The sequence below is a fragment of the Roseococcus sp. GW821-FHT12F05 genome (assembly GCF_058806835.1).
The window spans coordinates 221,996-274,935 of the sequence record NZ_JBXAQB010000007.1; the positions used below are offsets into that span (position 1 = coordinate 221,996).

Annotated in this window: 58 protein-coding genes (1 of these 58 cut by a window edge); 23 read left to right on the forward strand and 35 right to left on the reverse strand. The window is 70.6% G+C overall.

Translation table 11 applies throughout. From position 1 onward, the window contains the following. The first annotated feature begins 38 nt into the window (after window positions 1-38). Entirely contained in the window at window positions 39-1,013 is a 975-nt protein-coding gene (locus tag AC1ROY_RS18935; protein ID WP_493150417.1) for a Bug family tripartite tricarboxylate transporter substrate binding protein, read from the forward strand. A 33-nt stretch (window positions 1,014-1,046) separates the two neighbouring features. Then, complete coding sequence (locus AC1ROY_RS18940; protein WP_493150418.1) at window positions 1,047-2,183, forward strand: CaiB/BaiF CoA transferase family protein; 1,137 nt, start codon at window positions 1,047-1,049, stop codon at window positions 2,181-2,183. A 6-nt stretch (window positions 2,184-2,189) separates the two neighbouring features. Here AC1ROY_RS18940 and AC1ROY_RS18945 read toward each other — a convergent pair whose 3' ends face one another. After that, on the reverse strand, window positions 2,190-4,172 hold the full coding sequence (locus tag AC1ROY_RS18945) for an oxidoreductase (RefSeq protein WP_493150419.1): 1,983 nt from the start codon (window positions 4,170-4,172) through the stop codon (window positions 2,190-2,192). Then, window positions 4,169-5,170 carry a tripartite tricarboxylate transporter substrate binding protein gene (locus AC1ROY_RS18950; RefSeq protein ID WP_493150420.1) on the reverse strand — a complete coding sequence of 334 codons (1,002 nt, stop codon included), beginning with the start codon at window positions 5,168-5,170 and terminating at the stop codon, window positions 4,169-4,171. The genes AC1ROY_RS18945 and AC1ROY_RS18950 overlap by 4 nt, the downstream gene beginning before the upstream one ends. Before the next feature lie 295 nt (window positions 5,171-5,465). Between AC1ROY_RS18950 and AC1ROY_RS18955 the strand changes: the two genes are divergently transcribed. Together AC1ROY_RS18955 and AC1ROY_RS18960 are read left to right on the forward strand one after the other, a co-directional pair. Continuing rightward, window positions 5,466-5,588 (forward strand): hypothetical protein, encoded by a 123-nt coding sequence (locus AC1ROY_RS18955; RefSeq protein ID WP_493150421.1) that lies wholly within the window; start codon window positions 5,466-5,468, stop codon window positions 5,586-5,588. After that, complete coding sequence (locus AC1ROY_RS18960; RefSeq protein ID WP_493150422.1) at window positions 5,585-6,001, forward strand: organic hydroperoxide resistance protein; 417 nt, start codon at window positions 5,585-5,587, stop codon at window positions 5,999-6,001. The genes AC1ROY_RS18955 and AC1ROY_RS18960 overlap by 4 nt, the downstream gene beginning before the upstream one ends. Here the strand turns inward: AC1ROY_RS18960 and AC1ROY_RS18965 are convergent. Continuing rightward, window positions 5,988-8,894 (reverse strand): ATP-binding protein, encoded by a 2,907-nt coding sequence (locus AC1ROY_RS18965; protein ID WP_493150423.1) that lies wholly within the window; start codon window positions 8,892-8,894, stop codon window positions 5,988-5,990. The two genes, AC1ROY_RS18960 and AC1ROY_RS18965, sit on opposite strands and share 14 nt — an antisense overlap. A 293-nt stretch (window positions 8,895-9,187) precedes the next feature. Between AC1ROY_RS18965 and AC1ROY_RS18970 the strand changes: the two genes are divergently transcribed. Then, on the forward strand, window positions 9,188-9,565 hold the full coding sequence (locus AC1ROY_RS18970; protein WP_493150424.1) for a hypothetical protein: 378 nt from the start codon (window positions 9,188-9,190) through the stop codon (window positions 9,563-9,565). Here AC1ROY_RS18970 and AC1ROY_RS18975 read toward each other — a convergent pair. After that, the gene (locus tag AC1ROY_RS18975) at window positions 9,507-10,100 is read right to left on the reverse strand and encodes a helix-turn-helix domain-containing protein (protein ID WP_493150425.1); all 594 of its coding nucleotides are present in this window, start codon (window positions 10,098-10,100) and stop codon (window positions 9,507-9,509) included. The two genes, AC1ROY_RS18970 and AC1ROY_RS18975, sit on opposite strands and share 59 nt — an antisense overlap. 310 nt (window positions 10,101-10,410) lie before the next feature. Between AC1ROY_RS18975 and AC1ROY_RS18980 the strand changes: the two genes are divergently transcribed. After that, entirely contained in the window at window positions 10,411-12,144 is a 1,734-nt protein-coding gene (locus AC1ROY_RS18980) for a cytochrome c biogenesis protein DipZ (RefSeq protein ID WP_493150426.1), read from the forward strand. 63 nt (window positions 12,145-12,207) lie between these two features. Here AC1ROY_RS18980 and AC1ROY_RS18985 read toward each other — a convergent pair whose 3' ends face one another. Together AC1ROY_RS18985 and AC1ROY_RS18990 are read right to left on the reverse strand one after the other, a co-directional pair. Then, window positions 12,208-12,654 (reverse strand): winged helix-turn-helix domain-containing protein, encoded by a 447-nt coding sequence (locus AC1ROY_RS18985; RefSeq protein WP_493150427.1) that lies wholly within the window; start codon window positions 12,652-12,654, stop codon window positions 12,208-12,210. Between the two features lie 73 nt (window positions 12,655-12,727). After that, the gene (locus AC1ROY_RS18990; protein ID WP_493150428.1) at window positions 12,728-13,675 is read right to left on the reverse strand and encodes a helix-turn-helix transcriptional regulator; all 948 of its coding nucleotides are present in this window, start codon (window positions 13,673-13,675) and stop codon (window positions 12,728-12,730) included. A 214-nt stretch (window positions 13,676-13,889) separates the two neighbouring features. Between AC1ROY_RS18990 and AC1ROY_RS18995 the strand changes: the two genes are divergently transcribed. Next, a complete protein-coding gene (locus tag AC1ROY_RS18995; RefSeq protein ID WP_493150429.1) occupies window positions 13,890-14,243 on the forward strand; it encodes a carboxymuconolactone decarboxylase family protein in 354 nt (117 codons plus the stop codon). 44 nt (window positions 14,244-14,287) lie between these two features. Here the strand turns inward: AC1ROY_RS18995 and AC1ROY_RS19000 are convergent, their stop codons facing one another. After that, complete coding sequence (locus AC1ROY_RS19000; RefSeq protein ID WP_493150430.1) at window positions 14,288-17,281, reverse strand: ATP-binding protein; 2,994 nt, start codon at window positions 17,279-17,281, stop codon at window positions 14,288-14,290. Between the two features lie 305 nt (window positions 17,282-17,586). Here AC1ROY_RS19000 and mdcA point away from each other — a divergent pair, with 305 nt between their 5' ends. The 8 genes from mdcA to AC1ROY_RS19040 are packed head-to-tail and all read left to right on the forward strand — an operon-like array spanning window position 17,587 to window position 24,593. Next, window positions 17,587-19,233, forward strand: a complete 1,647-nt coding sequence (mdcA, locus tag AC1ROY_RS19005) for a malonate decarboxylase subunit alpha (protein ID WP_493150431.1) — start codon at window positions 17,587-17,589, stop codon at window positions 19,231-19,233. Window positions 19,234-19,247: 14 nt separating this feature from the next. Further along, window positions 19,248-19,565 (forward strand): malonate decarboxylase acyl carrier protein, encoded by a 318-nt coding sequence (mdcC, locus tag AC1ROY_RS19010; protein WP_493150432.1) that lies wholly within the window; start codon window positions 19,248-19,250, stop codon window positions 19,563-19,565. Further along, entirely contained in the window at window positions 19,562-20,470 is a 909-nt protein-coding gene (locus tag AC1ROY_RS19015; RefSeq protein ID WP_493150433.1) for a biotin-independent malonate decarboxylase subunit beta, read from the forward strand. The genes mdcC and AC1ROY_RS19015 overlap by 4 nt, the downstream gene beginning before the upstream one ends. Continuing rightward, window positions 20,457-21,179 (forward strand): biotin-independent malonate decarboxylase subunit gamma, encoded by a 723-nt coding sequence (mdcE, locus tag AC1ROY_RS19020; protein WP_493150434.1) that lies wholly within the window; start codon window positions 20,457-20,459, stop codon window positions 21,177-21,179. Before AC1ROY_RS19015 ends, mdcE begins: the two co-directional genes overlap by 14 nt. Beyond that, on the forward strand, window positions 21,154-21,831 hold the full coding sequence (mdcG, locus tag AC1ROY_RS19025; protein WP_493150435.1) for a malonate decarboxylase holo-[acyl-carrier-protein] synthase: 678 nt from the start codon (window positions 21,154-21,156) through the stop codon (window positions 21,829-21,831). Before mdcE ends, mdcG begins: the two co-directional genes overlap by 26 nt. Continuing rightward, window positions 21,828-22,706: a triphosphoribosyl-dephospho-CoA synthase MdcB gene (mdcB, locus tag AC1ROY_RS19030; RefSeq protein WP_493150436.1), complete on the forward strand. Its 879-nt coding sequence runs from the start codon at window positions 21,828-21,830 to the stop codon at window positions 22,704-22,706. The genes mdcG and mdcB overlap by 4 nt, the downstream gene beginning before the upstream one ends. Continuing rightward, entirely contained in the window at window positions 22,706-23,656 is a 951-nt protein-coding gene (locus AC1ROY_RS19035) for an AEC family transporter (protein WP_493150437.1), read from the forward strand. Before mdcB ends, AC1ROY_RS19035 begins: the two co-directional genes overlap by 1 nt. Window positions 23,657-23,666: 10 nt before the next feature. Continuing rightward, window positions 23,667-24,593 carry an acyltransferase domain-containing protein gene (locus AC1ROY_RS19040; protein ID WP_493150438.1) on the forward strand — a complete coding sequence of 309 codons (927 nt, stop codon included), beginning with the start codon at window positions 23,667-23,669 and terminating at the stop codon, window positions 24,591-24,593. Here the strand turns inward: AC1ROY_RS19040 and AC1ROY_RS19045 are convergent. Beyond that, on the reverse strand, window positions 24,550-25,692 hold the full coding sequence (locus AC1ROY_RS19045) for an HlyD family secretion protein (RefSeq protein ID WP_493150439.1): 1,143 nt from the start codon (window positions 25,690-25,692) through the stop codon (window positions 24,550-24,552). The two genes, AC1ROY_RS19040 and AC1ROY_RS19045, sit on opposite strands and share 44 nt — an antisense overlap. Before the next feature lie 759 nt (window positions 25,693-26,451). Here AC1ROY_RS19045 and AC1ROY_RS19050 point away from each other — a divergent pair. Next, window positions 26,452-26,790 (forward strand): 4a-hydroxytetrahydrobiopterin dehydratase, encoded by a 339-nt coding sequence (locus AC1ROY_RS19050; protein ID WP_493150440.1) that lies wholly within the window; start codon window positions 26,452-26,454, stop codon window positions 26,788-26,790. 599 nt (window positions 26,791-27,389) lie between these two features. Here the strand turns inward: AC1ROY_RS19050 and AC1ROY_RS19055 are convergent. The 5 genes from AC1ROY_RS19055 to AC1ROY_RS19075 all read right to left on the reverse strand — a co-directional run bounded on the left by AC1ROY_RS19055 (window position 27,390) and on the right by AC1ROY_RS19075 (window position 29,532). Next, a complete protein-coding gene (locus AC1ROY_RS19055) occupies window positions 27,390-27,617 on the reverse strand; it encodes a hypothetical protein (protein WP_493150441.1) in 228 nt (75 codons plus the stop codon). 9 nt (window positions 27,618-27,626) lie between these two features. Next, entirely contained in the window at window positions 27,627-27,857 is a 231-nt protein-coding gene (locus tag AC1ROY_RS19060; protein WP_493150442.1) for a hypothetical protein, read from the reverse strand. Between the two features lie 22 nt (window positions 27,858-27,879). Next, window positions 27,880-28,281: a hypothetical protein gene (locus tag AC1ROY_RS19065; protein WP_493150443.1), complete on the reverse strand. Its 402-nt coding sequence runs from the start codon at window positions 28,279-28,281 to the stop codon at window positions 27,880-27,882. Continuing rightward, on the reverse strand, window positions 28,282-28,755 hold the full coding sequence (locus AC1ROY_RS19070; protein WP_493150444.1) for a hypothetical protein: 474 nt from the start codon (window positions 28,753-28,755) through the stop codon (window positions 28,282-28,284). Window positions 28,756-28,827: 72 nt separating this feature from the next. Continuing rightward, complete coding sequence (locus tag AC1ROY_RS19075; protein WP_493150445.1) at window positions 28,828-29,532, reverse strand: SOS response-associated peptidase; 705 nt, start codon at window positions 29,530-29,532, stop codon at window positions 28,828-28,830. Between the two features lie 118 nt (window positions 29,533-29,650). Between AC1ROY_RS19075 and AC1ROY_RS19080 the strand changes: the two genes are divergently transcribed. The 5 genes from AC1ROY_RS19080 to AC1ROY_RS19100 all read left to right on the forward strand — a co-directional run bounded on the left by AC1ROY_RS19080 (window position 29,651) and on the right by AC1ROY_RS19100 (window position 31,124). Further along, window positions 29,651-29,836, forward strand: coding sequence for a hypothetical protein (locus AC1ROY_RS19080; protein WP_493150446.1), 186 nt, complete (start codon window positions 29,651-29,653; stop codon window positions 29,834-29,836). 258 nt (window positions 29,837-30,094) lie between these two features. Further along, the gene (locus AC1ROY_RS19085) at window positions 30,095-30,343 is read left to right on the forward strand and encodes a hypothetical protein (protein WP_493150447.1); all 249 of its coding nucleotides are present in this window, start codon (window positions 30,095-30,097) and stop codon (window positions 30,341-30,343) included. 51 nt (window positions 30,344-30,394) lie between these two features. Next, entirely contained in the window at window positions 30,395-30,520 is a 126-nt protein-coding gene (locus AC1ROY_RS19090; protein ID WP_493150448.1) for a hypothetical protein, read from the forward strand. After that, window positions 30,517-30,810 (forward strand): hypothetical protein, encoded by a 294-nt coding sequence (locus AC1ROY_RS19095; protein ID WP_493150449.1) that lies wholly within the window; start codon window positions 30,517-30,519, stop codon window positions 30,808-30,810. Before AC1ROY_RS19090 ends, AC1ROY_RS19095 begins: the two co-directional genes overlap by 4 nt. Continuing rightward, window positions 30,810-31,124, forward strand: coding sequence for a DUF6894 family protein (locus tag AC1ROY_RS19100; RefSeq protein ID WP_493150450.1), 315 nt, complete (start codon window positions 30,810-30,812; stop codon window positions 31,122-31,124). Before AC1ROY_RS19095 ends, AC1ROY_RS19100 begins: the two co-directional genes overlap by 1 nt. 7 nt (window positions 31,125-31,131) lie before the next feature. On the opposite strand, the gene AC1ROY_RS19105 is transcribed toward AC1ROY_RS19100, so the two are convergent. From AC1ROY_RS19105 to AC1ROY_RS19125, 5 genes are all read right to left on the reverse strand, one after another. Then, window positions 31,132-31,323: a hypothetical protein gene (locus AC1ROY_RS19105; protein WP_493150451.1), complete on the reverse strand. Its 192-nt coding sequence runs from the start codon at window positions 31,321-31,323 to the stop codon at window positions 31,132-31,134. Between the two features lie 130 nt (window positions 31,324-31,453). Then, entirely contained in the window at window positions 31,454-31,654 is a 201-nt protein-coding gene (locus AC1ROY_RS19110) for a hypothetical protein (RefSeq protein ID WP_493150452.1), read from the reverse strand. Window positions 31,655-31,663: 9 nt separating this feature from the next. Then, complete coding sequence (locus AC1ROY_RS19115; protein ID WP_493150453.1) at window positions 31,664-32,254, reverse strand: DUF1194 domain-containing protein; 591 nt, start codon at window positions 32,252-32,254, stop codon at window positions 31,664-31,666. 157 nt (window positions 32,255-32,411) lie between these two features. Beyond that, window positions 32,412-33,281: a peptidoglycan-binding protein gene (locus AC1ROY_RS19120; RefSeq protein ID WP_493150454.1), complete on the reverse strand. Its 870-nt coding sequence runs from the start codon at window positions 33,279-33,281 to the stop codon at window positions 32,412-32,414. Next, a complete protein-coding gene (locus AC1ROY_RS19125; RefSeq protein ID WP_493150455.1) occupies window positions 33,278-33,649 on the reverse strand; it encodes a hypothetical protein in 372 nt (123 codons plus the stop codon). Before AC1ROY_RS19125 ends, AC1ROY_RS19120 begins: the two co-directional genes overlap by 4 nt. 224 nt (window positions 33,650-33,873) lie before the next feature. Between AC1ROY_RS19125 and AC1ROY_RS19130 the strand changes: the two genes are divergently transcribed. Continuing rightward, complete coding sequence (locus AC1ROY_RS19130; protein ID WP_493150456.1) at window positions 33,874-34,188, forward strand: 4a-hydroxytetrahydrobiopterin dehydratase; 315 nt, start codon at window positions 33,874-33,876, stop codon at window positions 34,186-34,188. 40 nt (window positions 34,189-34,228) lie between these two features. Here AC1ROY_RS19130 and AC1ROY_RS19135 read toward each other — a convergent pair whose 3' ends face one another. From AC1ROY_RS19135 to AC1ROY_RS19190, 12 genes are all read right to left on the reverse strand, one after another. Next, window positions 34,229-34,813, reverse strand: a complete 585-nt coding sequence (locus AC1ROY_RS19135) for a hypothetical protein (protein WP_493150457.1) — start codon at window positions 34,811-34,813, stop codon at window positions 34,229-34,231. Between the two features lie 70 nt (window positions 34,814-34,883). Continuing rightward, entirely contained in the window at window positions 34,884-35,642 is a 759-nt protein-coding gene (locus tag AC1ROY_RS19140) for a hypothetical protein (protein WP_493150458.1), read from the reverse strand. Further along, on the reverse strand, window positions 35,639-38,089 hold the full coding sequence (locus tag AC1ROY_RS19145) for a hypothetical protein (RefSeq protein ID WP_493150459.1): 2,451 nt from the start codon (window positions 38,087-38,089) through the stop codon (window positions 35,639-35,641). Before AC1ROY_RS19145 ends, AC1ROY_RS19140 begins: the two co-directional genes overlap by 4 nt. A 6-nt stretch (window positions 38,090-38,095) precedes the next feature. After that, window positions 38,096-38,263 carry a hypothetical protein gene (locus AC1ROY_RS19150; RefSeq protein ID WP_493150460.1) on the reverse strand — a complete coding sequence of 56 codons (168 nt, stop codon included), beginning with the start codon at window positions 38,261-38,263 and terminating at the stop codon, window positions 38,096-38,098. 14 nt (window positions 38,264-38,277) lie between these two features. Further along, complete coding sequence (locus AC1ROY_RS19155; RefSeq protein WP_493150461.1) at window positions 38,278-39,099, reverse strand: hypothetical protein; 822 nt, start codon at window positions 39,097-39,099, stop codon at window positions 38,278-38,280. A 12-nt stretch (window positions 39,100-39,111) separates the two neighbouring features. Then, a complete protein-coding gene (locus tag AC1ROY_RS19160) occupies window positions 39,112-41,220 on the reverse strand; it encodes a hypothetical protein (RefSeq protein ID WP_493150462.1) in 2,109 nt (702 codons plus the stop codon). After that, a complete protein-coding gene (locus AC1ROY_RS19165; RefSeq protein WP_493150463.1) occupies window positions 41,213-41,596 on the reverse strand; it encodes a hypothetical protein in 384 nt (127 codons plus the stop codon). The genes AC1ROY_RS19160 and AC1ROY_RS19165 overlap by 8 nt, the downstream gene beginning before the upstream one ends. A gap of 73 nt (window positions 41,597-41,669) precedes the next feature. Continuing rightward, window positions 41,670-42,716, reverse strand: coding sequence for a hypothetical protein (locus AC1ROY_RS19170; RefSeq protein WP_493150464.1), 1,047 nt, complete (start codon window positions 42,714-42,716; stop codon window positions 41,670-41,672). A 9-nt stretch (window positions 42,717-42,725) separates the two neighbouring features. Further along, the gene (locus tag AC1ROY_RS19175) at window positions 42,726-43,547 is read right to left on the reverse strand and encodes a hypothetical protein (RefSeq protein WP_493150465.1); all 822 of its coding nucleotides are present in this window, start codon (window positions 43,545-43,547) and stop codon (window positions 42,726-42,728) included. Next, entirely contained in the window at window positions 43,547-45,223 is a 1,677-nt protein-coding gene (locus AC1ROY_RS19180) for a hypothetical protein (RefSeq protein ID WP_493150466.1), read from the reverse strand. Before AC1ROY_RS19180 ends, AC1ROY_RS19175 begins: the two co-directional genes overlap by 1 nt. After that, a complete protein-coding gene (locus tag AC1ROY_RS19185; RefSeq protein ID WP_493150467.1) occupies window positions 45,220-48,885 on the reverse strand; it encodes an AAA family ATPase in 3,666 nt (1,221 codons plus the stop codon). The genes AC1ROY_RS19180 and AC1ROY_RS19185 overlap by 4 nt, the downstream gene beginning before the upstream one ends. After that, window positions 48,882-49,598, reverse strand: a complete 717-nt coding sequence (locus AC1ROY_RS19190) for a DUF6441 family protein (RefSeq protein ID WP_493150468.1) — start codon at window positions 49,596-49,598, stop codon at window positions 48,882-48,884. Before AC1ROY_RS19190 ends, AC1ROY_RS19185 begins: the two co-directional genes overlap by 4 nt. 64 nt (window positions 49,599-49,662) lie before the next feature. Here AC1ROY_RS19190 and AC1ROY_RS19195 point away from each other — a divergent pair, with 64 nt between their 5' ends. Next, window positions 49,663-50,229: a hypothetical protein gene (locus AC1ROY_RS19195; RefSeq protein ID WP_493150469.1), complete on the forward strand. Its 567-nt coding sequence runs from the start codon at window positions 49,663-49,665 to the stop codon at window positions 50,227-50,229. A 51-nt stretch (window positions 50,230-50,280) separates the two neighbouring features. Here the strand turns inward: AC1ROY_RS19195 and AC1ROY_RS19200 are convergent, their stop codons facing one another. From AC1ROY_RS19200 to AC1ROY_RS19220, 5 genes are all read right to left on the reverse strand, one after another. After that, window positions 50,281-50,439: a hypothetical protein gene (locus tag AC1ROY_RS19200; protein ID WP_493150470.1), complete on the reverse strand. Its 159-nt coding sequence runs from the start codon at window positions 50,437-50,439 to the stop codon at window positions 50,281-50,283. An 83-nt stretch (window positions 50,440-50,522) separates the two neighbouring features. After that, window positions 50,523-51,143, reverse strand: a complete 621-nt coding sequence (locus tag AC1ROY_RS19205) for a hypothetical protein (RefSeq protein WP_493150471.1) — start codon at window positions 51,141-51,143, stop codon at window positions 50,523-50,525. A gap of 1 nt (window position 51,144) precedes the next feature. Further along, the gene (locus AC1ROY_RS19210; RefSeq protein ID WP_493150472.1) at window positions 51,145-51,390 is read right to left on the reverse strand and encodes a hypothetical protein; all 246 of its coding nucleotides are present in this window, start codon (window positions 51,388-51,390) and stop codon (window positions 51,145-51,147) included. 10 nt (window positions 51,391-51,400) lie between these two features. Beyond that, window positions 51,401-52,570 (reverse strand): phage tail tube protein, encoded by a 1,170-nt coding sequence (locus tag AC1ROY_RS19215; RefSeq protein ID WP_493150473.1) that lies wholly within the window; start codon window positions 52,568-52,570, stop codon window positions 51,401-51,403. 12 nt (window positions 52,571-52,582) lie between these two features. Further along, window positions 52,583-52,940: the 3' portion of a hypothetical protein gene (locus AC1ROY_RS19220; RefSeq protein WP_493150474.1), read on the reverse strand. It continues 101 nt past the right edge of the window; the window shows 358 of its 459 coding nt (coding positions 102-459); its start codon lies off the right edge, out of view; its stop codon occupies window positions 52,583-52,585.

The window sequence follows — 52,940 nt, forward strand, 5'->3', positions numbered from 1 at the left end:
ACCGGTGCGCATGACGCCGGGCAGGGGAGACCGCCGGAATGACCCAGAAACCGATCCGTCGGCGCAGCGCGCTGGCCTTGCCGGTGTTGCTCGCTGCGCCCGCCCTGGCGCAGACCGCCTGGCCCGACCGTCCCGTGCGCGTGCTCATGGGCTTCCCGCCCGGGGGCCCCACCGATTTCGTCGGCCGCCTCACCGCGAACGGCCTGCAGGAGCAGCTCGGCCAGACCATGGTCTTCGAGAACCGGCCGGGCGCGAATTCCGTCCTTGCCGCCGAGGCCGTGGCCCGCGCGGCGCCGGACGGGCAGACGCTGCTCTTCTCCTCCAACTCGCTGGTGATGAACGCCAGCGTCTATGCCCGGCTGCCCTATGACCCCGCGAGCAGCTTCGCGCCGATCGGCATGGTCGCGACCTCGCCCAACGTGCTCTGGTGCGGCGCCTCGCAGCCCTGGCGCAACCTCGACGAGATGGTGGCGGCGGCGAAGGCCCAGCCGGGGGTGCTCGGTTATGCCAGCACGGGCAATGGCGGCAATGGGCATTTCGGCGGCGAGACGCTGCGGCAGGCGCTGGGCATCGACATCACCCATGTCCCCTATCGCGGCACGGCGCCGGCGCTGCTGGACGTCGTGGCCGGCCGTGTGCCGCTCATGCTGCAGACGCTGGTGGGCGCCATCGGCCCGTACCGGGAGAACCAGCTGCGGCCGCTGGTCGTCTTCGGCCCGCAGCGCGCGCCGGAGCTGCCGGACGTGCCCACGCTGAAGGAGCTCGGCCACGACGTCGCGGATTCGGGCGTGTGGTTCGGCGTGCTGGCGCCGGCGGGCACGCCCGCGCCGATCGTGCTGCGCGCCACGCAGGCGCTCGCCACCTTTCTCGCGAAGCCCGAGGCTCGGGCGCAGCTGGCGACCCAGGCCTCCGTCCCGGCCTATGCCGGCCCCGAAGAATTCGCCACGCGCATCCGCGCCGATGTGGTCGCCTGGGCGGAGGTTGCGCGGCGCGCCGGAATGCGGCCCGAATAGCGGATCATGCCCGTATCACTCCCAGGAGACTCCATGGACCTGCCGCTGGACGGCGTCACCGTCATCGAGGTGGGCCAGGCGCTCGCCGGCCCGCTGGCCGGCGCCGTGCTGGCCGACATGGGCGCCGACGTCATCAAGGTGGAAAAACCCGACGGCGGCGACGACGCCCGCCTCTGGGGCCCGCCCTATGGGCCGGACGGCATGACCTCGCTCTATTTCCACGGGCAGAACCGCAGCAAGCGCTCCATCACGCTGGATCTGAAGAAGCCGGAGGACATCGAGGCGCTGCACCGGATCTGCGAGACGGCCGACATCCTCATCCAGAACCTGCGCCCGGGCGTGGTGGACGAGATCGGCATCGGGCCCGAGGCCATGCTCGCGCGCCATCCGCGCCTCATCTACTGCTCGATCTGGGCCTTCGGCTTCGAGGGGCCGATGCGCCTCAAGCCGGGCTTCGACCCGCTGCTCCAGGCCTATGGCGGCATGATGAGCGTGACCGGCCAGCCCGACGGCCCGCCCACCTTCTGCGGCGCCTCGATCAACGACAAGGCGACCGGCCTCTTCGTCACCATCGGCGCGCTGGCGGCGCTGCGCTGGCGCGAGAAGACGGGGAAGGGCTGTCTGGTCGATTCCTCGCTCTTCGAGACGGCGGCCTTCTGGGTGGAGGGGCAGATCAACAACTACCTGTCCACCGGCGACATCCCGAAGCGCCACGGCACCGGCGCCGCGGTGATCGTGCCCTACCAGACCTTCGAGACGGCGGACCGGCCGCTCTGCCTCGCCGCCGGCAACGACCGGCTCTTCGCGCGGGCGGCGAAGGTGCTGGGGCATCCGGAATGGGCCGAGGATCCGCGCTTCGCTAAGGGCGGCGCGCGGGTGCACCATAAGGCCGAGCTCATCCCGCTGATATCAGAGGTCTTCGTCACGCAGCCGCGCGACCACTGGCTCGCAGCACTGGATGCCGTCGGCGTGCCGAGCGGCCCCGTGAACGACATCGGCGAGGTGACGGAGAGCGCGCAGATGGAGGCGGTGGGCCTGCTGCGCGAGCTGCCGGAGGGCGGGCCGAAGATCGTCAGCCTGCCGCTCTCCTTCAACCGGCGGCGGCCCTTCCCGCGACGGCCGGCGCCGCGGGTGGGCCAGCACAACCGGGAGATCCTGGGGCGGGACTGAGGTCCGCTACAGCGACCGCCCGATCGCATAGCCCTCCGCGGTCGCCGCCATCGGCGCGCGCGCGACCTTCGCATCGCCGATGACATGCACCGGCAGGCCCGCCGCGCGCAGCGGCGCCACCAGTGCGTCGTCCGGCGCGCGCGGCGTGGCATAGGCGAAGAAGACCACATCCTCGATCTGGCGCTCCTGGCCGGTATAGACATTGGCGTAGGTGAGCCGGCCGTCCTGCTCGAAATCCTCCGTCCATTTCGGCTCGGACAGCACTGCGACCTCGATGCCCAGCAGGTTCACGCGCCGGTAGATGCCCTGCCGCGTGACCATGGCGGTCTCCTGCGCGATGCTCTCCCGCGGCGTGAGGATCACCACGCGCTCGAAGCGCCGATGCAGCGCCATGGCAGCGCAATAGGTGCCGTCCGTGTGGTCCTGGTCGAAGATGACAGCCGTGCCCGGCTGCCGCGCGGTGATGCCCAGCACGTCGAGCAGGGCCGTCCGCAGGTCCTGCACATAGCCCTCGGCCTTCAGGCTCGCCGGCAGGCAGAGCGGCCAGACCATCGAGGCGCCCGTCGCCAGCACGGCCGCGTCGGGGCCGAGCGCCAGCACGTCCTCCGCGCTCGCGGTAGCGCCGAGCTCCATCCGCACGCCGGCCTTCTGCGCCTCGGCGAACTGAAAGTCGTAGATGCTGGAGAGCGGCTCGCCGCCCGGCAGCGCCGCGTGCAGCCGGAGCTTGCCGCCCACCTCCGCCGAGCGGCCGAGCAGGATCACCTCATGCCCGCGCGAGGCCGCCACCCAGGCCGCCTCCAGCCCCGCGACGCCGGCCCCCACCACGACCACTCGCTTGCGCGCCGCGGCCGGCGGCAGAGGAAGGGATTCCTCGGGCTCCGCGACGCGCGGGTTGTTGTCGCAGGCCAGCCGGTGCAGCGCGGTCACATTGTGCCAGCAGGAATTCGCGGAGACGCAGTAGCGGATGTCGCGCGCCCGGCCCGCCGCCGCCTTGTTCGGCCAGGCGGGATCGGTGATGAGCGCGCGGCCCAGCCCCACCATCTCCGCCTCGCCATGGGCGAGCAGCCCCTCGGCCTCGGCCGGATCGGTGATGCGGCCGAGCGCCATGACCGGCACGCCGCCAGCATGCGGGCGCAGGCGGCGGACCAGCTCGCGGAAGGGCAGGGCGGGCCAATGCGCGTCCGGCACATGCATATCGAGCGAGCGTGCATGGGTGCCCTGGGCGAAGGCCAGGTAGTCGATGCCGGTGCGCGACAGCCGCGCGGTGATGTCGGCCGCGACGCTGGGCGGAATGCTGGCGGCGAGGCCGTCGTCGCCCGGCATCTTCACGCCGAGGATGAAGCCGGAGCCGCAGGCCGCGCGGATGGCGGCGATGGTCTCGACGACCAGGCGCATGCGGCCCTCGAAATCGCCGCCATACTCGTCCTCGCGGTTGTTCGACCATGCCGACATGAACTGCGCGAAGATGTGCCCATGGCCGGCAGAGAGCTCGACGCCGGAGAAGCCGCACCGCTGCAGCCGCAGCGAGCCCGCCGCGAAGCCCTCGATCATCCGGCGGATCTCGGAGGGCGTGAGCGCATGCGGCATCGACCAGCTGATGTCGTCCGGCAGCGCGGCGGCGCCCACCGCGTCGAAATTGCGCCCCGCCACGTGGCGGCCGCGTCCGGAATCCTGCACCTGCGCCAGCAGCCGGCAGTCCTCGCCCTCCACCGCCGCAGCCCAGCGCTTCAGGCTGTCCAGCGCGCCGTCGTCGCGCGCATTCACCTTGATCGGCACATGCTGGTGCGAGGCCATGTTGACGGGCTCGGCGACGATCATCGCGGCGCCGCCGCGGGCGCGGTTCAGGCAGTACTGGATGTGCCGGTCGCTGACCTGCCCGCCGGCACTCATCGTCGTCAGGATCGCCAGATGCGCCACGCGGTTCCGAAGCCGCCGGCCCGCGAGCTCGAAGGGCGCGAAGAGGTGAGGATAGGGCCGATCGTCCCTCACTGCGGCACGCGCCCGCTCTCGCGCAGGAAGCGCAGCTGCGAGGCGAAGAGCCGGTTCGCCGCCGCGCGCACGGCGTCGCCATTGCCGAGCGAGGGGTCGAGCAGCACGCCGGCCTGGGTGAACTCGCGTTGCGCCTCGGGATCCGCCACCGCCGCCTCGAGGACCGCCGCGAGATAGTCGCGCCGATCGGCCGGCACGTTCTTCGGCAATGCTGCGAAGCGCCAGGCGGCCCAGCTGACGCCGCTGGTGCCCAGCGCCTCGTCGAAGGTGGGCACATCGGGGAGAACCGGCAGGCGTGCCGGTCCGGCGACGCCGACGGGACGCACCGCGCCGGCCTCGAGCTGCGAGCGGAACTCGGAGAAGAACACGGTCGCGAGGTCGATATGGCCGCCGAGCATCGCCGTCATCCCGGGGATGCCGCCCTGGAAGGGCACCTTCACGAACTTCGCGCCGGTGCCGCGCTCGACCTGCTCGATGATGAACTCCGAGGCGCTCTGCGGCAGCATCGAGATGCGGACGGTCTCCGGCGCCTCCCGCGCCCGGGACACGATGGCCGGCAGGTCGAGCCCCTGCATCGGGCCGCGCGCCGCCGATATCCAGACCGTCGGGTCGTAGTTGAGGAAGGCGGCGATCTCCAGGTCGTTGACGCTCCACAGACCCTGGGCGCGCAACACGCCGTCCACGAAGACCCCGCTGGAGAGGACGCCCACCGTGTAGCCGTCGCTCGGCGCCTGCCGCGCCATGTAGGCATGCGCGACCATGCCCGCGCCGCCGGTCCGGTTGTTGACGATGAAGCGATGCCCGGTCAGCCGCTCGGCATGGCGGGCGACGATCCGCGCCGTGACATCCATGCCGCCGCCAGCGGGATAGGCCACGACCAGCTCGATGGGACGGTTCGGGAAATCGGCGGGCCTGGGCGCGCCGAGCGCCGGCGCCTGGGCGAGGGCCGGACGCGCCAGGAGAGCTGCCGGGCCGGCCAGCAGGGTGCGACGATGCATGACGACGTCCTCCATTCCGCGGTCTTGAAGTGAGCCGCTTTCCTTGTGACCAGACTACATTTCGATGCGTAATCGAAATGTAGTGTAGCTCACCGCGCCGCGCGTGGCAGAGGCGATCCGCAAGGCGGTTTAAGCGGGAGCCTCGCGGGGCCGGGCAGGGGGGCACGGCACCCGAGGCTGATACCGCAGGAACAGGAAAACGCGCGGCAGCCTGGCCAATCCATCGGCCTGCCGATTCCGTAGATCAGCGGCTCGAAAGCGCGCCCAGGCGCTTTCCCCTGACGAGGATGCCGCGATGAACATTCTGGTGAAGCTCGCCTGCCTGGCCGGAGGCGCCGCGATCGCCGTGGCGTGCTCGGTCGAGGCCTATACGCGCGCCGTCCGGGAGCCCGCGACCCGGCAAGGAAACCGCTCGTGACCCCGATCGACAAAGTTCTCTACACGGCCATGACCCACACCACGGGCGGCCGGGACGGCGCGTCCCGCAGCTCCGACGGCCGTCTCGACATCAGGCTGTCCTCGCCGGGCACCTCGGGCGCCGGCACCAATCCGGAGCAGCTCTTCGCCGCCGGCTGGTCGGCCTGCTTCATCGGCGCGATGCGGATCGCGGCGAGCAGGATGAAGGTCTCGCTCCCGGCCGAGCTCGCCGTCGACACCGAGGTGGACCTGTGCAGGACCGGCGACGCCTATGTCCTCCAGGCGCGCCTCAACATCAGCCTGCCGGGGATCGAGCGCGACGTCGCCCAGGCCATGGCCGAGGCCGCGCACCAGACGTGCCCCTATTCCAAGGCGACGCGCGGCAATATCGACGTCGTGCTCAACGTGATCTGACCGGCGAGCCGTGGCGCGCCGCGGCGGAGCCGAGGCTCCCCAGCACGCGCACGGCCTCCTTCAGGTCCGCCGTGTCGAGGCCTTCGACGAAGCGCTCAAGCACCGGCTGCAGCAGGGCCCGGGCATCTTCGCGCCGGCCCTGGATGGCCCACAGCTCGGCCAGATCGGTGGCGGTCCGCAGCTCCCAGGCCGGCGCGCCCTGGCGGCGGCTCCATTCGAGCGATGCCCGGAAGCAGGCTTCCGCCTCCTCCTCGCCGGGCCGCGGCATCGCGAGGAGGATGCGGCCCTTCATGCGCAGCAGCTCCGGCATGTGGGAAAACTCCCCGTTCTCCTCGACGAGCCGGATCGTCCCGTCGATCAGCGCGATCCCTTCCGCGAAGCGGCCGAGCGCCGCCAGCCCTCGCGCGAGCGAGATGCGGAATGCCGTCGTGACCATGTGGTAGCGCGCCGCGTCGAGCTCCGTCAGCGCGCTCCGGAGGCTCGCGACTCCCGCCTCCGGGTCGCCGCGGCGGAGGGCCAGCTCGCCCCGGAAGCCGCGGCCGACCGCCAGATACGGCCCCAGCGAATAGGTCTCGGCGCGGGAGGTGAAGCGGTCGATATGCTCCTCGGCGCTCCGGAGATCGCCGATCTCGAAGAAGACGGAGATGGCCCAGACCAGGGCGATGGAGATCGTGACCGGGTGATCCGTGCCCATGGCCTCCTCGACGCTCCGGCGCACCCGCTCCACGGCCTGGGCCGGATGGCCCTGTGACCACAGGGTCTGCGCCAGCGCGAAGCCCGCCATGACGTGGCCGTCGAAGCCGAGATAGGTCGTGCTGGTCCGGCGGGAGCTCCCGTGCCGCAGCGCCGCCTCCAGCTCCACGCGCGCGGCGCGGAGGTCGCCGGTCAGGTTGAGGGAGATCCCCAACAGGGAATGGGCCAGGGCGAGCGCGGCCGGATCGGCCATGGCCGCGGCCACGGCGGAGCTGCGCCTGGCATGGTGCAGCGCGGTCCTGGGATCGCCGACGCGATGATGGAACATGTGCAGCATGCTCAGCACCTGGAGCTGCTGGAGCGCGTCGCCGCGCTCCTCGGCGATGGCGAGGCTCCGGTTCATCGCGGCCCGCGCCGCCTCGCTGCTGCCGCGCGTGAACATCGACGACAGCCCGAGCGCCGCCTGCAGGTGCATCTCCTCGGCCCCGCCGCGCGCGGCCTCGTCGAGGGCGGCGATCGCTCGCTCCGACCAGCGATGGCATTCCGCCATCAGGGAGGTGGCCAGGAAGACAGGCGCTGCGGCGGCGGCGAGCGCCACGCCGATCCCGGCATCGCCCTGCGCGCCGAAGCACCATTCCAGCGCGGCGCGCACGTTGTTCAGATCGGCGAGGCCGAGGGCCCGTCCCATCTTGTCCGAGAGGGCCGGCCATTCGGCGCCGGTCTCCTCCAGCCATCGCCGGAAGTGGCCGGCATGGCGCGCGGACAGGGCGGCGGACTCGGCCTCGTCGACGCGGGTGTCGAGGACATAGGCCCGCGTCGTGTCCAGCAACCGATAGCGCATCGCGGCGCCGACGGGACGCGCCGGGACCATGGATTTCGCGACGAGGCTGTCGATGGCGCCGAGGACGAGGAACTGGTCGATCGCCTCGCTGGTCGCGACGGCAAGCGCCGCCTCGAGCGTGAAATGCCCCACGAAGACGGCGAGCCGGCGCAGCACCTGCCGCTCCGGACCGGTCAGGAGCTCGTGGCTCCAGTCCATCGTGGCCTGCAGCGTCTTCTGGCGCGGCGGCGCGGTGCGCTGGCCCATCCACAGCAGGGCCAGCCGCTCGTCGAGCAGCGCCGCGGTCTGCTGCAGGCCATAGGCCTCGACCCGCCCCGCCGCCAGCTCGATCGCCAGCGCCAGGCCATCGAGCTTCCGGCAGATATGCGCCACGACGGCGGCGTCTGCGTCGCGCAGGTCCAGGGGCGCGCCGCTCGCCGCCGCGCGCTCCATGAAGAGCTGGACCGCGGGGAAGCCCAAGGCGTCCGAGGCCGTGAGCGCAGCATCCTCCGGCGGCACGGAGAGCGGCGCGAGCCGATGGACCTGCTCGCCCTCCACCCTGAGGGGCTCGCGGCTCGTCGCCAGGATGTGGACCTCCGGTGCCTCCAGGAAGATGCGCGCTGCCAAGCCCGCGGAGGCCTCGATGAGGTGCTCGCAATTGTCGAGGACCAGCAGGAGCTGCCGGTCGCGCAGATAGGCGATCAGGCTGGGCGTCGGGTCGTCGGATTCGACGGGAATCCCGAGCATCGACGCGAGCGCCGCGGGCACCATCCCCGGATCGCGGAGCAGCCCCAGATCGACGAAGAGCACGGCCCCGGCGAAATCCTCCAGCAGCGCATGCGCGACCGCGACGGCGACCGTGGTCTTTCCGACCCCGCCGGCGCCCACGATCGTGACGAAGCGCGACACGGCAAGCTGGGCCGAGAGCGCGGCGACGCCCTCGTCCCGCCCGACCATCCGCGCCAGCCGCGTGGGGAGGAAGGTGGCGCCACGGAAGGGGACGGCGACCGCCGCGGCTGAAGCCGGCCTGGCCGCCGGCCGCGAGACCGGCGCGACGAAGCAGTAGCCCCGGCCGGGCAGGGTGGCGATGTAGCGCGCGCCGTCCTTTCCGTCGCCCAGCGCTTTGCGCAGGCCGGCGACGTGGAAGCGCAGGCTGCCCTCCTCCACCATCACGTCGGGCCAGACCAGGGCCAGGAGCTCGCCCTTGCCGATGATCTCGTTGGGGCGGGACACCAGGGCGATCAGCATGTCGAGGGTGCGCGCGCCCAGCTCGACCGGGACGCCGTCCTTCGTCAGGAGCCGTTCGCCCGCGACCAGGCGGAAGGGCCCGAAGGAAACGGCGTCCTGCCTTCGCGTCTCGGGGCGCGTCAGGTTTTGCATCGAGTGATCGGGTCCTCGCCCGGAAGTGGTGCCGGCTTCAGCAAACCACGGGCGGAAGGAGCCTCCTTGTCGAAAGCGATCGCGGCGGGCCCGATCGCCACGATGCCGGAACGGAAATCGTCGCATGAAGCGCCGGCGAAGTAACCGCCGGCAAGGCCGGGCAACCCGGGAAAAGCATGGCCCAGGCGCCGGGCCTAGAGCGGTCCAGAGGAATGCCCTCACCGATTTCCCTTCGCCAGGAGCCAAGATCATGACCGAGATACCAGCCGGAGCGGGCCTTCACGGCGGACGAGATGCTCGATGACATCACGCTGTACTGGCTCACCAACACCGGCACATCGTCCTCGCGGTCCTATTGGGATGCCGCGCAGCTCGGCGGCGGGCCTTTCACGGCCATCGACATCCCGAACGTCCCCGTCGCCGCGACGGTCTTCCCGGGCGAGATCTACCGCGCGCCGCGAAGCTGGGCCGAGCGGAGCTTCCGCAAGCTCGTCTACTGGAACGAGGTCGACCGGGGCGGCCATTTCGCGGCCTGGGAGGAGCCGGAGCTCTTCGCCGCCGAGCTCCGGGCGGCGTTCCGGCGGCCCCGCGGGGCCGCCGGATGTCGGGGGCTCAGGCGGCCGCCCGGTCATCTGCCGGGCGGCGCCTGGCCTCGACCTGCGCCTCGGTGAGGTTCCGCCGGCGCCAGGCCGTGGGGGTCTCGCCCATGAAGCGCCGGAAGAGCTTCGATAGATGCGCCTGGTCGGCCAGCCCGCAGGCGAGCGCGACCTGGCTGAGCGGCTCGCTCGTGGTCAGCAGCAGCCGCTGCGCCAGCTCCAGCCTCAGCCGCGTGATGTGCGTGTGCGGCGTGGCGCCGTAGCTCTCCTTGAAGGCGCGGCAGAAGTGGCTGACGCTCAGCGGGATCTGCTCCGCCAGCTCGGCGATGGGCAGCGCCTCCTCCAGATGCTGGCTCAGGTAGCGGTCAATCTTCCGCCGCTGCCACGGCGCCAGGCCGCCGCGCGCCTCCTGAGGGGCCGGCGTGAGGAGCGTGACCAGCCGCAGGGCGGCCGCCCGCGCGCCTTCCGGGTTGCGCCCGATCGCACGGCGGACGTCGTCGAGGATGTTGGCGGCCTGGGCGGAAACGCTTCCTGGCCCGAAGTCCTCCGGCGGGGCGCCCTGCCGATCGGAAGCGGGGAGATCCTTCTCGGCCCGCGAGGCGTGTTCCATCGTCCATGCTCCTGCCGGCAGGCGTCTTGCGCGGATGGCGTGACCATCTGATGCGCTTCCCGGCGGCGGCGGCCCGATGCCGTCGCGGCCTCCGGCATCCAAGCGGAGGCGCCGGGGAAACGCCCGATAGGGCTTGTGCATCCTTGCGAGCGGTTGTGAGCCCGTGTGACCGACGAGGGGCATGCGCACGTCGCCGCGGCCCATCGCGCGGAAGGAGGAGGGATCGCCATCCCGCGGCAATCCTGGAAAAGCCCGGCCGCCGCCCCGGGGATAGGTTCCGGCACCCTGTGAATCCCGGATGGTCTGACCGATGACGCTCCTCATCCTCGCCTATCTGGCCGGCGTGCTCACCATCGCCAGCCCGTGCATCTTCCCGATCCTGCCCTTCGTGCTGGCGCGCGCGGACGAGCCGTTCCGGCGCGGCGGCCTGCCGATGCTCCTCGGCCTGGCCTTCGCCTTCGCGGCGGTGGCGAGCCTGGCGGCGGTCGCCGGCGGCTGGGCGGTGGAGGCGAACCGCTACGGGCGGACCACCGCGCTGGTGCTGATGACGCTGTTCGGGCTCACGATGCTCCTGCCCGGCCTCGCGACATGGCTGGCGAGGCCGCTGGTGTCGCTCGGGTCCAGGCTCTCGGACCGGGTCGGGCCTCGAGCGACGGTGGCCTCCTCGATCCTCCTCGGCGTCGCGACGGGGCTGGTCTGGGCGCCCTGCGCGGGGCCGGTGCTGGGCCTGATCCTGACCGGCGCGGCGCTGAGCGGCCCCAGCCTGCAGACCTCGTTCCTGCTGCTGGCCTATGGTCTGGGCGCGGCGACCTCGCTGGCCGCGGGCGTGCTCCTCGGCGGGCGCATCCTGGCGGCCGTGAAGCGCTCGGTGCGGTGGGGGGACGGCCTGCGCCGCATCCTCGGCGCCGCCGTGGTGGCGGGCGCCGCGACCATCTGGCTCGGGCTGGACACCGGCCTGCTGGCCCGCCTGTCCGCCGCCGGCACCAACGCCGTCGAGCAGCATCTCATCGACATCCTGCAGAGCGAGACGAGCTTCAGCATGACCACCCCCGCGCGCGCCGCCTCGACGCCGGCGCTCTCCGGCCCGCTGGCCGCGCTGCCCGGCGCGCGGCAATGGCTGAACACCCCGCCGCTCCGCGCCGAGGACCTGCGTGGCAAGGTGGTCCTGGTGAATTTCTGGACCTATTCCTGCATCTACTGCCTGCGGACGCTGCCGTATCTCCGCGCCTGGGCCGAGACCTACAGGGATCGCGGCCTCGTGGTCGTCGGCGTGCACACGCCGGAATTCGCCTTCGAGCGGGATGTCGACAATGTACGCCGGGCCGCGATGTCGCTCGGCGTCGGCTATCCCGTGGCGATCGACAACGACTTCGGCATCTGGCGGGCCTTCGGCAACAGCGCCTGGCCGGCCTTCTACTTCATCGGCGCCGACGGCCGGGTGCGCCACCGGGTGCTCGGCGAGGGCGGCTACGAGCAGTCCGAGCGGCTGATCCGGCAATTGCTGGCCGAGGCCGAGGCCGATGGCGCGCCGCCTGCCGGCACGGCCGCCCCCGTCACCGCCATGGGGCTGGAGGCCGCGCCGGATCCGCGGAACCTTCGCTCGGACGAGACCTATGTCGGCTACAGGCTGGCCGCGAACCTCGCCTCTCCCGGCGACATCCGGAGGGATACGCCCAGCGTGTATCGGGCCGCCGTGCCGCTGCCGCTGAACCGCTGGAGCCTCTCGGGCCCCTGGACGGTCGGCAGCGAGTTCGCCACCGCGAACGAGGCCTCCGCTGCCATCTCCTATCGCTTCCATGCGCGCGACCTGCACCTCGTGCTCGCGCCTCCGTCGCAGGGGCAGGCCATCCGGTTCCGCGTCACGTTGGACGGCGCTCCTCCCGGGGCCGACCACGGCTTCGACGTGGATGCCGAGGGCTGGGGCGTCGTGCGCGACGCGCGGCTGTACCAGCTGGTGCGGCAGGCGGGCGCGGTGGCCCCGCGGACCTTCACCATCGAGTTCTTCGGCGCCGGCGTGCGGGCCTACGCCTTCACCTTCGGATGAGCGGCCAGCGCCGCTCCTCGGGGCGGCGCGTCGCTCACCCCGGCCAGGTCCCGCGCCGGAACGTCAGGCCGGGCCGCCGCCCTCGCATCGCGAGACCGGGGCCACGAAGCAGTAGCCGCGGCCCCAGATGGTCACGACGTATTTCGGGTCGCGATGCTCGTCGCAGAGCACCCGCCGGATCGCCGCGATGTTGACGCGAAGGTTCTCGTCGCAGAGCACGAGGTTGGGCCAGGCATGGGCGATCAGCTCGCTCTGGCTGACGACATCGGGGGCGCGCCGCACGAGGAGCTCGAGCAGATCCAGGGCCCTGCTGCCGAGGGCCACCCGCGTGCCGTCCCGCTCAAGGGACCGCCTCCGGATGCAGAGCCGGAAGGGGCCGAAGGCGAAGCTCGGCGGCGCTTCGGCCTGCGTCCAGACGCGGGCGGGAGCCGATGGGATGATCGCCTCTGGAATCCGGACGGGATGCGTCGAAGGGCGCGGCGTCGCGCGCTTGAGGATCGTCTGGCTCATGGTCATCTGTCTCTCCTGAAATGGGTGTGATCCGACCCCGCGGGGAGTTCGGGCATCCTTGCGGGGCCGCCGCTCACGCGGCTCGGCGATAGAGGGCGCGCCAGGCCCGCGGGGGGTGCCCGACGAGGCGCTTGAAGACCGTCGTGAAGTGCGACTGGCTGTCGAACCCGACCTCGAGCGCCACCTCGCCGACGGGCGTCCCCGACCGGGCGAGAAGCTCCTGCGCCCGCTCGATCCGGCGGCGCAGCAGGTACTCGTGGGGCCGCTGGCCCGTGGCCGCCCGGAACTGGGAGGCGAAGTGCATCCTGGAGAGGCCGACGGCGGCGGCGACGTCGGCGAGCGTCACCCGGTCCTTGAGCTTGCCCTCGAGATAGTCCAGGGCGCGCTTCAGGCGCCATTTCGGCAGGGGCGTGGCGCGCGCCCGCTCCGAAAGATCGGCCCCATCCGCGACCGCGATGACCCGGGCCAGGATGGCGAGGCCGATCGAGTCCGCGTAGAGCTCGTCCAGGCCGCATCCGAGCTGCGACGCGCTCAGAAGCGCGACGCCGAGCTTGTAGAGCGCCGGATCCGGCACGGCGCCGACGCCGGAGGGTATCCTGCACGGGCGATGGCCCGCCCGGTCGGCCATGCATTCGGCGACGAGCTCGTTCGGGACGCTCAGATGCAGGCTGTCGTAGGGGCCGCGGAACCGGCCGCGGGCCATGGCGCCCGGCTCCGTGACGTTCACGAGGCCGGGCAGGGCGAAGCCGTCGAGCAGCATGTGCCCGTCCACCTCGAAGCGCACCTCGAAGCGCCGGAGGGCGATGCCGACGACATGGCACGAGGCGGGCGTCCTGGCGCTGACCTCCCGGTTTCCCGGCTGGAGGGAGCGCCATCGTGCCGCGAGGATGCGCGGTCCTTGCGGCCCGGAGGCGCCGTCGGCGAAGGGCTGCCGCCAGGGTGCATTCTCATCGATCGCCGCGCAGGCCCGCTGCGCATCGTCCCGGAATGGATCCGGTGGCCCGATCCCGTGCAGCTCCATCGCAGCCCCCGTCGATTTGGATGGGCTGGACCCTAGGCGAAGCCGAATCCCGAGTCCCGGAAGCGGTTCTGAAGAAAAATGAAGGCGTATTCATGCACCCCCTGCGACCCATCGCGCCGTGCGATTCTGAAAGTCGGCGGATGGCGACAGCAGACGCCGGAGGATCGGTCCGACTAGGCTTCGCCCCCGGGGATGCCAGGGGTGGACCTTCCGCATGATGCTCGACTGGACCGGCTATCTGGAACAGCTGCTCGCGCGCGTCAGCGAGATGGGCGAGCTCAGCCCCGACACGGTGCGCGGCTACCGGACCCTGATGACGGCGGGCGAGGACACGAGGCACCTCGACACGAAGACGCGGGAGCTGGTCGCCCTGGCCTGTTCCGTCATGGCCCGGAACGACGGGTGCATCACCCTCCATGCCAATGCGGCCGCCAAGCACGGCGCCTCGCGCGGCGAGGTGGCCGAGGTGCTGTGCGTGGCCGTGGCCCTCGGGGCCGGCGTGGCCCTGGTCTCCTCGCTGCGGGCGCTGGAGGCCTTCGGGGTCCATTCGGACGGCCTGCCCGACTAGGGCCAATTCCCCGCAGGCCTTAAGCCGGGACGCCGCTCCTCCGCCTATTCCACCGTCCTGGCATCCACCCGGCCCGGAGCGGCGAGGGCACGGCATTCGGCCAGCACCTCGCGCGCCCGGCGCAGGAGCGGAAGGTCGAGCCCGCTGCCGAACCTGTCGTAGACGGGGCGGAGCGTTGCCTCCGCCTGGGCCGCGCGGCCTTCCGTCAGCCGGAGCCGCGCCAGGGCGAGCGCGGCGCGCAGCTCGCACAGCAGGGCCCCCTGCTCGCCTGCCGTGGCGAGCGCGAGGTCGAAGCGCCGCTCGGCCGCGGACCGCTCGCCCTGGGAGAGGAGCAAGTCCCCTTCGATCCGGTGGAGCTCCGGCAGGCACCAGCGCTGCTGGCCCGACTCGGCCATGGCGGCGGCCTCCCGGACCAGGTCCAGCGCCTCCGCCGCCTGTCCCGTCTGCGCCATGGCCTCGGCCAGATTCCCCATGAATTCCGGGTTGCGCATCAGCCATCCGGCCTGGTTGCGCGTGCCGATGCCGGAGCGCAGGAGCGGGATGGCCCTGGCATGGTCGCCGCGGCGGACCTCCAGCTGGCCCTGCAGGCACTGCGCCCAGCTCGTCCAGAAGGCCATCCCGTTGCGCAGCGACAGGTCGGACAGCAGCGCGACAGCCGCCTCGGCATGGCCGAGATCGTCGATGGCGAGCGCCACCGGGCACAGCGCGTTGCGCAGGGCGTAGCAGATCGAGAGCCGGTCATTCGCCCGCTGCGCCTCGGCCAGGTTGCGGAGCGCGAGGCGGAGCGCTTCCTCCAGCTCGCCCTGCATCAGCAGCACGCGCGCGAGCATCGCCTGCGTGAGGACCCTCTGGTCGACCAGGAACCACATCGACTGGGCCTGGTCTGTCGCCGCGTGCTGATGGTCGAGCGCGCGTTCCAGCAGCTCCCGGGCTTCCGGCTGCCGGCCCATGTAGTGCAGGGCCGTGCCCAGCAGGCGATGGCCGACGGCCACGTCCGCCGGATTGTGCGCCCCCTCCGCGATCCGCAGGAGCCGGGAGGCGGCGTCGTGCGCCTCCTCGTAGCGGCCGGCATTCAGGTGCAGGCTCCAGGTGGCCCAGAGGGCGCGGAGCCGCAGCGCCGAATCGTCGAGCCTCTCCGCGAGCCGCAGCGCCGTGCGGAGCGCCGCGGCCGTGCTGTCGACGAGCCCCGCCGTGTTGAGCAGGGCGAAGCCGAGCTTGATGTACAGCCAGGCCGCGACCTCGTCGCCCAGCCCGCTTTCCGTCGTCAGCTGGGCCAGGGCGCGCTGGATGCTGTCGGTGCATTCCACGACCAGCAGGAGCTGGAGCCAGACGGGGACATAGGCCGTGGTGAGCTCGACGCCGGTCGCGACATCGCCGCCCGGCGCGAAGGCCCAGCTCAGGGCGGCGCGGACATTCTCCAGCTCCCGGCCATGGCGCACGAGGTCCTCGGCAGTGGGGCTCGCCGCCGGCTCGGCGGCGATCATGTTGCGGTAGTAGACGGCGTGCCGGCGCTTCGCCGCCTCGGCCTCGCCCGCCGCGACGAGCTGCTCCAGCGCATAGGCGCGCGTCGTCTCCAGCAGCCGCCAGCGCGTGTCGGAGGCGCCGCTGTCCAGCGAGATCATGGATTTCGCGACGAGGTTCGAGATGCCCACCATGACGGCGGCGGCGTCGCCCAGCTCGCCGTCGGTCACGGCCATGGCCGCTTCCAGGGTGAAGCCCGCCGGAAAGACCGAGAAGGAGCGCAGCAGCGCGCGCTCGGCCTCGGAGAGCAGGTCGTGGCTCCAGTCGAGGGTCGCGCGCAGCGTCCGGTGCTTGGGAAGGGCCGTGCGGCGGCCGCCGGTCAACAGGCTGAAGCGCTCGTGGAGGCCGGTGAGGACCGCCTCCGCACCCAGGGATGCGACGCGGGAGGCAGCGAATTCGAGCGCGAGCGGAATCCCGTCCAGCCGCCGGCAGATCGCGCCGATGACGGGGGCCTCCGCCTCGGTCACGGGGCCGCCGCCGCGCAGCTCCTCGATGCGGGAGACGAGGAACTGGGCGGCGCTGTGGCGCAGCAGCTCCCGGCCGCCCTGGACAGTTTCGGGCGGGACCTCCAGCGGCGGCACGCGGAAGCAGAACTCGCCTTCCGTCCGCAGCATCTCGCGGCTGGTGGCGAGGATGCTGGCGTTGGGGCACTGCCGGATGATCGCGTCCACGATCTCGGTGCTCGGCTCGAGCAGGTGCTCGCAATTGTCGAGCAGGATGAGGACTGCGCGGGCGCCGATGGCCGTGGCGATGCCCACCGGCGAGGTCTCGCCCGGAGGCAGCTCCAGCTTGAGCGCGCTGGCGACGGCGGAAGGCGCGAGCCTGGGATCGCTCAGCGCGGCGAGATCCACGAAGCGGACATCGCCATGGTACTTCTGCATGAGCGAGCGCGCGACCTCCAGGGCGAGCCGCGTCTTGCCGATGCCTCCCGGCCCGACCAGCGTCACCAGCCGATAGGCGGAGAGGTAGTCGCCCAGCTGCTGCAGGGCCGTGGAGCGGCCGATCAGCCGCGCGGGCGTCAGGGGGAGGGCGCCGGAGTCCGATGGCGGCAGGACCGGCGGAGGCGGGGCCTGGTCGGCAGGGCGAGGCTCCGCGGTGCGGCGGGCGACCCATTCGCCGGCCAGGATGTAGCCGCGGCCCCAGACCGAGCGCAGCAGTCCCTGGTCCGGGCCCAGGGCCTTGCGGATCGCCCGGATATGCACCTGCAGCGTGTTCTCCTCCACGAAGACGCCGGGCCAGACATGCGCGATGAGATCGGTCTTGGACACGAGGCGGCCGCCGGCCTGCAGGAGAATCTCCAGGATCTCGAAGGCGCGCCCGCCGATCGGCACCATCCGGCCGTCGATGTGGAGCTCGCGCCGGCTGAAGTCGGCCTCCCAGCCGCGATAGGCATAGATGGGCTTCGTCGCGGCTTCCCGCTCGCCGGGAACCGCCTCCACCGGTTGCGCGACCATCATGCCGCGGTGCCCGATGCGGCGCGGCGGCGCCGCGCGCGTGTCCGCGGCCGGCACGCCCATCGAGGCTGGAGATGCTCGCAGTGGATCACGTCTGCTGCGTTCCTGTGACGCGGACAGCGCCCGGCCTGCCGCCGAGCCGAAGCTCCACGGCGTGGTCAGGCTACCCTCGTTGTTAGAGTTCGTTAAAGAATGAATTCCTTTAAAACGGCTACGCAACGTTTATCTTATCGGGTGTCGGAGCGGCACGCCCCGTCCTCTCGTCGGCCGCCCAGAGGAACGTGCGAAACCGGAAAGCCTGCCCGCTCTTCGAAATACGCCGTGGAACCCCGTCTGTAAGACAGCTTCACGACTGAGGAGCAGGGATCATGACGGCTTGGCGGCACGGTCGGGAAGCGCGCGATGCCCGCATCGCAGCGGGCGCGAGGCTGGCGAAGGGCAAGATCGTCGAGGCGCAGGACGCCACCGGCCTGCTGGAAGCCATCCTGCGGCCCGGCGACCGGGTCTGCCTGGAGGGCGACAACCAGAAGCAGGCGGACCTGCTCAGCGCGGCGCTCCTCGCGGTCGATCTCGCCAAGGTGCACGACCTGCACATGGTGCAGTCCGGCGTCGTGCTGCCGGAGCACCTCGACATCTTCGACCGCGGCGTGGCGAAGAAGCTCGACTATGCCTATTCCGGCCCGCAATCGGCGCGCATCGCGACGATGCTCTTCGGCGGCAAGATCGAGCTGGGGGCGGTCCACACCTATCTGGAGCTCTTCGCCCGCTACTTCATCGACCTCACGCCGAACGTGGCGCTGATCGCGGCGGTCAGCGCGGATCGCGAGGGCAACCTCTACACCGGGCCGAACACCGAGGACACGCCGACGGTCGTGGAGGCGACGGCCTTCAAGGACGGCGTCGTCGTCGCCCAGGTGAACGAGATCGTGGAGAAGGTACCGCGCGTCGACATCCCCGGCGACCGCGTGAACTTCGTCATCCAGTCGGACAAGCCGTTCTTCGTCGAGCCGCTGTTCACACGCGATCCGGCCGCCATCACCGAGGCGCAGATCCTGACGGCGATGCTGGCGATCAAGGGCATCTACGCGCCCTATGGCGTGCGCCGGCTGAATCACGGCATCGGCTTCAACACCGCCGCGATCGAGCTGCTGCTGCCGACCTATGGCGAGAAGCTGGGGCTGAAGGGCAAGGTCGCGACGCATTTCGCGCTCAACCCGCATCCCGCGCTGATCCCGGCGATCGAATCCGGTTGGGTGGAACAGATCCACTCCTTCGGCTCCGAGGTCGGGATGGACGACTACATCCGCGCCCGGTCGGACGTGTATTTCACCGGGCCGGACGGCTCGCTGCGCTCCAACCGGGCCTTGTCGCAGACGGCCGGCCTCTACGCCTGCGACATGTTCATCGGCTCCACGCTGCAGATCGACCTGCAGGGCCATTCCTCGACGGTGACGACGACGCGCGTTTCCGGCTTCGGCGGCGCGCCCAACATGGGGAGCGACGCCCGCGGCCGCCGCCATCCGAGCGGGCCCTGGCTGCAGGCCGGCAAGGAGGCCGATCCCGACAGCCTCGCGCTGCTGCGCCGCGGCCGCAAGCTGGTCGTTCAGATCGGCGAGACCTTCGGTGACAAGAACGTGCCGCTCTTCGTCGAGCAGCTCGATGCCATCGCGCTGGCCGAGAAGCTGAAGCTCGATCTGGCGCCGGTCATGATCTACGGCGACGACGTCACGCATATCGTCACCGAGGAGGGCATCGCCAACCTGCTGCTCTGCCGGAGCGGCGACGAGCGCGAGCAGGCGATCCGCGGCGTGGCCGGCTACACCGAGGTCGGCCGTGGCCGGGACAGGAAGATGGTCCAGAGCCTGCGCGAGCGCGGCGTGATCCGCCGGCCGGAGGACCTCGGCATCGACCCGCTCGACGCCGACCGGAACATGCTGGCGGCGCGCTCCATCAAGGACCTCGTCCATTGGTCGGGCGGGCTCTACGCGCCGCCCTCCAAATTCCGGAACTGGTGAGAAGGAAAGCCCCGATGGAAGACCTGACCTTGCACCACAGCGCGCGGCAACGCGCCGCCGGCGACCGGCGGATGGCCCTGATCGGCGTGGTGGCCTCGGGCAATCTGGAGGTGCTGGTGGAGCGCGTCCTGCCCGACACCGAATGCCAGCTGGAGATCAAGACCGCGGCCGAGGGCTTCGGCGAGGTCTGGGATGCCGTGGTGGCGGACTTCGTCGAACGCTATTCGCCCGGCGGGCTGAAGTTCTCGATCAACGACGGCGGCGCGCGCCCCGACACGGTCTCGCTGCGCCTGGCCCAGGCCGTCCGCCTCATGGCGGAGGACGACCGATGAGCGCCGATCGGATGGCCAGCTGGTACGAGGCCTCGGCAAGGGCGCGGCTGCGCCTGCTGCTCGACCCCGGAAGCTTCGAGGAGTTCATCGGGCCGGAGATGCGCGAGGTGAGCCCGCATCTGAAGGTCTTCGGCCTGCCCGAGCAGTTCGACGACGGGATCATCGTGGGCCGCGGCAGCCTGGACGGATCGCCGGTGCTGGTCGCGGCGCAGGAAGGCCGCTTCATGGGCGGCGCCTTCGGCGAGGTCCATGGCGCCAAGCTGACCGGCCTGCTGCGCGCCGCGCGGGACATCAGGACGACCCCCGTGCTGATCCTGTTCGACACCGGCGGCGTGCGTCTCCAGGAGGCCAATGCGGGCGAGCTCGCCATCGCCGAGATCATGCGCGCGGTGATCGAGGCGCGGACCGCGGGCGTGAAGGTGATCGGGCTGATCGGCGGCCGCTCCGGCTGCTACGGCGGCGGCGGGCTGATCGCCGGCTGCTGCTCGGCGCTGGCGGTGTCCGAGCAGGGGCGCATCGCCGTCTCGGGCCCGGAGGTCATCGAGACCAACCGCGGAGTCGAGGAGTTCGATTCCAAGGATCACGCCCTGGTCTGGCGCACGATGGGCGGCAAGCACCGGCGGCTGCTCGGCGGTGCCGATGCCTTCACCGACGACACGGTGCAGGGGTTTCGCGACGCGGCGCTGGAGCTGCTGGGCTCCGTCGCGGGCTTCGGCCTCGACACGCTGAAGGCCGAGCAGTCGCGCCTGGAGGACCGCCTGCAGCGTTTCGGCGCGTGCCGGGACGCCACCGACATCTGGGCGGCGGAGGGCGTCCCCGACCCCGCCTCGGTTCCGGCCCTGCCCGCCGACCAGTTCATCCCGCTCGCCGACCAGGTCCGGAGGATCCCCCGTGACGCTCGATGACATCCTTGCCTCCCTCTTCCCGGGCGGCCACGACGTGACCAACGACCACGGCGTGCTGCTGGGATCGGGCTCTCTCCGGGCCGGCGGCCGGGCGCTGGTCATCGGCATCGCGGACCGCACCGCGGTCGGCGTGGACGAGGCCATCCGCCTGTCCGGAGCCGTGCTGGGCTCCATCGGGAAGGACAGCGGCCCGATCCTCGTGATCGTGGACAGCGACAGCCAGCGGATGAGCCGGCGCGACGAGCTGCTGGGGCTGAACGAGTTCCTGGCCCATCTCGCCAAGTGCCTCATCCATGCAGACCTGCAGGGCCGGCCGACCATCGGCCTGCTCTACGGCCATACGGCGGCCGGCGCCTTCCTGGCCACGGCGCTGGCGACCCGCGTGCTGGTGGGGCTGCCCGGCGCCGATCCTGCGGTGATGGACCTGCCCTCCATGGCGCGGGTGACGAAGCTGCCGATCGAGGTCCTGCAGGAGAAGGCGAAATCCACGCCGGTCTTCGCGCCCGGGCTGCAGAACCTGAGCCAGACCGGCGCCGTGCATGAGATCTGGGACGAGGCCGCCCCGCTGGCGGACCAGCTGGACGTGCTGCTTGCGAAGATGCCGGATGCGCGCGACCGGCGGGGCGCGCTCGGTCTGGAGCGCAAGGGCCGGCTGAAGGCCGCCGAGATCGCGGAGCGCGTGCATGACCTCGCCCTCCTGCCACGGTGACCGGCGGGTCCGCCGCCACGACCTGATCTTCGTCCGTCCGGCCGCGTGGCGCTCGCTGCTCGGGACGCGCGCGGACCTGGCCGCCGAGCCGCTCGCCGCCGGGTGGGTCGAGCAGGGGTGGCCATTGATCGGACGGCGTCCGATGCCGGGCGAGGCGCAAGGAGTAGCGCTGGGCCTGCCGCTGCCGCCCTTTGCCGGCAAGCGGCGGATTTCCGTCCTCATGCATCCTCGGGACATCGTCTCGACGGCACCGCCGCCCGCCTTGAACCTTGCCACCCTCATGGCGCCGCTGGCCTGGTGGCCCGCTCTCGACAGCCTCGCCGCGCTGGCGTCGCGGCATGCCGTGGAGGCGCGGGTCTTCGGCAGCCTGGCCTGGCAGGTGCTGACCGGGCTGGACTACGTGACCGACAGCTCCGACCTCGATCTCCTGCTGCATGTCCGCCGCGACACGGATCTTCGCGCCCTGGCCGCCGATCTGGCCGGGATCGAGGCCGCAGCGCCCATGCGGCTCGATGGCGAGCTGGTCCGCGACGACGGCGCCGCCGTGAATTGGCGGGAGGTCCATGCCGACGCGCGCGAGGTCCTGGTCAAGACCATCGACGGCGTCAGCCTGTGCGAGGCCGGCCTCTTTCTCCGCGGGGGGGCGCCATGACGACCGCCCTCGCACGGGTCGCGTGTCCCGCACGGCTTCGACCGGCGGGCCTTCCCGATGCCGGCGGCATCGCGGCGACGGCGGTGCGCTGCCTGCTGCTGGAGCTGGAGACCTGGCCCAAGCCCGGCCTTGTGAGCCATGTCGATGCCGGCAGCCACACGGACATGACCGCCGACACCTTCCGGGCCAGTGCCGCCTCCATCGCGCCGCATCTCCAGGCCCTGGCTGAGGCCGGCGCCGAGGGCTGCGGGATGGGGCGCCTGCGGATCATCGGCCTCGACGCCGAGGCGGCCATGTTCGCGGCGACCTCGGGGGTCAACACGCATCGGGGCGCCATCTTCGGAATGGGACTGCTCTGCGCGGCGGCCGGCGCCAGGGCCGGCGGCCGGATCGATCCCGGCCTGCCCCTGGGAGCCGTTGTCTCGCGGCTCTGGGGCGGCAGCATTCTCGATGGTCCGATCCTGCTGCACAGCCACGGCAACGGCGCCCGCCGCCGTTACGGCGCCGGCGGCGCCCGGCTGGAGGCCGCCCAGGGATTTCCCGGCGTCTACGAGGTCGGGCTGCCGGCCTTGCGGAGGGCGGCGCTCGCCGCTCCCGGTGATGCCGAGGCCGCGCGCGTCGAGGCCTGCTTTGCCCTTATCGCCGTCCTCGAGGACACCAACCTGCTGCATCGTGGCGGCCCGGCCGGCCTTCGCTTCGCCCATCGCGCGGCCCGGCGATTCCTCGCCGAGGGCGGCGTCGGCCGGGCGGATTGGCGGGAGCGTGCGCGATCGGTGCACGAGAACTTCGTCGCCCGCCGGCTCAGCCCGGGCGGCTCGGCGGACCTCCTCGCCATGAGCCTGTTCGTCGATGCCCAGGAAAGGATGCCCTGCTGATGGCCCATGCGATCCTGCTGGCGCTGGCGCCGATCTTCTTCGTGATGGCCCTCGGCTATGGCGCCGGGAAGCTGCGCATCATCGACAACGGCCAGATCGGGGGCCTCAACGCCCTCGTCATGGATTTCGCCCTGCCGGCGTCGCTCTTCGTGGCGACCGCCTCGGCCTCGCGCAGCCAGATGTTCGCGCAGGCACCGCTCTTCGCCATCTTCGGCGGGGCCATGCTGGCGCTGTACTTCGCTTGGTACGTGCTGGCGCGGGCGCTCTGGAAGGCGACCAAGGCGGATGCCTCCCTGCAGGCGCTGACGATCGCCTTCCCGAACCTGGCCGGCGTCGGCCTGCCGATCGTCTCCGCCGTGCTGGGGCCGAGCGGGACGGTGCCACTGGCCGTGGCCCTGGCGGCCGGTTCCATCCTGGTCAGCCCGCTCACGCTGATCCTGCTGGAGATGACAAACGGGAAGTCGGGCGGCGCCGGCGAGACCTCGACGCGGCGGGTGCTCCGGGCGCTGCGGCGCGCGCTGACCAAGCCCGTCGTGGCGGCACCGGCGCTGGGCATCCTGGTCTCGCTGTCCGAGCTGCAGCTTGGCAGCGTCGCCGAGGCCTGCCTGCTGCTCATCGGGCATGCCGCCGCCGGTGTGGCGCTGTTCCTGACGGGGCTGATCCTCTCGGCGCAGTCCTTCCGGCTGGACTGGAAGGTCGTGGGCGCGACGGGCATGGCCGATGTCCTCCGGCCGCTGCTGGTGGCCGCGGTGGTCTTCTCCTTGCCGATGGCGCCGGAGACGGCGAAGACGGCCATCCTGCTCGGCGCGGTGCCCTCGGGCTTCTTCGGCATCCTCTTTGCCGTGAACTACAGGCTGGACTCCGCGACGACGGGCTCCATGGTGATCGCCAGCACCATCTTCAGCATCGTGACGATGGCGGTCGCCATCGCCGTGCTCTTCCCGCAATGAGGTGTTGGCTGTGACGCTGGCCATCCTGTGCTCCGGGCAGGGGCGGCAGCATCCCGGCATGTTCGCCCTGACCGGCGACGCGCCGGAGGCCGCAGGCCTCTTCGCGCATGCGGCGACCCTGCTCGGCGGCCGGGACCCCCGCGAGATCGTCCGGACCGCGACCAGCGAGGACCTGCACCACAACCGCCTCGGCCAGATCCTCTGCACCCTGCAGGCGCTGGCTGCGGCGGCGGTGCTGGGGGATGCGTTGCCCGACCGGCTCGTCGTGGCCGGCTACAGCGTGGGCGAGGTGGCGGCCTGGGGCGTCGCGGGAAGGCTGGACATGACGGACACGCTCGATCTCGTCGCGCAGCGGGCGGAGGCCATGGATGCGGCCTCCAGCCCCGGCGACGGGCTGCTCTTCGTCCGTGGCCTCTCCCGCGATGCCATCGATGGGCTGTGCGCGCAGCACGATGCCGCGGTGGCCATCGTCGATCCGGGCGATGCCTTCCTCCTCGGGGGAAGCGGCGCGGCCCTCGCCGCCCTCGCCGAGGCGGCGAAGGCGATGAACGCGACGCGGGTCGTCGCCGTGCCCGTGGAGGTCGCGTCCCATACGAAGCGGCTCGCGGCGGCCTCCGCCGTGTTCCGGGAGAGCCTGAGCCATGTGTCGGTGAGGCCTCCGCGCAGCGGCACGCGGCTCCTGAGCGGGATCGATGGCACCCCGGCCATTGATGCCGACGCCGGCCTCGACAAGCTGGCCGCGCAGGCCTCCCGGACCGTTCAATGGGTGGCCTGCCTGCAGGGCTGCCTGGAGGCGGGCGCCACCGCCTTCCTGGAGCTCGGCCCCGGGCCGGCGCTGAGCGAGATGGTGGCCGGGATCCGTGGCGACGTTCCGGCACGAAGCCTGGACGACTTCAGGACCCTGCAGGGCGCGCGTGCATGGCTGGCGCATCGCTGAGGGACGTCCCGGCCTCCGCGGCCATCTCCCTGACATGGACGGAGGCCGTGACGGAGCTCCCCGGCCTGAGCCGGTCGATCAGCGGCTGCCCCGGGTCGAGCAGGATCCGCACCGGGATGCGCTGCACCACCTTGGTGAAGTTCCCCGTCGCATTGTCCGGCGGCAGCAGCGAGAAGGTCGACCCGCTCGCCGGCGAGGTGCGGTCCACCCGCCCCAGCAGCACCGCGCCGGGGAACATGTCCACCGTCACCTCCGCCCGCTGCCCCACCGCGATGTGCGTCAGCTGCGTCTCGCGGTAGTTCGCCGTCACATAGACCAGCGGCAGCGGCACCAGCGGGATCAGCGCCGTGCCCGGCGTCACGTAGTTGCCCAGCTGGACCTGCCGCGCCCCCACCATCCCGTCATAGGGCGCCACGATCCGCGTGTAGCCGAGCTGCAGCCGCGCCGTCTGCAGCGCGGCCGCCGCCGCCTGCTGCGCCGCGAGCAGCTCCGCGCCCTGGCCGTTCAGCACCTCCAGCTGCCGGCGCTGGGCGACGATCGCGGCCTCGGCGGCGTTGAGGTCGGCCACGGCCTTGTCGTAGGCCGCCGTCGCCTGCTCGACGAGCTGGCGCGTGCCCGCGATGCCGCCGGCGAGCAGGGTGACCTGGCGGTCGCGCTCCTTCTGGGTGACGACGCGCTGGGCGACGGCGGCGTCGCGCTGGGCGATGGCGGTGGCGATGGCGGCCTCCTGCAGGGCCTTCTGGTTCTGCAGGTTGGCCAGCGTGGCGGTGGCGCCGGCGAGCGCGGCCTCGGCCTGGGCCACGGCGGCCTGGAAGTCCGCCGGGTCGATCTCGACCAGGAGGTCGCCGGCATGGACGCGCTGGTAGTCGGTGACGCCGAGGCGGAGGATGTTGCCCGCCACACGGGCGCTGAGCTGCGAGATGTTCGCCTGGATCGAGGCGTCGTCCGTCGTCTGCACCGACTCGTCCCCCAGCCAGACCCAGAAGGAGGAGGCCACCACGGCGCCCGCCAGCACGAGCGCCGCGCCGAGCAGCGGCAGGTCCAGGCGGCGCACCGTTGCGCTGACGGTCGGGGTCTTCACGAGTGGCGTGGCCGACATGGTTCAGCTCCTTCCGAGGGAACCGGCCTGCCGGCGCCATTCCTGGCGCGCGGCGCCGGATGAAGGCGAGCAGGTCCTGTCGATGGCGTGGAGCGGGCCTTGGACCTTGGGCGCGCTCCTCCCCCGCCAGGCCTGGACGCACCGGTGCGCGTCAAGGGTTCCTGGCCCCTCGCGGTCAGGATGTCGCGGACGGAGCGCCAACCCGGGCCGCCCACCCGTGCGCCCTGCACAGGGACGATGTTCCGGGCGGGCTGAGCCGTCGCCATGATCGGCGCCGCCAAGTTCAGCGGGCGTGCGAGCAGGGCCGCGCATCGGATGCGTGGAAACGACATGATGTCACCTCGACGGTTGACGGAAATGTTCGGACAATGCCGCGTGGCGGCATCGGTCGCATGCGGCGGCCGCGAAACACGAGCAAAAATCGGAAAAGCCCCGAAAGTAAATGTTAATGCCGGTGGGGAGGGGCGCTTGCCGGAGCAGGCGAGCAAGCCGGCATCGCCGGGATGCGGAAGGGCCTGTTCGGCCGGGCCTCGAAATCAGCCGGCCCCCTCTCCTTTACAGCCGCTCCGGCCGCAGCGTCGGGGCACATCCAGGCCGGCGGGCGCCAAGTGGTGCGAGATGCCCAACCGGCTGACAATCCAGGGTTCTGGCGAGCAGAGCCTGCTGAAGGTCGACGTTTTTGTGGCGATCGCGAAATGCTATTGCGCAGTGCAGCATTTCCGGCTTTTTTAGCAAAATGTCAGGCAAGGGGAATGTATTATGAATGATGTTCTTGACCCTACTGTCGCCCTCAAAGAACTGTCGCAGTGGCGCGGGATAGATGGGCGGGCAGCAATCCAGAGAAAGTTTCGTTTCAAGGATTTTTCGACAGCGTGGGGCTTCCTGACACAAGTCGCTATACTCGCGGCATCGCGCAATCAGTATCCCGAACTCATTAACAATTGTGAAAGGGTCACGGTGATCCTGTCGGCAGGGGAGCTCGGGGCATTTGCGGAAGCAGATGTCGAGATGGCCAAGGCAATCGACTCAATCCTTCCTCCTCCTCCGGCTCCGGTCAACAAGACCAAGGCCAAAACCTCGTCGTCGCGAACTCGCTGATCCGGTTCGACCCAAGCGTCGTCTTACGGTATTGGAGCACCTCGACAGAAACCTGGCGCGGATTTCCCCCGAGCCAGGCGCATCATTCCTTAATATTATCGCCCTTGAGCGATGATATTAATTCACTCATGTCGCAATTTTTCTTTGCAATTATTTGTAAGATTCTGAACGTCGGCATGACTGAATCCGTCGTATGCCCGCACAGACGGGCAGACGCGATGGCGGCTTGTGAAGGGGCTTGCCCAGCCGCCGAGATTGCCCTCGCCCGGCGCGGCAGCCGCGCCAGCGTGGACCAGCCAAGCACCAGGCGACAGCGAGACCGCCACCGCGATCTTCACCCTGGCGACGCCATCCATCCCATGGCCGGTCGTCCCCCGACCTTCCTTCGTTACACTGCGCGAGAGGGCCTGATCCTCGCCTCGGCACCGCAGTTGAGAGGGACGCGAGGCGCATGCCAACCCGCCGGGTATGAAAATTTCCGCAAATCAACAGAAAATTTGGATGGCGACCCGTACGGGATTCGAACCCGTGCTGCCAACGTGGACCATCACAAAGATGTCAAATCAGTTGCGTAAACTGGCAACCAATCTACCATGCCGTCACTCCCTCAAATCCATCTTCGGCCCATAGGTCCGGCAGCGCAGGCACACCATCCGGCGCTGCATGTCGTGGAAAGTGATCCGATCGTCGAGGCGGTGCCAGACGATCCAGGTCTGGACCCGCGCCCCGGCCCAGTTGCGGCAGCCGGTGCATCTGACAGAGAGGAAGCTATTGAGGCGCCAGTACAGCGGGTCGACCGGCTTGGGCCCGCGCATGTTGGCGGCCATGGTGCACCTTCAGCTCCGCGCCAGCACGTACTGCACGGCGTCGGAGATCAGCGACGCTGGCAGGGCCGGGTGCTGCGCCCAGGCCGCCTCGCGGGCTGCGAGGGCAGGATCCTTGCCCGCCAGCCGGGCGGCTCCCGCAGCGGCCATCACGGCCGCCAAGGTGGCCATGGTGAAGCCGGCGGGGATCATCTCCGGGCGAGCGATATCGCCGGCCGGCGCGTCCGATAGCGCCCCGTCCATAGTCGTTCCTTTCCGACGCCGTTCAGTCGCCGAACAGCTCGTCCATGCTGCGGAGGTGGGCGAGGCTGAGCGCGATGGCCGTGTTGACCGGCGGTCGGTCCATCAGCGGCGGGCCCACCGGCGACCGCCAGGCATAGGAGTGAAACTCTGCCTCGGCTTCGACCGCCGAGCCGTCCCAGATGTGCGCGTCGACATAGGGTGTCTCCTGCACCGACCAGCCGCTATTGCGCGCGTGATCCCTGCGGACCTCGGCCTCGACCGCGGCCAGATCCGCCGTGTACCGGGCGCCTGGATCGCGGCGGAGAAGCAACGCAATGCGCCGATCCAGATCCTCGTCCGGCCCCTCGGCGCGCTCGAGGGCGGCTATGACCTCGCGGTAGAGGTCCTGGATGTCCTGCCAGCTCAGATCGTCATAGGTCTTCATTCAGAACGGCAGCTCTTCGGGCGGCATCGAAAGGCCCCGCGGCAGCATCTGGCGGGGCAGCGCCTCGGCGCGCAGCAGATCGCGCAGCGTCGGCACCCCGCCCGACGGCATCGGCACGTAGCCCACGACCATCAGCACCAGCCCATCGGGCAGATCCTCACCCTCGATCGGCAGGAGATCGTGGCCGTCCTCGACGCAGAGGCGGCCGCCCCGACCACGGTCGACCAGCCCGACCGAAACGGGCATCGTCTCCCTGTCCGTGACCAGCACCAGGCCGCCCACATAGGGCGCTACGCCGTCATCGGTGACCAGCAGGTCGCCGGCGTGCGGGCCGAGATAGGACAGGTCGTCGTCCGGCATGGCGACCTTGAGGCAGGCATCGTCCTGGAACCAGGCCGCCAGGGCCACACGATCCCATTGGCCATCCGGGCGCAGCAGGGGCTGGCGCCCCGACGTGACGTCGTTGGCGTGCATTGCATTCCTCTCCATGCTCTCGATGACGAGAACATAAACGGAACATCAAGGGGGAGTCGAGTCGGGAATCCGCTAGAGCAGCGAGCCCTGCGCCGGCGCCGGCACGGGATCAACGGAGGCGGGAGGGTCCTGCCGGCCGCCCCGGGCCACGATGGTGAGCGCGCCATCGGGCAGGGGAGCCTGCATCTTCCGGGCCTCCTCCCAGGGCGCCGTCATCCAGAACTCGAGCTGCTCGGAGGTCGTGAGGATGACGGGCATGGCCTTGGGGTGCACCGCCCCCACCTCGGCGTTGGGCGGGCAGGTGAGGAAGGCGAAGAGGTCGGCGGTGACCGTCCCCTCCTTCACCTTCCGGATCGAGGTCCACTGCGGCACCCAGATCCCGGCGAAGAAGGCGAGCGGCCGCTCCTCGCCGAAGGCGAACCACCATGGCTCCGTCTTGCCGCTGGCCGCCAGCGCAGGCTCGGAGAAGCTGCTGAAGGGCACGAGGCAGCGATGCTCGACGCCAAGCCAGCGCCGCCAGTGCGGGCTGGTCGTGGTGCGGACGTTGGTGACGCCGGGATCCCGCCCGCTGGCCGGCAGCAGGTTTTTCGGCGACGGCAGCCCCCAACGCGCCATGGCGAGCTCGCGCACGCCGTCGGCGCCCGCGCGAACGATCGGCGCGGAATAGTCGGGGTAGATGCCTGGCTGGGGGATCAGGTTGCCCAGCCCGTCGCGCATGGCGCGGGCGGCCGAACGGACCTCCGCCTGGCTGCGCATATGGGAGTAGAGGTTGCACATGCCCGAGAGCCTGCCGCAGCATGCGACGGATTTCCAGATCGAGGTGCCCTTCCAAGGGTCGCGCCCGAAACGCCCTGAAACCCCGCGCGTTAGGCGAAGGTCAACAGGAGGTTCGGCCATGCCCGCCAAGCGAGAGCTCATCGATACCGGCACCGACAAGCGCTACGTGCGCCGCGACGAGAAGGGCCAGTTCAAGGAGGTGGTCGACGTCGGCAAGTCGCTCGCCGCCGACCAGCGGCAGCACGCGACGACGCCGGCGAAGCCAGGCCAAGGCGACAAGGGCGATCGGCCCAAGAAGGCCTGAGCTGCGGCCACGCCGGACTTCACGGATCGGTTTCGGGAGGAGGTGGAGCGCACGGCTGCGGGACGCGGGCCGACCTCCAGCGCGGCGGCCGGGTGACAGGCGAGCTTGATCGACCGGCCGGACCATGGCGCGCCGGGGGGATCGACACCCACGGGCACGGGGGGCGGCCAGGAGTGGGTGATCAGGGGATCCTGATCAAGGCGCGCTCGGAAGGTCCGCGGGCGCGTTAGGATGGCTTCCGGACCCCAGGAGCCCGCCATGCCGAAGAAGCGCCCCGCCAACCCGATGATCGAGCCCGCCCTGGTCACGGGCGTGGGTTTCGACCTCTTCGGGCCGGACCACGTGGTCCTGACGGTGCACTTCCTGGAGGACGTCGAGAAGATCGACGGCCCGCAGAAGCGGGCCCGCTTCCTGTTCCAGGCCGACCAGATGAAGGCGATCGGCGCCAAGTTTGCGGAGGCCGCCGACCTCTCGGCGGGGATGAAGAACCCGCCCGGCAGCGCCTGAAACCGTTGGCCGCGCCGAGTCGTTGGGATTCGTCCGCCGCAGGAGGCAGAGATGAGGATCCTGGTCGCGTTCGTGCTGGTCGCTGGGGCCGTCAGCTGGGGGATCCTCGGCGGCGGGCCGGTGGAGTTGGTGCCCGGCAGCAAGATGCCGCAGCAACTCTCGCAGCTCACGCGATGAGCGGCGCCGACGACATCCAGGCGAGGTTCCGCCAGGAGGTCGAGCGCGAGATGGAGGGCCGCTGGCTCACCTCTCCGCTGGCCGAATGGATGGAGACCCACCACGCCGACGCCGCCGAGCTGCTGGCGCACAAGGGCATGAATTGGACGAAGGCCGCGGAGGCCTTCGCGGCGTCCGGGCTCCAGGATCACCGCAGACAGCCGCCCACCGCCGAGACGGCGCGTGAGACCTGGCAGCGGGTGGAGGCGCGCCGGCGGGCGGGGCTCAAGCTGCGCGGGGCGAAGGGCTGATGCCGCGCTACTTCTTCGACCTGGACGTGAACGGCCTGGTCCAAAAGGACACCGCGGGCCGGGAGCTCGCCGATCGCGACGAGGCCCGAAAGCGGGCCAATGACGTCGTCTCTTCCCTCACGCGGATCTGGGACACGACCAAGGCGCTGGATTGCGCCTGCACGGTGCACGACGAGATGGGCGGACACGTCTACCGCCACTCCCACACCGGGCAAGCGGTGACGCCTGAGATGCTTCAGGCCGTCAAGGAGAAGAAGGCCCAACGCGCGGCGGCGCGGCTGGCCGCGCAGGGGGCGAAGGCAAGCCGGCTGTGATCTGAGATCAGCGCGTCGGCGCTTTTACGATGGCGGGAACCGCACCCTTTGCCACTGCAAAGAGCTCGCCGTCAGGCTTCTCCCAAACGTCCTCGCACGGGCCGCCGAGCTCCGGGCGCCGAATCCAACCAGCCTGCTTCGGCGTGAAAATATCACCGATGCCGCTGTAGATGCCGTACGCGGGGTTGGGCTTGTCCATACCCTCACCCTACCACGCTCGCCACCCGCCCTGAAACGCAAAAGCCCCGCGCGGATTGCTCCGGCGGGGCTCTCTTGCTGCGGTGGAAGTCGCATCCACGACTACGAGGCTCATCACCCCGCGCTCACTTCTAGCCCTGTGCAGCGTCAGCAATCTCGGGCCTGGGATCGGCATCCTGGGCGAGGCCCATGTGTCGAAGTAGCGTCACCGGATCGATATAGCCGTCGACCAGGACGCGGTCGCCCTGGACATCGACATAGGGGCTGTCGTGCCCATGCTCCTGCCCTTGTGCCTCAAGGGCCGCAACCAAGCGCTTCAGAAGGTCATCCATAAGCCGCTTCTACCTACCCGCGCTCGCGATCTCCCGCGTGATCTTGCGTTGCACGGCCCGCCCGAAATCCGCCCAGGTCTCAGCCTGCATGACGAAGCCGCCCGGCGTCACGGCGTTCTCGCGCAGCCAGTCGGCCGCACCGACAGGTCCCACACCGATCGCGTTGATGCGCACGCCCTGCGCCCCGGCATAAGCGCGCGCCGCGAGGGTGGTGGCCTCGTTCGCCTCGCCGTCGGTGACCAGGTCGATCACCTCGCGCTCGGCCGCGCACGGAGCCTCGCCCAGGGCCCGCAGGCCGGCGTGGAGCGCGCCGCCGATGTCGGTGCCGCCGGGATAGCCCCGAGGCGCCTCCCGCAGCGCCCTGGCCGCCAGTGACGCATCCTCGGCCGAGCGCAGCACCCGCCAGGACAGGAGGGGTGTGGCGCCGTCGCTGAAGGCCAGCGCGGCCACGGCGAGGCCGTCATCCCGATCGATCGCTCGGACTACCTCGGGCGATTCCAGCGCGGCCGCGTGACCGTGGATCTGCAGCGACCACTCCGGGTCCTTGATGCTGCCGCTGGCGTCGAGGAGGAGCACGAGGGCGATGGCACAAGCGATCATCGCCACTCGTAGGGGAAGAGCTTCCCCTCCCTTTTGGCCTGCTCCCGCCTGCGCAGGAAATCTCTGTACCGCACACGCTCATCGACGAAGAGCCAGGCGATGAAGAGTGCCGGGACGGAGAAGAATGCGATGGCGATCCACGCAACGAAATCGTGGCTCACGCGAGCACCGCCATCGCCTTGGCGTAGCGCACCTTGACCTCAGCGAGCCCGATCGCGCCCCCGTTGACGATCTTCCGGACTCGCGTGATGTCGCCGGCGTCGGCCGGCACGTTGCATTTCGCCACCTCCCAGAAATGCGCCGCGCTCTCGGCCGCGCCGGACATCTGCTCCAGGTCAGCCAGGAGGGCGTCATCGAGCTTCGCCCCGACCAGATCGGCGAACCGCTGATAGTTCGCGCGACCGGTGAGCTGCATGCAGCCCCTGCCCCGGAACCGCCACCCATCGCCGGGCTGCGTGTTGCCGAGGTTCCGCCGACCCCACTCGCCCCCGTAGATGATGTTGGCGATGCTCTCCGGATTCGCCGGCTGCTTGCCGGGGATGCGCCCGACCTGCTGCGCCTGGAATGGCGTGATGCGCGGCGGATCGCCCTGCCCGAACTTCTCGATCAGCGCATCGGCCGTGTAGTTCAGGTTCTCCACCAGCACGCGCCCGTCGCCGGTCTCGTTGCCGATGTTGGCCAGGAAGGCCGCCAACCGCAGCTTCGTGGTGATCCCGCGCGCCTGGCAGGCGCGGATGAGGTGGACGGACCATGCGGCCGGCTCGGCCCAGCCGAGGGAGCGCAGGACTTCGGCGGTGGGGAGGCATACCCCGGCAGGAGCGGGCGTCTGTGCCGGGGCATCGGGGTTCATAGTCTCCCACGTCGCCGGCCCGACCACGCCGTCAGACGCCAGCCCGCGCGCCTGCTGCCACGCCCGCACGGCCGCGCGCGTGACCTCGCCATAGATGCCGTCCTGGACCTCGCCCAGGATGCCCTGCACGCGGCGCACATCCTCCCCGCGGCTGCCAAGGCGGAGGGGGAGGTTCATCCCGCCCTCCGGTCCATGATGTCCATGAGCTTGTCGGCGGCCTTGCCTGCGATCTCGTCCGCGGTCGGTACGGCGTTCGCGACGGCCGTGACGGCAGCACGGATCTGGGCGTCAGGCTCGGCCGGCGTCTCGACCTGCGCCTTCGTGGCGCGCCACGACCAGACGGCCGTGCCTGCCACCACCAGCGGCCCGGCGAGCGTGTCGGCGACATTGCCCCAGAGACCGGCGTCGCCGACGCCAGCACGGGTAAGCCACCCGCCCAGGGCGAGCAGCAGCATGCGCACGGCCCAGGGGCCGACGGTCTTGAGGTCCATGATGATCTCCATGAGGTTGAATCTATTGCGGAAGAACGTGTTGCACTGCGGCATGCGCGGTGATGTGTTCCGGCCGCTGGCTGAGACGGCGGACGGCATTGGCCGAACGCGTTCTGCGCGCTCCTCGAGCGGGGGCTCGAGTCTGCCGTTTCAGTCAGCGCCGAGAGGATGCCGCTGCCCGCGCGGCGGTGCGTTGATTCTCGCCCTAGCTAGGGTCGATTAGGGCCGCCATGATATCTTGTTAATCGTCATTGGACTAACGGCTCCGGGAGCACGAAATGGTCGTCGAGAAAATTAAGCCCGAGCGATTCGATGACGTCTCTGTTCCCGGCTGGGGGAACATGCTTCGCGGAGAAGTAAAATGCCTGCACAGGGCGTTCGTGTTCCCTGACGAGCGGAGCGCATGGGCTTTTGCCATGCATATTTCCCTGCTCGCGGCGGCACATGATCGTTTTCCGCGCCTTCTGATTTTAGGACGGACTGTCGAGATCACCTGCGGCACGAGATCCGGCTTCACCCCTGTCGACGAAAAGCTGGCGAAGGCAATCGGCCTCATTTCGCCTCAGCCTTGGCTACAGCAGCCCAAGAGCTGAGCGCTATCCAGGGGATGCCGCCTATCTAGCGGCGGGGCGCCTAGAGCGGGCGCGGATAGACCGTGGGCTGCTCCGGAGGCTGCGCGGCCCCGGGACGCGCGCCCAGGCGGTTCTCGAGGCGGTCCTGTCGGCGCAGCACCTCTTCCATGCGGACGGTCTGCGCCTGCAGCTGAGCAGTGATCGTGGCGAGGCTCTGCAGCACCGTGCCGATCCGCTCGGCGCCGACCTGATCCGCCTGCTCGAGGGAGCGGATCCTGTCCCGCATGCCCTCCTGCTGCTGATCGCGCAGCCTGGCGGTGGTCTGCACATTCGTCTCCACAGCCTGGATGCGCGCGATCACCGTGGCATCGCTGCGCCCGTAGCCGATCGCGATGCCGAAGACCGTGATGCAGATCGCCAGCACCGCGCCGATGGCGGCCACCACCTTGAGCCAGCCCGGCACGGGGTCGCTCGGCTTCACATCCACCTTCACCGACAGCTCAGCGATCTTCGTTTCCAGGGTCTTGAGGACGTTCGCGAGGCTCTCCTCGCGCTGACGCTTATTGGTGTCGGTGTGGCCGAGCAGCCGGTCCAGCTTGGCGTTCAGCGCCGCGACGTCCTCGATGCTCTCGCCGGTGTGCGCCATCGTCAGTAAACTCCGATGTGGGCCGCCTGCTGGGCGAGATCGCGGGCTCGGGTCATGCAGCGATCCTCCGTCAGATCGTGATCGAGCGCTTGTCGGCCAGGAACTTCTTCACGAAGGCATAGATCGTCGCGATCTCGGTCGAGCTGAGCACCCGGTTGTAGATGGCCGTGAAGGCCTCGTCGCAGGTCGCGGTCGAGCCGCCGACTCCGTTGCCGCCGATGTGGAACTTCGTCCCTGACGAGTTGAGCGACCGCGGGCGATTGCTGTCCGCGTTCGCGACGGACGTGCCGTCGGTCATGTTGTACGCGACGTTTCCGCCGTTGTTCAGCATCGAGCCCGCGAGGAACTTGAAGGCCGAGGCGTCGGTGACCGCGAGCTGAGCATTGGACGTATAGGGCGTGCCGCTGTTGAGCCGCGTGCCCTGGATGCGCAGGTTGCCGGCCGGCGCCACCGACGGCGTGGTGATGATGCCGAGGCCGACGCCCTGGGTGGCGGACGGCCCCTGACAGCTCACGAAATAGGGCTGCGCCGCCGCGGATCCCGTGAAGGATTCAAACGATCGCGCGACGGTCAACAGTGTGACGTCCAGCGAGTCCGGAACATCGGACAGGAAATAATGCGTCCGGCCCGTGAAATGCACGTAGCCGGCATTGATCGTCGGGGATCCGACCACGGCGGCGGCGTTACCGCTGGGGGCCAGGTTCTTCAGCGAAGCGGCGAGGGTCCCGCCGAGATACCACCAGCCCACGAGGCCGCTCATGACCGGCGCCAGAAAGGCCAGGGGATTCGCGGAGAAGTCGGCCGAGCTGGCCCGGATGATGGTGCTCATGGGGATTCCTCGGCGGTGATGCGGAAATGGATGCAGGCGTTGTTGAGCGGATAGGGCTCGTCCACGAGGGCGGCGATGTTCTCCGGCGCGGCCTGGCCGACCTCGCCGTAGACGTACCGGCTGAAGGCGACCGAAGCGTCGCTGTCGAAGAGGTTGCCGTGCCCGTTGAGGCCGCCGCCCTGCTCGGCGTAGCCGATGACCAGCGCGCCCACCGGCTCCCTGCCGAGCAGCAGCTTGACGACGGCGTCGAGCTCGATCGTGACATCGAGGATGCTGACCGCTCCGTCGTCGTCGTAGGCGCGGAACCCCTTGCTCAGATAGTCGGTCGCGGTGTTGCTGACATAGGGCAGGCGCCACTGGAGGGGCGGCTCGGGCACGTGGAACGAGACGAGGGCCGTGGTGCCCCGCCACACCGCCCGCTGCGGCGACAGCGGCTTCCAGCCCTGTCCGAGGACCAGCACCTTGAACAGCACCTGCGCGGCTTTCTCGCCGAGCCATCGGTAGCCGTTGCAGTCCTCGTGCACGTCCTTGTTGGTGACGTGGTAGACCGGCCCGACCATGTAGGCGTTGGGGTCGCTCTCCGTGTAATCCCAGAGCGCGCGCTGCACGCCGATCAGGGAGCTGTCCCTGACCTCCTGCGTCTGGAAGAGGAACTTCGCGGCCGGCCTCGCCTGCCCCAGGCTGGAGGCGACGATCTCCGCATCGAGATCCGCGAAATAGGCCGTCAGATCCGCGAGGAAGGTCTCGTAGGCGGTGCTGGCGTCGTTGGTCCCCTCCAGCATGACCACGGCCGCCAGCGCGTAGCTGAGGCTCCCCACGCCGGCCTGGGCCTGCGCCGCGAGCATCATGTTCTTCGCGCGCTTGAAGAACTGGCCCTCCTCGCTCAGGCCGTTGCCGGTCGGCGCGTCGCTCTGGTGCTGCGCGATGGACGACCCCGAGACATAGGCCGTCGTGCCCAGGAATTTCCGGCCCGGGTCGGCCGAGACCGACCAGTGATCGAGCCAGCGGCGCCGCAGGGCGTTGAGCATGCCCTCGATGTGCGTCTCGCCCGTGTTGGTGCTGACGCCCTCGCCGATGCCCGGGACCAGTGCCGCGATTTCGGCGGCGTCCAGCAGCTCGCCGTCTGAGCCCCCCACGCCTGCGACCAGCGGCTGGAAGCCGTTGCCGGCGCCGCCCACCGACGTCCAGGCCGAGGCGCCGGCCGTCGTCGGCCGCACCGATGCGCCCATCATCAGATTGTCGAAGGGCTGGCTGGTGCTGATCGCGGGGAAGCCGCGCGCGCCGCCGGCGATGCTCTCGCCCACCGTCGCGAAATGATTGACCTGCGCGGTGATGCGCTGGATCTGCGTGTTGCCCTGGCTGACCACCGCGGCCGAGAGCGCGAGGGCGCGGGCATTCGCCGCGGCGATCTCTGCGGCGGAGAAATCCGAGCCCGGCACCGAGGCGGCGCTCGATTGCCACTCGCCCCCCGGCGTGGTGCCGACGCCGATGAATCCATAAGGGTCCGCGATCCCGAAGGCGAAGTCCGGCAGGTCGAATTCGAACCACTCTGCGCCGGCGGCCACGAAGCCGCCGCCCGACAGGCTCTTGAGGACGGTGGCGCCGGCCATGTCGAGCAGCTGGCCCCGCCCATCCGTCGCGAGGGTCAGCTTGAGGCCGCCGAAGACCAGCGGCCCGGCCGGATCGACATAGCCGCCGACGAAGCCATAGTTGTCGGCGAACACGTAGGGCCCCATGGCATCCGCCTGGGACTGGACCCGCATGCCGGGCAGCACCACCGCATCGCCGGCGACGCGGGGCGCGATCTCGATGTCATTGCCGGCCGAACGGAGCAGGCCGAAGAGCAGCGCAAGCATCTGGCCGTCGGCGCTGACCTGGAGCCCGACATTGCCGTACTCGTCCGGGATCGACACGCCGCCGCCCGATCCTGCAACCACCGCGGCCGGAACGGCCTGCACGTCCGCGTCGACCGTGCGGAGCAGGCGGCTTTCGCGCACCGCGGGCCAGTCTCCGGCGGTGCGCCGGTACACGCCCGCGAGGCGGGAGCCGTCGTCGTACTGCAGCGTGGCCGGCCTGGTGTCCGCGGGCTGGTAGGCGAGCAGCTCGGGCTCGGTGAAGAAGACCGGGCCGCCGTCGAGGTTGGCCGTGGTGTTGGCCGCGGCGTCGCGGGCCTGGTCGCGGTAGGCGCCCGTGGCGATCTTGTCCTCGGCGACCTGGCCCGCCTTGGTCGTCACATCCTCGGCGAGCGGCACGACGATGCCAGCCGTCTCGGCTACGGCCGCGGCGTTGGTCGCCACCTGCTGGCGCGAGGCCTCCACGGCCTGGGCGTCGCCGTCGGTCTGCTCGGCATCCAGCTGGGTCTGCTTGCTGTACTTCCGCGCCATCTGCGCCGCCCAGCTCTCGCCCGGCGCGGGGAACTGGATCCTGGGGTCGAGGAGGTCGGACATGCCGCCTCAGTCCTCGATCTCAGCAGGCAGCGGCACGATTTCCTCGTCGGGGCGGCCGTCGTCGAGGATCGCGCTCCAGCCCGCACGGGGCTGCCACGCCGCGGTGTCGCCGTTCCAACCGAAGCGCTCGCGCGCAACGCCGTCCGGATCGATCAGCAGGTAGATCAGGTACATGGATCGGCTCCGCTTCAGAGGATCGAATTCGTGAAGGCCGGGTCCGCCGCGAAGCGGTTGCGGATCAATTCCTTGAGGTCCGACCAGCGCTGCGCGTTCTCGGCGAGATGCATGGCCAACGGGACGACGCCCGCCGAGGCCATGTCGAAGTTGCCGCCGACCCCGCTGCCCTGAGAGGGGCGGGCGCCGATGCCGGAGGCTGTCTCGTCCACCGTGGCGCCGGTCGCGGAGAGGACCCAGGGACCGCCATTGATCGAGGCCGCGACACGGCCCAGGGAATGGTCGAAGGACGAGGCCAGGACGCACCACGTGTCGATCGGCCGCGCCACGATCTTCGCCTCGACGGTCAGTCCCGCACCGACGCGACAGTTGAAGGTCTCGCCATCGTTGAGGTTCCAGATGAAATCCATCCGGTGGCCGTTGACGCCGTCCGTGCTCCAGAGCGAGCAGGTGGACGGAAAGGCGCCGTTCAGGGCCGGCGCCCGCGCGACCATGATCTTGGTCCAATCGAGCGACGCGCTGGCCGGGAAGGTGTAGAGGAGCCGATCCGGCGCCCCATCGGGATCGGAGCGGAAGCGGAGCGCGGGCTTGCCGCCGAGCTGAGCATCCAGCCAGAGGGACTGCTGGGCCGGCGTGCCCTGCGCCAGCGTCGTGCCGCCCGCCTTGGTGGGCCGCAGCTGCGAGACGCGGTCATCGCCGCCTTTGGTCACCAGGGCCGCATCCGGGAACCAGATGTCGGCCATGGGGTTGATGACCTCGACGCGGAAGTCGATCAGCTCGAGCACGCCCGGCCCGGCCTGCACGGCGAAGTCCGGATTGTCGACGATGAGCGGCATGACGTTGGCCCTTCAGCTCAGCGAGAGCTCGGTGACGCACAGGTGATCGTCGAGCGGCAGGCCCGGCACCGCGATCGAGGTGCCGTAGCCGTTGGTCGCGAGGTAATTGCCCCAGGCCGAGCTGCGCTCCGGCGTCCCCGCGCCGCCGCCGGCGGCCGTGTCGGCCTCGTAGGCGTAGCGCACGACGGCGGTATCGCCCGGCCCCCAGGACGCGAAGGTCAGCAGGATCTCGTAGCCGACCTCGAGGTCACCGCTGAGGCTGGAGCTCAGGAGCGTCTTCGTGCCCGAGGCCTGCAGCCACCCGTAATTGGTCGCGGCCGGCAGCCGCGTCGTGTTGATCTCCACGCCGGTGCAGCGGTCCGGCAGGAGCAGCGGCACATGCCAGACGTTGCCCACGCGATAGAGGTTCTGCTTGTCGACGCGCAGGCAGGTGCGGACCTCGCGGCTGGTCAGCTCCCACGGGTCGTGGCCGCGCGCGATGCACGCAAGCGTGGCCTCGCGGATGATGTAAGCGGCCTTCGCCTCATACTCGCTCAGAAGCGCATCGCCGAGCGACTTGTAGTGCACGCCGCCCATCCCGTAGTCGCCCTGGAGCAGGTAGGTCGGGGCCGAAAAGGTGCAGCGGGGCGAGAGGCCATCGGCGTTGACGACCACCGTCTCCTGGCCGAGGGCCGTCCAGGCGGTCACACTGCCGCTGGGCGTCGCGCAGAGCTGCGAGATCGTGGCCCAGACCGGCTCCGGTTGCTTCGTGATCGCGCGGATATCGGCCTCGTAGTCGCCGCGCACCGTCCGGAAGGTCGCGGCCCAGGCCGGAGGCTGGACGCTGTTGCGCTCCGCCTCGCCCTGCCGGGCGACGAAGTCGACAAACCAGACGCGCCGCTGCCCGTAGGCCGCCGCGAACATCGCGATCTTGTCCCAGAGCATGAGCCCATTGGCGTAGGGCACCGTCCCCTTCGCCAGCGCCGTGAGGAACTGCCCGGCATAGCCATGCGCGGCGCCGATCTGCACGTAGGGCACCCGGCCGTCGATCAGGTCCCGCTGATAGAGCCAGCGCTGGCGGCTGGAGACGGGGCTTTCGGTGCCCGCCTCGCGCGAGGGAACCAGGTCCCGCACGCCGGCGGGGTCGATGGGGGCCGCAAGCGTGGAGAAGATGGGGCCGCCCGACTGCCCGCCCGACGGCATGAAGCAATGGTGCGGCGCCACGGGATCGGGCGTCGCGGGCGCATCGGCGGTCCCTGAGAGGCCGCCCATGCCGTTGCTCTGGGCGAGCGTGGTGCTGCCCAGCGCGATGGGCGCGTCGATCGACATGGCCGTGAGGGGGACCGGGAGGTCCATGCGCCCCGCCATGCGGGTGTAGCGGCCGTCGACCTGGCCCACGAGGTCGCTGCGCACGGGGATGCTGGCCAGCCCATAGCCGGCAGCCATGGGAGCGGCCGCCGCGATCCGGCCGGCCAGCATCCGGGACGGGGAGCAGTTCCAGCCGTAGATGTCCAGGAACGACCAGACCTTGGGCCGGCCGCCGCCCACCCCGGGCGTCACCACAAGCGGCTGGTAGCCCAGGAACTCCAGGCCCTTGAAGCCCCGCACGATGCGGAGGGCATAGGAGTTGAGCCGCAGCAGGTCGTCGACCCACGCCCCGACCTTCTTCCCGGCGAAGCGCGCGGCCCAGCCGATCTCGGGGTGGTTGGTCTCGTCCGCGTTGCGGATGCGCGCGTCGAGTTCTTCCTCCAGGCCGGGCAGCGTCGGCCCTTCGTCCACATAGCCGGCGGTTCCCGCTCCCTCGCCGCCGGCGGGACGCACGTCGTACCAGCGAAAGCCCCGCTTCAGCTGCCGCACGTTGTAGAGCAGCCGGTCGACGCCCGGTGCGGGCAGGTCGTTGAAGGTCTCGACCAGCACCGCCGCGCCGAGGACGGCATCATCCATGTTGGCGGCGATGTCCTGCATCTGGGCCAGCACGGGCTGCACGGCCGCCAGGCCCGCGGCGCCGCCCGCAGCCGCGCCAGCCGCGCCGGCAGCATCGGCGAATTCCTCCGCCTGATTCCTGTATTTCCGCGCAAGGGCAGCGCTGTAGCTCTCGCCCGGCGCGGGAAACTGCAACTTGGGCTTGGGCCGGCTAGCCATTCGGCGCTCCGTCGAAGATCGTGATTTCGCCCCAGACCCAGGTCGTCTCGACGCCCGCCTCGATCATCTCGATCGAGTAGCGGGCGGGCGTGGCGCCGGAGCGCGGCAACAGCGCGCGCTGCGCCTTGCTCAGGGTCGCGATGATGTCGCCCCAGGCGTCGGGGTCGGACTGGTCGCCGAGCGCGAACTCGTCGTCGACGCCGGTCGTGAATTCCAGCAATCCGCCGGCCCATGCGATGCGCAGCTTGAAGACCAGGCCGTCCAGCGGGACGGGCTCCTCGGCGCCGGTGTCCGGGTTGGTCCCCATCGCCGTCCACGTCTCGGGATCGTTGTCGCCGAGCACGAGATTCCACTCGCGGTATGGCGGCTGCGCCATGCGATCTGCTCCTGCGATGTCGGGGTGCGGCGTGCCGCGGGTGGTCAGAGGGGCGTCAGGGGTGGCGCGCGCCCTAAGGGCGGACCAGGAGCGTCGCGCGGCCGGCGGTCAGCGTGGTGGAAACGGCGCCGAGCTGCAGGTTGGTGATGCGGCCCACGCTGATGTTGCCGGCGCCCGTCGTGGATGTCTGGAGAGGCCCCGCGCTCAAGCAGAAGGCATGCGAGATATAGGCCCCGAGGTCGGGGTCCATCTCCATATGCCCAAATGCCGCGCCGCTCGCGATCGGAGGGGTGAGCGGGATATACGCCGCCGTACCGCCGCTATTGCTGTTCCCGCCGCTCGTCGTGTGGTTGAGCGTGAAACCATAATCCGAGGCGCCGGAGTAAAAGGTGCTGCCGCCATCGATGCTGACACGGGCGTAGATCAGCGCGGATGTGGCGGGGTCAACGCCCTCGAATTCGAGCCTCGCTCGCTTAGCCCAGGACGGGATCTCGAACTCGTACCCGGCGACGGCGCCGCTCTGGCGGGACCACACGGACCAGTCCGACAGATCCTCCTGCAGCCGCAGCTGCGTCGTACTGTGCGCGTACCAGCGCACCGGCGCGCCGGCCCTGATCACGCCAGGGCCGATCTCGCTCCCATCCGCACGGCGCAGCGGCAGCGCGGAGATGCCGTCGATCGCCAGCGTGACGTTGCCGGTGCTCGCTGACGCCGCATAGTAGCGGCCGCTCATCCCCGCGGCGAGCCGGTGCAGCGGCGGCAAATGTGAAACCGCGTGGGCGTTCGCCGTGCCCGTCGCGGTCGGAACGGCACCCTGCGAGCCGAAACGGGCCGCATCTGCCGTATCGATGATGGTGAGCGTCTTCGTGCCGGCGCCCCAGTTGATCAGCGAGCCGGTGCTGCTGTCGACCAGGGCGCGCGTTACGGTATCGGGTGAGCCGGCGGCAATCGTGCCCTCCACGATCTCCCACTGGTCGCCCATCCTCGCGATGTAGCGCACGGCCGCGCCGTTCCCGCCGCCCGTGACGAAGGTCCGGAAGGCGGCCGAGACGGCGCCGGCGAGCTCGTAGGCTCCGGTCCCCGTGGTGGTCGAGGTTTCGGCGACGCGATCAGCGAGCATGGGATATCCTCAGAGCGTCTGGCGAAGCTGGAAGGCGGCCTCGAAGGTCGCGAAGGTCGGCTGCGCGATCGTCGGCACCTGCTGCAGGCGGCCGATCACGGGCGGGTAGCGGTCGTCGTCGAAGGGGCAGAACAGAACCTGCCCCCGCCGGCCGGCCACACGGGTCAGCTCCCGCAGCTGCGCCGCGTCGGCGGCGGTCAGCGATCGGAAGGCGAAGGTCAGGACCTGGGCGGCCTCCAGCTCGTCCACGGTCTCGAGCCCGCTGCGGTCATTGCGCTGGACCACGCTCGGGTCCTCCCAGGCGCTTGACCATCCATAGGAGAAGTTCCCGCGCTGCGGCTGCCAGGTCGGCCCGGCCCAGGCCCTGCCGAGGTCCATGAAGCCTGGATCACCGGCGAGGGAGGCCGCGTTGAGGTCGAGCCGCCAGTGCCGCGCCGTCACGGGCGCGGCCAACCGATAGGCGTGCGTGCCGTAACCGGGCTGCCAGCCGCCGGGCACATCCCCCGTGTCGAGTAGCCCGTTGCCGCCGGGCGTCGTCAGATCGAGCTGATGGTGCACCGTGTCGGTCGGGTGCATCCAGCCCCGCGCCTCGCCGTCCTGATCGAACCCGCCGGCATCCGTGGGCTGGGCCAGCGCCAGAACGCCGACCTCCCGGGCCGCGCCGAAGTCGACCAGCAAGGTCGCGGCCGTGATGCCCTGCGCCGTCCGCCAACGGCGGCGCAGGGGCGGCTCGACGAGGCGCGATGCGCCCTGCCCGGGCACAAAGGAGGATACGCCCAGCGCCGCCGTGGAGCGGTCGCACCAGTTCGTCCAGGAGAGCGCGGCGGGCATCAGCCGATCACCGTCAGGTCGACGCTGGCCCCGCGGAGAACGCGGCCGACCACGCGGACCCTGCGCCCATCGGCCAGGCCGTAGCGGGGCCAGACCACCCACAGCTGTGCACCGAGAGGGATGGCATAGCCCTCGATTCCGACCGTCATGCGGTATTGCATGACGCCGGCGCGCATCAGCGACAGGATGTTCAGCCCCAGGCCCTGCGCGTCGCTCGCTGCGTCGAAGAGCGAATCCACGGTCAGGTCCAGCGCCTGCGCGTTGCGGGCCCGCCGCGAGGGCTCGGCCACGGGAGGGCTCTTGCGGGAGGCTTCCTGGAGCTCGAGCCGCCGGGCGTCCGTGATCGTCGGCGACGAGACGATGTCGGTGCCCGAGAGCGGCGTCCAGTTGCGGCGGTATGCGACCGTGACCCGCCAGGCGATCGATGTCGCCTCGATCGGCGTCACCTCCTCACGGATGACCGTGCCATCCAGCAGGAGCCCGCCCGGGCCTTGGGCGAGAGAGACCCGCCCCACGGTTACGAGACCACCGCCATCGTCGCCCCACCAGAAGATGCCGCCGGCGGCGAGCCGGGTCAGAGCCTCGGCATGGGTGATCTGCTCCGCCAGGACGATGCCGGCCGCGCCCGGGGCGACGGCTTCGGCCGCATCGAAGGCGCCGGCGTCGACCGGCATGCCGGCCCTGGAGAGGATCCGCCGCATCATGCCGGCGAGGCGCTGGCTGTAGCCCGCCGAGGCATCGCCCTGCACGTCGGCGGTGACCGTGCCGTCCGGGCTGGAGCCCAGCCGGATCCAGCTCCCGTCCGAGGTTATGGACCAGTCCCAGGCTCCAGCGGTCGGCGATGTCCCCGCCAGGACCGCGCGGCTGACGCGCATCGTGCCCGAGGCGACCGGCGCGCCGCGAACCTCGACGGAGACGATGGCCTGCACCTCCCGCGCATGCACGCGGTAGATCAGGAGGGCCGCATCCTCCAGCACGAGGGAGACGCCACGGCAAAGCCCCCAGACCTCCGGGATGGGCTTGCCAGCCAGGTCCGGCCCGCCGTCGGCGCCGCCCGTGCCGCCGTAAAGCGCGAGCATGGGCTGATCGAGCACATAGGTCAGGTCGCGTGCGCGCAGCCTCAGCCGGTTGCTGGAGGCGTCCGGCGACCAGTCCTGCCCCACGCCGCGGAACAGCGTCTGGCGGGCCGCATGCGGGACGCTGGGGTGCGCCAGCATGGAGAGCGCGAAGGGCTGCCCATCCACCGCCAGATCGCGAGCCGGGCCGTCCCAGGCGCCATCCGCATTGTCGATCGACAGGTCGCCGATCGCACGCGAAACACGGCGCTCGCCGTCCGGGCGGAGCGGCAGGTTGTGGTCGATGCGGACGACGCCGAGGCGACCCTCGAAATGCGTATTCGGAAGGTCGTCATCCTGGGCCGAGGTCCAGTCGCGGTCGGACAGCCGGATCACGACGGATCCGCCTGCGATCGCGAATGTCGGATCCGCCATGGCGCGATCGGCCAGCACGTCCATCTCCTCCTCCACGGTGTAGGCGCCGTCGGTGGCCTGGGCCTCGAGCAGCAGCACCGCGCGCGAGACGACGGGTCCGCTGACCAGCGCGAGGTCGATGGCGGGGAGGATCAGCTCCTCCTCCGGCGTGGCCCCCATCGGGAAGCTGGCGAGGGCGCCGCTCATGCGCTGGCCCGCAGGTCGTTGGCGCGGCGGAGCTCCTCGGCCAGGCGATCGAACTTCGCCGTCTGCGCGCGCAATTCCTGCTGGAGCGCCACCACGACCTGAGACAAGGCCGTGACCGTTGCGGCGCTGCCGCTCTCTACCGCCTTTTGCAATCCACTCTGCGCCTCCCGCAGGCCGTAGTTGCCGACCTGCTGGCGGGTCATCGATTCCAGCCCAGCATAGGCTGTGGTGGCGCCGCCGTAGATGTCGCGGCCGATATCGAGCAGCGAGGACGCCGCGCCGGTGATCGACGAGGCATCGCCGCCCGATAGAGCGCCCCTGAACTGCCGCTGCGCCTCGGCGAACCTCTCCATCGGCGACAGGCTGCTGCCTGCTCCAAGCGCCTGCCCGTTCAGCCAGTCGAGGACGCTCTGCGCGCCCTGCCGCTGCTGATCCGCGATCTCCTTCTGCGTCCGGCTCAGCTCGTCCGCCGCGCGCTGCGCGATCTCGATCCGCTGCGCCGCCAACGAGGCCTCGGTCTCCGCGATCTTCTTGGCCGCCGTGCCGGCATCCAGCTCGAGCATCGCCAGCGCGTCCGACAGGCTCTTCACCTGGGCCGCCGCCTGCGCGTCGAACTCGATCAGGTCCGCCTCGTTGCCGCGGCCGGTGGCGCGCAGGGTGCGCGTGACGTTGCTGCGGTCCAGCTCCGCCAGCGACTGCGCGCGGTTCTGCCAGAACTCCTGGCCCTGCGTGCGGGCCAGCTGCGCCATCGTCGCGGTCACGGTGTCGCTCGATACGCCGAGGGACCGGAGCTGCTCGCGCAGCTGGTCCGCCTCCGAGGACAGCCCCCGGAGCCGGTCGGCCGTGGCCAGGCCGAGGATCTGGTCATACCCACTCCCGCCCCGGCTGCGGATGTCCCGCGCCGTCAGGGTGCCGGTGATCGAGGCCACCTGCGCGTCCCGCTGCCCCTGCAGCTTCGCGATCTCCTCGTCGCGCTTGGCGACCAGCTTGTCCGTGGCCAGCGACAGCTCGTTCGACTTGTCGATGATCGGCTGGTACTGGTCGCGGACAGACTTGAGCGACTGCGCGAAGGCGCTGGTGGCATCCGTGCCGTCCTGGAGCGATTTCCACACGTCGTTGTAGAAGCTCAGGTTCTCCTGCAGCTTCTCGACGGTCGGGCTCGCGTCCAGAATGCCCTTGTAGTCGCCCGTCGCCGCGTTCCGGAACTCGTTCAGCAGGAAGCGCGCGGCTTCGTCGGCCAGGGACTTCGCGCCAGCCTCGTCGTTGCTGAACTGGTTCCGCTGCTCGCCGACGCGCAGGTAAAGCTGACCCGGCCCGTCGCCCCTGCTGCTGGTGACGCCCACCGCCGCCGAGGTGTTCAGCCGCACCCCGCCCAACGCATCGCCCAGCTGGCTCGCCAGACTGGCGATCTGCTGGACGGCAGAGGCGGACTGCTCCTGGTTCCCGGCGCTATATCGGTCGCCGCCAAGGCCTCGATAGAAACTAAGCCCGGAATCCAGGTTGACCGCGGTTTCCTGGCCTTTGCCAGACGGCTTCTGGCCGGGAAGGAGGGCGCCCGCGATCGCCAGAACGGCGGCGACGATGGGCGCGGCCGGACCAGTGAGCAGCGAGGCGGCCATGCCCGTGCTGCTGATCAAGCCCGCGCCGACGCCTAGCGAGGTGGCGCCGGCCGCCATGCCCAGGGCTCCACCGAGGGCCGAGCTAGCGCCACCGATGCCGCCGCGCTGGATGCCGTTGTAAAGGCTCAGTCCGCCCAGGCCGATGCCAAGGCCAGCGCCGAGGGCGTTTGCTGCGGTGAGGCCGCTAGCCCCATCATAAGCTGCACTGGCAATGTCTCCGCCAGCATATCCGACATTGCTCGGGATGATCTGGTAGTTCAACGCGTTGTTGAGCCAGGGCATCCCCGTGTTCGCGAACGCGCCCGGCGTCGTGAATGCGGCCCCCAGATTCCCGAAGCGGCCGGCTCCGGTCAGCGCCAGGGACTGGGCCGCCTTGTCGCCGGCGGCAGACCAGCTGCCCGCGGTGCTGGCCACTGCCGCGCCGCCACCAAACAGGTTGCTGAAGGAGAGGCCGCCAACTCCATCGGTGCCGCTGCGGCCACTGATCGCACCCAGGCCGAGCCCAGAGACGATGGGCGCGATGATCGGCCGGATGACCAGCTCGGCCGCGATGCGCGCGACGGTGCTTTTGGCCGTGCGCTCAACGCTCTCCCAAACACCCTTCCAGCCGTCCTTTGTCTTGTCGAACAGGTCGGCGAAGCGATCCGACGAGTACCGGACGATGTTGTCCGTGGCCGTCTGGTTCGCGCGCTCGATCTGGTCGGCCTGGCGCTCGGCCTCGCGGCGCGCCTGATCCGCCTGACGCTCCGCGGCACGGCGCTGCTCCTGGCCGGTAACGGCATCGAGGGCTTGCTGAGTCCTATCGATCGCCGCTTTGTACTGATCCTCGCTGATCCGGCCCTGATCCTTCAGCACCGTCAGGCGCTCAACCGTCTGCGCGCGCTGCTCCTCTGCCGTCATGGTGCGCGTGATCGTGGATTCGGCCTCGCGCAGGATTTGCTGGTACTCGCGCTCAGCATCCGTCAGCCGCTCGGTGGCGGCCCGCGCACCCTCTCGCGCCGAAGCCGGCGGCGCGTCAGGCGGCGTCGGCAGGTTGGTCTCCAGATCCGTCCGGGCCCGGTTCAGGTCCTCGATGCGCTTGTAGGTCTCCTCAACCTCGCGCCGCAGGGCAGCCAGGTTGTTCCGTGCATCGAAAAGGCGCGCGGAGAGGTCGGTGGACTGGTCGCGGGGCACCGCCTGCCCCGTACGGCGCAGCTGCTCATTCAGCCGATCGTCGGCTGCCGCCTGGCGCTCCAGGATCTCCAGCTGACGCTCCTGCTGGGCGATCTGGGTGATCTGGAATTCCTGCCGGGCACCGGCCGCGCGCATCTCCGTGTTCACGCTTTGCAGCAGTGACGATCGCTGGGCCTCGGCCAGCTGGCCGGCACTCCGGGCCGCACCCGCAAATGCGGCAGCCACCTGGTCGATGACCTCCGTCGCGCGCTGCCCTTCGGTCCGCATCGTGTCGAAGGCGGCCTTGGCCGCAGCCTCCGCCTTGTCGGCTTCGCTCTCGATCCGGCCGGCCGCCACGGCCACCAGGGTGAGCGCGGCCGCGGCCGCGGCGCCGGCCGGCCCCCAGCCGGCGATCAGCCCGGCGACGGTGGACGCCGTGCCGGACAGCGAGTTGGCAGTGACCGCCAGCTGGGTGCCGATGCTGACGATATTGCCGATCTGCCCGGCAGCTCCGGCCGCAACCGTCGTCAGACGCTGGGCCGCCGTGGCCTGTCCCGCCATGGCCGTCACCTCGGCCTGCACCGCCGCGGTGTGCTGCTGGCGGGCCGCGACCACCGACTGCAAGGACACGACATTGCCCTGCTGCGCCGCTGTGAGCTGCTGGGTCTTTTCGACCAGCGCGCCCGTGGCCGCCGTCGCGGGCGCGAGCGTGGACGGGATCTTCGCGACCTCGGCCGAGACCTGGGCCGTCGCCTCGGCAGCGGGCTTCGCCGTGTCTACCACCCGCTGAAGCGCGGCCGCGCCGACGTTGCCGATCTCCTCGAGCTTCTCCTTCGCACCGTCCGCGGTGACGCGGATGTCGAGCGCGACGCCGCCGCGGGTGCCGCTCATGCCAGCGCTTCCTCGACATTGGAGCGAAGCTCGGTTTCGGCCTGCTGACGCACGGCATCGAGATCCAGGAGCTTGGGCACCCGGGTCACCCGCAGCAGCAGGAAGAACGGCGTGCCCGTCTTGGCGCCCGGCTGGAACAGGACGGCCAGCAGGGCGCCAGGGCGGGCCTTGCTGGGCAGCAGCCGGATCTCCGCCCGCGCCTTCTTCTCGGCGCGCCGGGCGCCGCGCGCGATGCGGCGGTGGGTATCGACGCTGACGATGTCGGCCTTCAGGGCATCGGCGGCGTCCTGCAGACGGGAGAGCTTGCGCTTCTGGCCGCCCGGGACGGTGCCGCCCTTCCGGTTCACGGTGGTGGACCCGAACCCCATGTCGATCGCCGCCTTGAGGGCGATCACCAGGTAGCCGCTCCGGCGGGGCAGGACCGTGCCGCCCTCGGCGAAGGCTTCATGGAGGATCGCGGACTTCGAGAAGACGAGCGAAGCGGGGCGCAGGGATTTCTTGCCCGAGGGCGGGTAGTTCTCCAGCCGCCAGGCCTTGTTGAGGCCCATGCCGAGCCCGGCCGCGTCCACCTGCGCGCGCAGCTTTCCCTGCGCGCTCTGCGCCGTGGCGCCCACGGCGCCCTTCAGGCGATCCTTCACGCCGCCGGCGCCGTCCAGCTGCTCCGCCAGCACGGCGGACAGGCTCCCGGCGATATTCACGCTGGCCGTGAACATGGGCTGCACCTCCGATATGATGGGGCGCCTCGGCGGTGCCGAGACGGGGGACGAGACGATGCGAATGACCCTGCTGGCCGTGCTGGCCGTGCTGGCCCTGGCCGCGTGTGCGGCCCCTCAGGCGCCGCAAGTGGCGCCGCAGCAGGTCGTGCCGGCCACCGCCACTGTGGCGCCGATGACGGAACTGGAGCGGCGGGACGCGGCCATGCTGGCCGAGATCAGAGGCGGCGCAGATTCGCTGGAGTCGGCCAGGCGGTATGCCGCGAGCAATGTTGCGGACGGGTTAGCACCACCGCCTTCCCCGAACTGGAGGCCGAGGCCTCATCTATCCCGCAGAGAAAACCTCGCCGCGGCCGAACGTAGTCGGCTGCTCTCGGTCTGGGGGCGCGACACTGTCACCCAATCCCAGGAACGTCGGGCCGCATATCTTGAAGAAGCCCGTCAGCGCCAACGTGCCGCGGACGAAGCCTACTGCCGCAGCCTGGCCGGCGAGGTCGGCACCATCGGCGTCCCGCCGATCGAGAGCGTCGCCCGGCAGGCCCTCGGTATGCAGCAACCCTACGAGGGCACCGCGTATCGGTCCTGCTTGCTGGGCTTCTCGCGGGACCGGGCGTGGATTGGAGCGCAGTGATGGGGGAGGCGCCTGCGCAAGGCTGTTTGAAGCTGACATCGCGAAGCGGGGCTAACCCTCCCCGCCCTCCAGCTTCTTCAGCCGCGCCTCCACCCCCAACAGGTAGGTGAAAGCCTCCATCGTCCAGGCGGCCTGCTCCGCCGTGCCGCCGGCGTCCGGCCAGTAGCGGAAGCCGCCGTTCGGGTCGCGGCAGACGTACCAGAGAGCCACGAAGTCCTCCCATTCCGGCGTGATGCGCTCCCGCGGGTTCTCGTCCCACTCCTGGCCCGCGAGGAACCACTTCTCGTCCGGCCCTAGTGCACCACGGCAGGCCCCTGGGTCGCGGGCGAGGGCGAGGCCGATGGCGAGTTTCCCTCCGCACGCCGGTCCATGCGGGTCAGCGCATTCGCGCGGTAGCCGAGAGCGGTGAGCTCCTCGCCCGGAAGCTGCTCCAGGAGATCGTAGGGCACGAGGCCGCGCACCTGCCGAAACTCGGGCAGGCCCGGCCCCTCCCAGCCGCGGAGGCAGTGCCGGGCGGCCACCCAGGGCATCGCCTCGAGGTGCTGCTGCCGCTGGGCCATCAGGGCCGCATAGGCCGGCGCCGAGGCGAGATGCGCCTGCACGGCCTTCAGCGCCACCTGCGCCGCAGGGTTCCCGGGCTCGGCGGCGGCGAGGTCCATCGCCTCCAGCAGCGCCTCGGTGTTGCTGGCGCCGGACGCGCGCACGGCCTCGCGGAGGGCGGCCAGGGCCACCTCGTCGGTCGGCCAGGTGCCCGCCTCGCGTGAGAGCTCGGCGCGGTAGGCGATGCGCTCGCGCCAGGAGAGCGGGGCGAGGAGATAGGTGCGCGGGCTGAGGATGTCCTCGCCCTCGGCGTCCTTGCCCAGGACAGGCGTGAAGCGCTCGACGTCGCGGGTGGAGGTGACCGGGGCGTCCATGTCACACCTCCTCCTTCGGAGCCGGCGCCGGCGGCCGTGCCGGTCGCGCCGGCGCGTCATCCACCTCCGCCGTGACCTCGCCGGCCGGATCGGCGAGCAGCGCAATCTCGCCGAGTTCCTCGAGCACGGCGTAGCGCTCGGGCGGGATCACGCCCTTCGCGTCGTGCAGGGACCGCATCCCGCCGACCAGGCGCAGGCGCAGGCGGGCGCGGTTGACCCATTCCAGGGTGACTTTCTTCGTCGTCATGGGGCGGCTCCTAGAAGGCGCAGAGGAAGAGCGGCGCGCCGGCGAGGTTCGCCTCGGCGCGGATCTGATTGATGCCGAGGCCGCCGCGGTCGCCGGGGTCGCCGCCCATCTGGCGGATGGCGGGCTGCGCGATGGAGAAGCGGTTGCCCGCCGCGGCGCCGATGATCGCGAAGAGGCTCTTCGTCGTGCCGGCCTTGAAGTCGGCGATCAGGGCGACCTGCTTCGTCGTGTCCACCGAGGGGTCGAGCGTCGTGACGACGCTGCGGCTCAGGATCACGCCGGGGTCGAAGCCGTCGGCGGATTCCGGATTGTCCGGCATGACCACCTGGTTGCCGAGCGCGAAGCTCGCGGTGCGGCAGCGCATGAGGTCGCCGCCCAGGCGGGCGCGGCCGTTGACCCAGACGGGCAGGGAGACGGCCGTGCCGAGGGTCAGCGCCGTGGGCAGCGAGGCCGTGGCGACGCCGATGAACTTGCCGCGGAAGGTGAAGGCCAGCATGCCGGAGTTGCCGGAGGTCAGGTCCAGCCGCACGTCGCCGAGGAGGCCTGTGAACTTGTAGACCAGCCCATCCTCGTAGGCGTAGAGCGTGCCCCACTTCATGGAGGCCTCGTCGTCGATGGGCCGGTACAGCACGTTGGGCGGGATCGCCACGGTGGTGCTGGTGTCGAGCGTCGCGCCGAAGGTCTCGCCGAAGAGCGCCACCTTGCCCGTCGTGTAGTTCATGATCGGCGAGATGGCGCCGTCCGCCGGGTTCACGGCGAGGATGGCGGGCAGGCCGCGATAGGCCTGGGCGGTGGTGCCGTAGCCCGTGCCGAGCGTGGCGGAGCTCGTGCTGCCGGCGGTGGCGGCGGCGGCCGCGACGCCCACGGCGTCCACGACCTCCTCCATGCCGCAGGCCTTCAGCAGCTTGCCGAAGGCGGGCGGCGTCCCGGCGGCGCCCGAGCCGCGCAGGGGCACGTTGATCGTGATCTGCGGTTGGAAGGCGCCGACCATGCCGGGGGCCGTGTCCAGCGATCCCGTGAAGCTCGGGTCCTGGATCATCTGCGGGTTGTAGGTGAAGCTGCCGCTGCCGAGCACGAAGTCGGCCAGCGCGGGCGAGCCCGCGATGGCGTCCGTGCCGGGCGTCGTCTCCACCTTGAAGGCGAAGGCCGAGAAGCGCTTGCGGGTGTGATCGCCAGCCATGGGGCTCTCCTGTCAATCGATGTAGGGGTGGCCGGACGCGGTGACGCACCGCACCGTGAAGGGCTGCGTGAAGTCGCCCGCCGGCAGGGCGCTGTCGCCCACGTCGTAGAGCCGCGCGCCCTCGCCGCCGGCGGCCAGCACGTCGGACAGCCAGGTGCCGTTGGTCAGGCCGTTCAGCGCGCCATGCACGCGGGCCCGCAGGGCGTTGATGGCGATGCGCGCGGCCGTGTCGCCGCCGCGGAGGCCGGAGGTCGCGTAGCCGGAGACGACGAGCTCGATCGCATGGTGCTCGGCGCCGGGGTCCATCTCGAGGTCCGGGGCGGGCGTGCTGCCCTGGTTGAGGACCAGGCGCGGCCGCTCCTCCTCGTTC

Excerpts from the sequence above, each read along its gene's own strand:
- AC1ROY_RS18935 (WP_493150417.1), top strand. The coding sequence starts at position 39 with ATGACCCAGAAACCGATCCGTCGGCGCAGCGCGCTGGCCTTGCCGGTG.
- AC1ROY_RS18940 (WP_493150418.1), top strand. The coding sequence starts at position 1,047 with ATGGACCTGCCGCTGGACGGCGTCACCGTCATCGAGGTGGGCCAGGCG.
- AC1ROY_RS18950 (WP_493150420.1), bottom strand. The coding sequence starts at position 5,170 with ATGCATCGTCGCACCCTGCTGGCCGGCCCGGCAGCTCTCCTGGCGCGT.
- AC1ROY_RS18955 (WP_493150421.1), top strand. The coding sequence starts at position 5,466 with ATGAACATTCTGGTGAAGCTCGCCTGCCTGGCCGGAGGCGCCGCGATC.
- AC1ROY_RS18965 (WP_493150423.1), bottom strand. The coding sequence starts at position 8,894 with ATGCAAAACCTGACGCGCCCCGAGACGCGAAGGCAGGACGCCGTTTCC.
- AC1ROY_RS18970 (WP_493150424.1), top strand. The coding sequence starts at position 9,188 with ATGCTCGATGACATCACGCTGTACTGGCTCACCAACACCGGCACATCG.
- AC1ROY_RS18975 (WP_493150425.1), bottom strand. The coding sequence starts at position 10,100 with ATGGAACACGCCTCGCGGGCCGAGAAGGATCTCCCCGCTTCCGATCGG.
- AC1ROY_RS18980 (WP_493150426.1), top strand. The coding sequence starts at position 10,411 with ATGACGCTCCTCATCCTCGCCTATCTGGCCGGCGTGCTCACCATCGCC.
- AC1ROY_RS18985 (WP_493150427.1), bottom strand. The coding sequence starts at position 12,654 with ATGAGCCAGACGATCCTCAAGCGCGCGACGCCGCGCCCTTCGACGCAT.
- AC1ROY_RS18990 (WP_493150428.1), bottom strand. The coding sequence starts at position 13,675 with ATGGAGCTGCACGGGATCGGGCCACCGGATCCATTCCGGGACGATGCG.
- AC1ROY_RS18995 (WP_493150429.1), top strand. The coding sequence starts at position 13,890 with ATGATGCTCGACTGGACCGGCTATCTGGAACAGCTGCTCGCGCGCGTC.
- AC1ROY_RS19000 (WP_493150430.1), bottom strand. The coding sequence starts at position 17,281 with ATGGGCGTGCCGGCCGCGGACACGCGCGCGGCGCCGCCGCGCCGCATC.
- mdcA (WP_493150431.1), top strand. The coding sequence starts at position 17,587 with ATGACGGCTTGGCGGCACGGTCGGGAAGCGCGCGATGCCCGCATCGCA.
- mdcC (WP_493150432.1), top strand. The coding sequence starts at position 19,248 with ATGGAAGACCTGACCTTGCACCACAGCGCGCGGCAACGCGCCGCCGGC.
- AC1ROY_RS19015 (WP_493150433.1), top strand. The coding sequence starts at position 19,562 with ATGAGCGCCGATCGGATGGCCAGCTGGTACGAGGCCTCGGCAAGGGCG.
- mdcG (WP_493150435.1), top strand. The coding sequence starts at position 21,154 with ATGACCTCGCCCTCCTGCCACGGTGACCGGCGGGTCCGCCGCCACGAC.
- mdcB (WP_493150436.1), top strand. The coding sequence starts at position 21,828 with ATGACGACCGCCCTCGCACGGGTCGCGTGTCCCGCACGGCTTCGACCG.
- AC1ROY_RS19035 (WP_493150437.1), top strand. The coding sequence starts at position 22,706 with ATGGCCCATGCGATCCTGCTGGCGCTGGCGCCGATCTTCTTCGTGATG.
- AC1ROY_RS19045 (WP_493150439.1), bottom strand. The coding sequence starts at position 25,692 with ATGTCGGCCACGCCACTCGTGAAGACCCCGACCGTCAGCGCAACGGTG.
- AC1ROY_RS19050 (WP_493150440.1), top strand. The coding sequence starts at position 26,452 with ATGAATGATGTTCTTGACCCTACTGTCGCCCTCAAAGAACTGTCGCAG.
- AC1ROY_RS19055 (WP_493150441.1), bottom strand. The coding sequence starts at position 27,617 with ATGGCCGCCAACATGCGCGGGCCCAAGCCGGTCGACCCGCTGTACTGG.
- AC1ROY_RS19060 (WP_493150442.1), bottom strand. The coding sequence starts at position 27,857 with ATGGACGGGGCGCTATCGGACGCGCCGGCCGGCGATATCGCTCGCCCG.
- AC1ROY_RS19065 (WP_493150443.1), bottom strand. The coding sequence starts at position 28,281 with ATGAAGACCTATGACGATCTGAGCTGGCAGGACATCCAGGACCTCTAC.
- AC1ROY_RS19070 (WP_493150444.1), bottom strand. The coding sequence starts at position 28,755 with ATGCACGCCAACGACGTCACGTCGGGGCGCCAGCCCCTGCTGCGCCCG.
- AC1ROY_RS19075 (WP_493150445.1), bottom strand. The coding sequence starts at position 29,532 with ATGTGCAACCTCTACTCCCATATGCGCAGCCAGGCGGAGGTCCGTTCG.
- AC1ROY_RS19080 (WP_493150446.1), top strand. The coding sequence starts at position 29,651 with ATGCCCGCCAAGCGAGAGCTCATCGATACCGGCACCGACAAGCGCTAC.
- AC1ROY_RS19085 (WP_493150447.1), top strand. The coding sequence starts at position 30,095 with ATGCCGAAGAAGCGCCCCGCCAACCCGATGATCGAGCCCGCCCTGGTC.
- AC1ROY_RS19090 (WP_493150448.1), top strand. The coding sequence starts at position 30,395 with ATGAGGATCCTGGTCGCGTTCGTGCTGGTCGCTGGGGCCGTCAGCTGG.
- AC1ROY_RS19095 (WP_493150449.1), top strand. The coding sequence starts at position 30,517 with ATGAGCGGCGCCGACGACATCCAGGCGAGGTTCCGCCAGGAGGTCGAG.
- AC1ROY_RS19100 (WP_493150450.1), top strand. The coding sequence starts at position 30,810 with ATGCCGCGCTACTTCTTCGACCTGGACGTGAACGGCCTGGTCCAAAAG.
- AC1ROY_RS19105 (WP_493150451.1), bottom strand. The coding sequence starts at position 31,323 with ATGGACAAGCCCAACCCCGCGTACGGCATCTACAGCGGCATCGGTGAT.
- AC1ROY_RS19110 (WP_493150452.1), bottom strand. The coding sequence starts at position 31,654 with ATGGATGACCTTCTGAAGCGCTTGGTTGCGGCCCTTGAGGCACAAGGG.
- AC1ROY_RS19115 (WP_493150453.1), bottom strand. The coding sequence starts at position 32,254 with ATGATCGCTTGTGCCATCGCCCTCGTGCTCCTCCTCGACGCCAGCGGC.
- AC1ROY_RS19120 (WP_493150454.1), bottom strand. The coding sequence starts at position 33,281 with ATGAACCTCCCCCTCCGCCTTGGCAGCCGCGGGGAGGATGTGCGCCGC.
- AC1ROY_RS19125 (WP_493150455.1), bottom strand. The coding sequence starts at position 33,649 with ATGCCGCAGTGCAACACGTTCTTCCGCAATAGATTCAACCTCATGGAG.
- AC1ROY_RS19130 (WP_493150456.1), top strand. The coding sequence starts at position 33,874 with ATGGTCGTCGAGAAAATTAAGCCCGAGCGATTCGATGACGTCTCTGTT.
- AC1ROY_RS19135 (WP_493150457.1), bottom strand. The coding sequence starts at position 34,813 with ATGGCGCACACCGGCGAGAGCATCGAGGACGTCGCGGCGCTGAACGCC.
- AC1ROY_RS19140 (WP_493150458.1), bottom strand. The coding sequence starts at position 35,642 with ATGAGCACCATCATCCGGGCCAGCTCGGCCGACTTCTCCGCGAATCCC.
- AC1ROY_RS19145 (WP_493150459.1), bottom strand. The coding sequence starts at position 38,089 with ATGTCCGACCTCCTCGACCCCAGGATCCAGTTCCCCGCGCCGGGCGAG.
- AC1ROY_RS19150 (WP_493150460.1), bottom strand. The coding sequence starts at position 38,263 with ATGTACCTGATCTACCTGCTGATCGATCCGGACGGCGTTGCGCGCGAG.
- AC1ROY_RS19155 (WP_493150461.1), bottom strand. The coding sequence starts at position 39,099 with ATGCCGCTCATCGTCGACAATCCGGACTTCGCCGTGCAGGCCGGGCCG.
- AC1ROY_RS19160 (WP_493150462.1), bottom strand. The coding sequence starts at position 41,220 with ATGGCTAGCCGGCCCAAGCCCAAGTTGCAGTTTCCCGCGCCGGGCGAG.
- AC1ROY_RS19165 (WP_493150463.1), bottom strand. The coding sequence starts at position 41,596 with ATGGCGCAGCCGCCATACCGCGAGTGGAATCTCGTGCTCGGCGACAAC.
- AC1ROY_RS19170 (WP_493150464.1), bottom strand. The coding sequence starts at position 42,716 with ATGCTCGCTGATCGCGTCGCCGAAACCTCGACCACCACGGGGACCGGA.
- AC1ROY_RS19175 (WP_493150465.1), bottom strand. The coding sequence starts at position 43,547 with ATGCCCGCCGCGCTCTCCTGGACGAACTGGTGCGACCGCTCCACGGCG.
- AC1ROY_RS19180 (WP_493150466.1), bottom strand. The coding sequence starts at position 45,223 with ATGAGCGGCGCCCTCGCCAGCTTCCCGATGGGGGCCACGCCGGAGGAG.
- AC1ROY_RS19185 (WP_493150467.1), bottom strand. The coding sequence starts at position 48,885 with ATGAGCGGCACCCGCGGCGGCGTCGCGCTCGACATCCGCGTCACCGCG.
- AC1ROY_RS19190 (WP_493150468.1), bottom strand. The coding sequence starts at position 49,598 with ATGTTCACGGCCAGCGTGAATATCGCCGGGAGCCTGTCCGCCGTGCTG.
- AC1ROY_RS19195 (WP_493150469.1), top strand. The coding sequence starts at position 49,663 with ATGACCCTGCTGGCCGTGCTGGCCGTGCTGGCCCTGGCCGCGTGTGCG.
- AC1ROY_RS19205 (WP_493150471.1), bottom strand. The coding sequence starts at position 51,143 with ATGGACGCCCCGGTCACCTCCACCCGCGACGTCGAGCGCTTCACGCCT.
- AC1ROY_RS19210 (WP_493150472.1), bottom strand. The coding sequence starts at position 51,390 with ATGACGACGAAGAAAGTCACCCTGGAATGGGTCAACCGCGCCCGCCTG.
- AC1ROY_RS19215 (WP_493150473.1), bottom strand. The coding sequence starts at position 52,570 with ATGGCTGGCGATCACACCCGCAAGCGCTTCTCGGCCTTCGCCTTCAAG.